Origin of the sequence: Rhizobium sullae, from assembly GCF_900169785.1 — a bacterium.
GTDB classification, from domain to species: domain Bacteria; phylum Pseudomonadota; class Alphaproteobacteria; order Rhizobiales; family Rhizobiaceae; genus Rhizobium; species Rhizobium sullae.
Genome location: NZ_FWER01000032.1, coordinates 1 through 56,035 on the forward strand (window position 1 = coordinate 1; position 56,035 = coordinate 56,035).

Below are 56,035 nucleotides of genomic sequence, written 5' to 3' on the forward strand. Positions count from 1 at the left end.
TGAAGACGGCCTTGCGCTTCGCGGCACGATCACTCCGCCGGCAGCCGCAGCGCCGCAGCGCCCCGTCCCCGCTCCAGCCACGCCTGCCCGCCAGGAAACCGGGGGCTGGATCAGCGACCTGCTGCGTGGTGCCTCGCGCGACGAAGCCGCCGAGGAAGCTCCCGCACGCGCGGCAGCCCCGAGCGCCCAGCCTGCGCCAGCACAGCGCAGCGCCGATAGCCGCAATCCGCGCCACGTCGTCGAATCGCTGAATTCGCTCTCGGTCGATATCGCCCGCGCGATCGATCACGACGCCTCGGTCGATCTGTGGCGCCGTTACCAGCGCGGTGAGCGCGACGTCTTCACCCGCCGCCTCTACACGCTGAAGGGCCAGCAGACTTTCGACGAGATCAAGCGCAAGTACGACCGCGAACCGGAATTCCGCACCGCCGTCGACCGCTACATCGCCGATTTCGAGAAGCTGCTTGCCGACGTCGCCCGCTCTGACCGCGATCAGACGATTACGCAGTCCTACCTGACATCGGACACCGGCAAGGTCTACACGATGCTGGCCCACGCCGCAGGGCGTTTGAGCTAAGGGAAGCGAAGCTGAAGATCACTACACGAAGGGCCGCCCGAAAGCGGCCCTTTCACATGCATACTTGCGAAACCATCTAGGCAGCATTGGCCCTAGAAGCCTCCCGGTGCATCCACGTCCGCTGTTGATTGGCAACCGGATTGAGCTGCCGCGAAAAAGGGACTGCCCAAACCCACCTTTATCTGAGACAATTGTCTGGGGAGGATTGTCTCTGCGGCTCGCAGCCGTAGGGAACGATCTCGAATCTGTATCCCGTTGAAGCATCCACTATCCTGCCCCGTCCGCAGCGATGAGTCGGCTGGCGGCAAGCATCTAGCGAACATCTGTTCAGCAAACGCGAGCCAGGAGCACTTCATATGGTAACGTGGAAACCCGATCCAAGCTTTTATCCGTCACCGCGAATGGCCATGAAGGCCGCGCCGGAGACGCTTGCCTACGTCGCCGCCTTCGATCCGGCGCGAGCGGTTCCCGACGAGCTCGCGGTCGTCGATGTCGATCCCAAATCAGCCTCCTATGGTCAGATCGTCACATCCCTCGCAATGCCCAATGTCGGTGACGAGCTGCATCATTTCGGCTGGAACGCCTGCTCATCCTGCCTTTGCCCGAATGCGCCGCACCCGCATGCGGAGCGCCGCTATCTGGTCGTACCCGGGTTGAAATCCTCGCGCATCCATATCATCGACACCAAGCCCGACGGCCGGAAACCATCGATCGTCAAGGTCATCGAACCGGGCGAAGTCGCCGACCGGGCCGGATACTCCAGGCCTCATACCGTTCACTGCGGACCGGAAGGGATCTATGTCGCAGCACTTGGCAATGCCGAGGGCAAGGGACCGGGCGGCGTGTTCCTTATGGATCACGAGACATTCGAGGTGCGCGGCCAATGGGAAATGGATCGCGGACCGCAGCACCTTTCCTACGACGTCTGGTGGCATCTTGGCCACGACACGCTCGTCACCAGCGAGTGGGGCACGCCGGATACTTTTGAAAACGGCCTGATCCCGGAAATCTTGCTTGGCGCGAAATATGGCCGCCGTCTGCACTTCTGGGACCTGCACAAGCGCAAGCACCTGCAGACGATCGATTTCGGTGACAAGTATCAGCTCGTATTCGAACTCAGGCCCGCACATGATCCGACCAAAGCCTATGGTTTTGTGAACTGCGTTCTCAGTCTTGAGGACCTCTCGTCCTCGATATGGGTCTGGCACCGCGACGGCGCGAAGTGGGCGGTGACAAAGGTGATCGACATTCCGGCGGAGCCCGCCGATCCGGACCTGTTGCCGCCGATGCTCAAGGGTTTCAATGCCGTGCCGCCGCTTGTCACCGATATCGACCTTTCGATGGATGACAGATTTCTCTACGTGTCCTGCTGGGGAACTGGCGATCTGCATCAGTACGATGTCTCCGATCCATTCAAGCCGAAGCTGACAGGAAAGGTCCGGATCGGCGGCATCGTTTCGCGCGCTTCGCATCCGGGAGCGAAGAATGGCGCGCTGAATGGCGGCCCGCAGATGGTCGAGATCAGCCGTGACGGTCGCCGCATCTATTTCACCAACTCGCTCTATGGCGCGATCGACGAACAGTTCTATCCCGATGGCATCTCCGGCTGGATGGTGAAGCTTGACGCGGAGCCTGACGGCGGCATTGCCTTCGACGAGAAATTCTTCGTCGAATGGCCAAAGTCGCATCGCCCGCACCAGGTCCGCCTCCAGGGTGGAGATTGCTCGTCGGATTCCTATTGCTATCCGTAAGGGGCGAAGGCCAGCCCGATGAGGCGCTCATGAATGAACTCTGGCCCTGGATGCTACTGGCGGGACTGGGAGCCTTCCATGGTCTCAACCCTGCGATGGGATGGTTGTTTGCCGTGGCGCTCGGCGTTCACCGCCAAAGTTCCGCCGCCGTGGTTCAGGCGGTGCCTGCTATCGCGCTGGGGCACGCAGTGTCCATCGCACTGGTGGCGGGCACCCTGCTCGCGGCCGGTCTTTTCGTAAATCAAGATGGGTTGCGGACGGCGGCCGGAGGAGGCCTCATTGCATGGGCCATCTGGCATCATTTCTTCGGACACCGGCGCCGCGTTCGCATCGGCATGCGCACAGGGCTTGCCGGCCTGGCGTTCTGGTCGTTCCTGATGGCAACGGCCCATGGAGCCGGACTCATGATCCTACCGGCCCTGATGCCCCTCTGTCTTACGGAGTCGCCATTGCGTGAAGTCGACGGTGATGGGTCCGCGGCGATGGCGATCGCTGCAGTCGGCGTCCATACCCTTGCAATGTTGGCGGCCACAAGTATCGTTGCCCTGGCAGTCTATCGTTGGGTCGGGCTCGGGATATTGCGCAGTGCCTGGATCAACACGGATCTCGTATGGACGCTGGTTCTGCTCGGCACCGGTGCCGTGCTGCTGATCGTCTAGCGAAGGCGGGATTGGTCCATCCCAAGTTCTTCGGCTTCGGCCGCAACCATTTCCTCCGTCGTCAAATCGACCGCAGCGTCCAATCGACGATCTCTGCCGTCACCGCAGAGAACGCGCGGTCGAGCGCCTTGACGTAGCCTACATTCGAGCCGCCGCCTGCAGGAACGGCCGCGCGGAAAACCTTCTGGGCGCGGACCGTGCCGTTGCGGTCGTTGAGGATATTCGCCGAGATTTCGACGACGGCCTGGCTGCCGATGCTGGTGTCGATCTCGAAGGCGCGGATGTCGGTGACGACCTGATAGTCGATCGCAAGGCCCTGTCCCGGCTTACCGACGCCGCCGAGCTTGCCGGAGTTCTCGTAGGCTTCCACTAGCTTCGATTGCACTATGCGCGGCAGGCTGTCGCTCCATTGCGAGCGCGACAGATACTGGATCTCGGAGGGCGAAACGCGGACGACGATCTGGCTGCTGTCGAGCGCCTTCAAGGCCGTCGGCGCCGGCACGAGAATCTGGCTGCGCTTGGCGGGCCGTCCGTCGACGGTGACGGTGGCGGAGAGATCAAAGGTATCGTTCTTGGCCGCCGTGCCGCAACCGGTCACTGCCAGCGCCATAAGCGGCAAAAGGAGCGTCGTTCTTGCCAGCAATGAACGGCGCGCCAACACATGCGATACGGCCATATTTCGCTACCCTTGCTTTCAAATATCCATGTCAACGGCGCGTCCGGCCGTCATATTGCTTTACCGTATCGCCGCCAAAAATCAGCCGCTGCGGATTTTGGTCGAAATTGCTGATCGCACTGTTGAGATTCTGCATCGTATGGCGGGTATCGTCGACGAGCGCCTGCACGTCGCGCAAGCCGCCGCTCGAAAACCGCTGCAGGTTGTCCGCGATCGGACCGATGCGGGCGTTGAGATTGTCCGCCATCTTCTTGAAGGAATCGAGCGTTGCGCGCGCCTCCGTAAAGAGCGACTGCGAATTGTCCGTGCCGAACAGCGCGTCGAGCTTGATCAGGATGCCGTCGACGCGCGTCGAGGCCGAGTTCAGCTTGTTCGCCATCTGCGAGACGTCCTGGATCGTCTGGTCGATATCCTTCTGGCGCGCCGAGACGGTATTGGCGACGTCCCGTATTGAGGCGACCGCGACGCGTGCATCCTTCGTCGCCTGCGCGATATCGTCGACCGACCCCTTCACCTTGGCGGGATCGATCTGCGCCACCAGCGTATCGACGCGGTCGAGCGTCGTCTGCGCCTTCTTGCCGAAATCGTTGAAGGTCGTCGCCGTCTCGTTGAATCTCTGGATGGCACCCTTCAGGTCGCCGGACGCATTGGCGATATCGCGGCTCACCTTCTCGGCATTGCTGAGGATCGTATCGATCTTCTTCGCGTCGACGGCCTTTACCAGCGCTTCGACGGCCTCAAGCGTGGAATCGACTCGGCCGGAGACTTTGCGGACGGTTTCGGAAAGCTGGCCGACGCTCTGCAGGAAGGAATCGATATTGCCGGAATTCTTCGCCAGCGCACCGGAGAAGGTCTCCGCATTTTGCAGCGTCTTGGTCAGCGGTCCGCGCGCGTCCTGGACGAAACCATGAACCTCGCCCACCGCCGCGTTCGCCCGGTCGAGAATTTTGTCGGCCGTCGCCAGAAGATTCGTCACACTTGATTGATCCGCGACGATCACCGCGCGCTTGCCGGTCTCGACGGCCTTTTGCAGGATATTCTCTTCACCCACCTTGCCGCCCGAAAGCTCGATATAGGCCGCACCCGTCAGGCCCTGGATTTCAAGGATGGCCCTGGTGGAAGGATAGATCGGCGCATCGACGCGCACCTCGGTGAAGGCCAGCGAATATTGCGGGTCGTCGGCATCGATCGACAGGGACGTCACCGACCCCACCTGAATGCCATTGAAGCGCACCGGCGAGCCAACGCTGAGGCCGTTTGCCGAGCCCGGAATACGCACGACGAGTTCCGCCATAGGGCCGCTGCGTCCGTACTCGGCCATCCAGTAGACGAAGCCGAATGCGGCTGCGATCACCAGAACAGTGAAAAAGCCGACGATCGTGTAGTTCGCTTTGGTTTCCATCGTTTCCGGTCACTTCCCGCGGCTGTCGCCAGTGCTTTCGGCACGGCCGGCGGCTGTTTCTTGTTGCGGCACGATCGAGCGCGCCCGCTTGCCCTTGAAATAGGCCTGAACCCATGGATCATCATAGGCCAGCATGTCGTCGATCGTCCCCTCAACCATTACTCGCTTGTGTCCAAGTACGGCAATACGGTCGCAGACGGAAAACAGGCTGTCGAGGTCGTGGGTTACCATGTAGACGGTCAGCCCGAGCGTGTCTCGCAGCCGGGCGATCAGTTCATCGAATTCTGCAGCACCGATCGGGTCGAGGCCCGAGGTCGGCTCGTCCAGGAATACCAGCTCCGGATCGAGCGCCAGGGCTCTCGCAAGGGCAGCGCGCTTGATCATGCCGCCGGAAAGCTCGGAGGGATATTTGTCCGCCGCATCGGCAGCAAGACCCACGAGCCGGATCTTCAGGTGCGCCAGTTCGTCCATCAGCGATTTCGGCAGATCCAGATATTCACGCATCGGCACCTGGATGTTCTCCCTCACCGTCAGCGAGGAAAACAGCGCGCCCTGCTGGAAGAGCACGCCGAGCCGCATGTCGAGTGCGTTGCGCTGGCTCTCGTCCAGCTTGTCGAAATTCTGTCCCAGGATCTCGATCATGCCGGAGCGGCGTGGCAGAAGGCGCAAAATAGTTCGCATCAGCACGGATTTGCCGGTACCCGATGCGCCGACGAAGCCCAGGATCTCGCCGCGGTAGATGTTCAGGTTGAGCTTGTCGAGCACGATCTTCGGGCCAAAGCCGACGGTCACATCTCGTGCCGAAAGCACGATGTCCCGCTCATCCTTCCCGTTCGGCTCTGCTTGCTGCCCGTCCACGCTGAACCCTTAAAAATTGATGGCCGCATAGAACATGGCGAACAGCCCGTCCATGAGGATGACGACGAAAATCGACTTCACTACGGAAGCCGTCACGTGCTGGCCGAGCGATTCGGCGCTGCCTCCGACCTTAAGGCCTTCTACAGCCGCGACAATACCAATGACGAGCGCCATGAACGGCGCCTTGATCATGCCGGAGAGCACCGTCGACAGCGTAATCGCCTCGTGCAGGCGAGACAGGAAGGTCGCGAAAGTGATGCCGGAATAGGCCCAGGCAACCGACGCGGCGCCGAACAGCGAGGCGAAGTTCGCAAGCACCGTCAGAAGCGGCAGCGCCACCGTCAGCGCCACAAGCCGCGGGAAGATCAGCACGCCCACCGGGTTCAGGCCCATGACCTTCAGCGCATCGACTTCTTCACGCATCTTCATCGAGCCGATTTCGGCGGTGATTGCGCTGCCGGAACGGCCGGCGATCATGATCGCTGTCAGAAGCACGCCGATTTCGCGCAGCTGCAGGATGCCGACGAGATCGACGACGAAGACTTCGGCGCCGAAATACCGAAGCTGGAAGGCGCCCTGTTGCGCGATGATGGCGCCGATCAGGAACGACATCAAAAGGATGATCGGAACGGCACGCACGCCCATATGGTCGATCTGGTTGACGATCGAGGCTGGAGAAACGCCGCTGCCGCGCCCGAACTTCATCTGCGCGCCACGCACCGCCGAGCCCAGGATATACATCGCGGCCGTGAGGTCGTTCCAGAGGTCCACGGTCATCTTGCCGACCGGCGCGAAGATGCGCTCGGCGAGGCCGCTTTTCTTCGGAGCCTCGACGGCTTCCTCCTCCGGTTTCTGGGAGAATTCCTCGATCATTTCGTCGATATGCGGATTGGTGCCTTCGAAACGAACCTGCCGCCCGGCCGCCTCTTCCTGCAGCTTGAGCCGGCAAAGCAGCCAGACGCCGGCCGTGTCGATATCCGTGACGCCCGACAGGTCCAGGGTCAGATCACCTTTACCACGGGCAATCTTTTCGATGTCGTGGAGGACGAGATGGATGTTGGCGCTGCGCCAATTGCCTTCGAGATGAACGCGGCGTCCCCCACCGTCGGCTTGGTCGTCCACGTGCAGTGAGGCGGCGTTGCGGGTGTCGGGCTTCAAAATGCTTGTGTCTTTCAAGGCTTGCGGCGACATTGCCGACTCGCGAACAAATCGCTCACGCCCGGCGCGTTAATATACCGAAGACACATAGAATTTCCATGCTCGCAGGATTGCAATTATGCCACGCTCGCTCGAAATCCAGATGAATTCCTTTCCCATTGCGGGCACGTTCACGATCTCGCGCGGCGCAAAGACCTCGGCGGACGTCATCACCTGCATTCTGGCGGAGAACGGCAAGCGAGGCTGGGGCGAATGCGTTCCCTACCGACGCTACGGCGAGACGGTGGAAGGCGTCGCCGCACAGATCGAAGCCGCCCGGCCCCTGATCGAAACGGGCATTTCCGGCGAAGACCTGCTCTCCGCCATGGCGCCGGGCGCAGCCAGGAACGCCGTCGATTGCGCGATATGGGATCTCGAAGCCAAGCGCGGCGGAAAAAGCGTTGCCGAACGCATCGGCCTTGCGTCGCCGAAGCCGCTCACGACGGCCTACACGATCTCGCTCGGTGAACCGGAGATTATGGCGGCGCAGGCGCGCGCATACTCCGCAAGGGCGCTGCTCAAGGTCAAGGTCGGCACCGGTGACGATGAGAGCCGCATGCGCGCCGTGCGTGAAGCCGCGCCTAACAGCATCATCATGATTGATGCCAACGAGGGCTGGCCTGAGGCCACGTTGGAACATCACTTGCGCATCGCCGCCGAGATGAAGATCGCGCTCGTCGAACAGCCGCTGCCTGCCGGCCGGGACGAAATGCTCGCCAAGATCGAGCGTCCAGTCCTGGTCTGCGCCGACGAGAGCGTCCACCATACTGGCGACCTAGCAAGCCTGCGCGACCGCTACGATGCGATCAACATCAAGCTCGATAAGACCGGCGGCCTGACGGAAGCGCTCGCGATGAAGCGCGAGGCGCAGCGCCTCGGCTTCCAGATCATGCTCGGCTGCATGGTCGGTACATCGCTTGCCATGGCGCCCGCCGTGCTCTTAGCGCAGGACGCTGAATTCGTCGATCTCGACGGCCCCCTGCTTCTTGCCCGCGACCGGCAACCCGGCCTTCGCTACACCGCTTCCCTTGTCTGGCCACCCGAACCCAGCCTTTGGGGTTGAAGGTAGTAGGCAACGAAGACCAGAGACATTCCCAGCGCTGCGACGAGTGCCATGACGTAGAAGCTCGCAAGGCCGAGCCAGGCATAGATGTAGCCGGAGGCGAGCGTCATCAGTCCCATGAACATGCCGTTATAGAAGAAATAGGCGCCCTGAGCCGACGATTCCTGCGTCTCCTGCACCGTTGCCACGATGCGCCGCTGAACGCCGATATGCACGAAGGCGAAGCTGCAGGAATGGAAACATTGCAGCACGAAGAAGCCGACGAAGCCCCAATGCATCGGGAACAGGATCCAGCGGCAAATGCAGACCGCGCAGCCGATGCGGATCAGCGTCCACGCACTGAAGCGGCGGTTCAGGTGCTTCGAGACGAAGAACACAATCACCTCGGAGGCAACGGCAGCACTCCAGAGAATGCCGACCTCCGTTCCTGAAAAGCCAACCTGATGCCAATAGATCGACGCGAAGACATAGAGAAGCGCGTGGCTCGACTGCTGGATCGCCACGCCCCATAGGAGCACTAGCAGATGTGGCTGCCGTAGCGAACTGCCGGTGGCCGCCGGTATGTCGACCGGCGTGCCGCGCCGGCGGGTCGGCCCAATCCGCGGACAATAGATCGCCATCAGCATCGTCATGACGAAGCCGAAAATCATGACCGGCAGCACCATCGAGCCGCCCCAATAGCCAATCATCTCGCCGCCGATCATGGTCGATGCAATGAAGGCGATAGAGCCCCAGACGCGCATGGAGCCGTAGTCGAGCCCCCAGCGGCGAACGCCGGAAATGACGATCGATTCGACGACCGGCAGATAGGGCGCGAAGGTCGCACCCTGCACGGCGAAGACGATCAGCACCGGCCAAAAGCTCGTCGTCCAGCACAGCGCTACCGCTGTCAGCAAGGACAGCCCGCCGGACCAGAGCAGCACATCGGCGCGCTCCTTCATGCGGTCAGCATACATGGCGACGATCGGCGCCACGAGAACACGCACCACCATCGGCACTGCCAGGATGATGCCGATTTCACGATCAGTGAATTCGTGGACCACTAGCCAGACGGGAAAGAAGGGAAGAACGACACCGTTGACAATCAGCGGAGCGCAATAGGACAGGGCGCTGAGCAGCCGGAAGCGCGGCGGCGCCCCCTCGCCTGTCGGGTTATTCTGGGCGGGAATCATCGGTGGACCTGCAGGAAACTGGACGTTGCCTAGCACATCAACCCAAGGGCGACTATGGCCAGAAATAGCCTTTCTGAAACGCTTTAAGAAAAAGCTCGTCCTCTTCGCTCACAACCGATCGTAATTAAAGCCATCCGCATTCCCTTTAGGTTCTAGGTCGTAGATTTTGAGCCAGCGTCATAGAACCGTTACCGCTAGGTGGTTTCGGTCGCGCTTCAAAAAGACAAAGGACATACTGTGCGCCCATACAAGCTTCGCCGCCTCGACAGGAATGATGCGTCGTCTTTCAGAGAAGTTCGCCTTGAGGCTCTCGCGAACCATCCAGAGGCATTTGGCGCGTCATGGGAAGAGGAGCAGAGCCTATCTGAGGCGCACTTCGCCGGTAGGCTTGAGAACGGCCTTGTGATCGGTGGGTTATCCGATGACGGAATCCTTGCCGGAACTATCGGCGTGTCAAAGTCCAAAGCCATCAAGATGCAACATATTGGATCGATTTGGGGAATGTATGTCCGCCAGGCGGCGCGGGGCACTGGTCTTTCGCGCCTGCTGCTGAGTGCTGCGATTGACGAAGTTGGCACGACGCTGCGTTCGCTCCGGCTTAGCGTTGTGTCATCCAACGTTCCGGCTATCCGGCTTTACAAATCCATGGGCTTTGATGAATGGGCCGTCGAAGTCGAAGCTCTAAAGGTGGGCGATACATATTATGATGAAATACTCATGCGGCTGGAAGTAGGTCCGCGATGACAGACGCCACGAGCCTAACGCCCGTCACCACGACTAAATTGCTTCTGTGTTCACAACAGGAAAATCAGGCAGCCTGCGGCTCGAGCTGGCCGTCGCGATGCTCGATCGCCAGCGGGATGGCTTGAGCGTCGGCCATCGTGCTCCAGGTGATGAGCTCGAACGTGCCGTCCTCATGCTCGGCGATCGCCGTACAGCTCTCCACCCAGTCGCCGGTGTTGATGTAGCGCACGCCGTCCATGTCCTCGATCACGGCATGGTGGATATGGCCGCAGATGACGCCGTCGGCGCCATGCTTGCGGGCTTCGTCGGCCACGACGCGCTGGAACTCGCCGATGAAATTGACCGCGTGCTTCACCTGCAGCTTCGCCCAGGCGGAGAAGGACCAGTAGGGCATGCCCATCCGGCGGCGGATCGCGGCCAGCACGACGTTGATCTTGATCGCCGTGTCGTAAGCCCAGTCCCCGAGATAGGCGAGCAGGCGGGCGTTGCGGACGACGACGTCGAACTCGTCGCCATGCAGCACGAGATACTTCTTGCCGTCCGCGCCGTCATGCATCATCCGCTCGGCGACTTCGATGCCGCCGAAATGCATGCCCGGAAAGTCTCGCAGGAACTCGTCGTGATTGCCGGGGATGTAGACGACCCGCGTGCCCTTGCGCGCCTTGCGCAGCAGCTTCTGCACCACGTCGTTGCAGACCTGCGGCCAGTACCAGCTGCGCTTCAGCCGCCAGCCGTCGACGATATCGCCGACGAGGAAGATCGTATCGGCGTCGTGATAGCGGAGAAAGTCGAGGAGGAAGTCCGCCTTTGCCGCCTTCGAGCCGAGATGCACATCGGAAATGAAGAGAGTACGGAAGTGTCGGGTATCCATATTGTCTTTCACAAGCGTTCCGCCTGCGTCCCATCGTTTCTGGTCTTCCAAAATCAGACTCGTGTTTCAGGAAGATGACAGACGCGCGAATCGGCGCATGCGCGGCGCTCACGAGTTTTCCGCTTCGATCCCGAAATTCTGACTGTCCCTGCCAGCCGATTGATGTATGGAGAAGTCTTCAAAAGATGTGAGTGCGGCAGCGGAGACGGCAATGGATCATCAGGAAAAATCCAACACGGAGAAGAACGAGACCGGCGGAAACCTCGACGAACAGGCGCTTTTCTTCCATCGTTACCCCCGCCCCGGCAAACTCGAAATTCAGGCGATCAAGCCGCTCGGCAACCAGCGCGACCTGGCACTGGCCTATTCGCCCGGCGTTGCCGCGCCCTGCCTTGCGATCCGCGACAATCCGGAAACGGCTGCCGATTACACCTCGCGCGCCAATCTTGTTGCCGTCATCTCCAACGGCACGGCCGTTCTCGGGCTCGGCAATATCGGCCCGCTCGCCTCCAAACCCGTCATGGAAGGCAAGGCCGTCCTCTTCAAGAAATTCGCCGGCATCGACGTCTTCGACATCGAAATCGATGCCTTGACGGTCGATCAGATGGTCTCCACCGTCGCCTCGCTCGAGCCGACCTTCGGCGGCATCAATCTCGAGGACATCAAGGCACCCGAATGCTTTGAGGTCGAGCGCCAGCTCCGCGAGAAGATGAAGATCCCGGTCTTCCACGACGACCAGCATGGCACGGCTATCATCGTCGCAGCTGCGATCCTGAACGGACTGGAACTCGCCGGCAAGAAGATCAAGGACGTGAAGATCGTCGCCTCCGGCGCGGGTGCCGCTGCGCTCGCCTGCCTCAATCTGCTGGTCGAGCTCGGCGCCAAGCGCGAAAATATCTGGGTCCACGATATCGAAGGCCTCGTCTATGAAGGCCGCACCGAACTGATGGACGAATGGAAGGCTGTCTACGCACAGAAGAGCGAGATGCGCACGCTCGCCGACAATATCGGCGGCGCCGATGTCTTCCTCGGTCTTTCGGCCGCGGGTGTCCTGAAGCCCGACCTGCTATCACAGATGGCGGACAAGCCGCTCATCATGGCGCTCGCCAATCCGACCCCTGAAATCATGCCTGACCTGGCGCGCGCCGCCCGCCCGGACGCAATGATCTGCACCGGCCGTTCGGACTTCCCGAACCAGGTGAACAACGTCCTCTGCTTCCCCTACATCTTCCGTGGCGCGCTCGATTGCGGCGCCACGGCCATCAACGAAGAAATGAAGCTTGCTGCGGTCAAGGCCATCGCGGGGCTTGCCCGCGAGGAAGTGTCGGACGTCGCCGCCCGCGCCTATTCCGGCGAGACGCCCATCTTCGGTCCGAATTACCTCATTCCCTCACCCTTCGATCCCCGTCTCATCCTGCGCATCGCCCCGGCTGTCGCCAAAGCCGCCGCCGAGACGGGCGTGGCATCCCGGCCGATTGCGGATTTCGACGCCTATCTCGATCAGTTGAACCGCTTCGTCTGGCGCTCGGGCTTCGTCATGAAGCCGATCTTCACCAGCGCCAAGCTTTCCGAGAAGAAACGCGTCATCTTCGCGGAAGGAGAAGACGAGCGCGTCCTGCGCGCGGCTCAGGTTCTGCTGGAGGAAAAGACCGGCGAGCCGATTCTGATCGGCCGCCCCTCGGTTATCGAGGCACGTCTGAAGCGCTTCGGCATCCGCATTCGCCCGAATGTCGATTTCGCTGTAGTGAACCCTGAAGACGATCCGCGTTACCGTGACTATGTCGACGACTACTTCGCTCTCGTCGGCCGCGCCGGCATCAACCCGGAGGCCGCCCGCACGATCGTGCGCACCAACAACACTGTAATCGGCGCCTTGTCGGTGAAGCGCGGCGAGGCCGATGCCCTCATCTGCGGCGTGGAGGGCCGTTTCGATCGCCACCTGAAGGACGTCGGCCAAATCATTGGCAAGCGAAAGGGCGTCTGTACCTTCGCCGGTCTCAGCCTGCTGATCACCCAGAAAGGCCCCGTTTTCTTCGCCGATACCTTCGTCAACTACAACCCGACGCATGAGGAAATCGCCGAGATCGCCGTTCTCGCGGCCGAGGAGATCCGCCGCTTCGGCATCACGCCGAAGGCTGCGTTGATCTGCCATTCGAATTTCGGCTCCCGGAACTCCGAGAGCGCCCGCAAGATGCGCGATGCCCTGCAGCTCGTGCGCAAACGCGCCCCGGAGCTGGAGGTCGATGGCGAAATGCAAGCCGGCTCGGCGCTGTCGGAATTGCTGCGCAAGCGTGCCATGCCGGATAGCTCGCTTACCGGCGAAGCCAACCTTTTGCTCTTCCCGAACCTCGATGCCGCCAACATTTCGCTCGGCCTCGTCCGCACGATGATGGACGCGCTCCATGTCGGCCCAATTCTGCTGGGAACCGCACAACCTGCGCACATCCTGTCGACTTCGGTCACCTCGCGCGGCGTAGTCAACATGGCGGCGCTTGCCGTCGCCGAGGCTTCGCAGCCGGCGTAAGTTGCAGCAAAATGGGAAAATGCGCTAGAATTCCGTCGCCAGCTTGTTAACGGAAGCAGGCTAGAAAGTCATGATGCGGTAAATGTCACGCCGCTCTGGCCTCACTTTGCTCCGGGATGATGCCGTGAACCGCCGAAACCTGACCCTTGCGATCTTGCTTGCCCTGGCTGCACCCGCTGCCGCGCAGACGAATGCGATCTGCGACGACCTGCGCGGCCGCGTTGCCGATCTGCCGCATGTCATCGGCAATGGTCCCGAAGTCCGCCAGTATGCAAGCGCCATTGCCGAGCAGAATCTCGAGCTGCGCAAAGTCCGCAATGATCTGCGCGGCTACGGCTGCTCCGTGGACAGCATGGTGGTGATCGGCGGCGAGAATGCGGATTATTGCAGCGAGTTGCAGCAGTCCGAAGCACGCATGGTCGGCAACATCCGATACCTGCAGGAGCGGCGCAACGAACTGCGCAACCAGGGTGGTGCCGATTATCGCGTGCGCCACGAGCTGATGGCGGCGCTCGAAGACAACGGCTGCAATGACGAGTTCGACTATGCGCCGGACCCAGAGGCCTATGCGCCGGCCCCAAGCCCCGAAGAACAGGCGATGCGCAGCGATACTTTCATCCCGCTTGGGGATGGCGAACAGGGCGGAATGCAATATGGCGTGCCGCGCGGCGAGCTCATGTCGCATGTCAGCACGATGTGCGTGCGCACCTGCGACGGCGGCTTTTTCCCGATCACCACGAATGCAACATCGATCGATTTCAACCGCGACGCAGCGACGTGTTCGAAAATGTGCCCCGGTATCGAGACGGAGCTCTTCTATCAAGACACCTCGAATACCGAAGCCGCAAACATGATTTCGGCTTCGACCGGCGCGCCTTACAGCGCCATGCCGAATGCCTTTGCCTACAAGAACCGCGCCCCCGGCGAAAAGTCCTCCTGCGCCTGCAATCTCTCGGCCTATTACGAGAACATGCGCAAGAACCAAGCGATCAGCGAACCGCCGCCGAGGGGCTCAATCACCGATATCAAGACGAAGCCACCATCGAGCGCCACCTCCACGTCTGCCCCACAGCCGCAGGTGCCGGACCGCCCCTATGACCCGGCGAACAGCAAAGTCCGCCAGGTCGGTCCGCAGTTCCTCGCCGGCGATCAGGGCGCGATCGATCTCAAGAAACCCGCAACGCCCGGGCCGCAGCCGCAGCAGAACTGACGCGGCGTTACTGGCTTCCCCATCGGTCTGAGAAGACCAGTTCTTCGAGCGGCAAGCGGTGGCGCCAGCCTTTCACCGCCAGTTCCGGCGCGGTGTAAAGCTGATCGACATAGCCGACGCAAAGCCAGGCGACGATCTCGATCCGTTCCGGAATGCCAAGCAGATCGCGAATATCCGCATCATGGAAGATACTGACCCAGCCGACCCCGATACCTTCGGCCCGGGCGGCAAGCCACAGGTTCTGCACGGCGCAGACGGTCGAATAGACATCCATGCGCGGATTGTGGGTGCGGCCGATGACCACCGGCCCTGCCCTGTCCGGATCGCAGGTAACGCAGATGCTGAGCGGCGCCTTGCGGATGCCTTCGAGCTTGAGGCTGCGGTAGACATCCCGCCGCTCCCCTTCAAACATCTCGGCCGCTTCCTGATTGGCGCGCGAAAAAGCCTGCCACGCGGCCTGGCGTATCTCCGGATCGCGGATCACGACGAAAGTCCAGGGCTGCATGAAACCGACCGACGGTGCGGCATGCGCCGCCCCCAGCAGCCGCGAAACCAGATCATCAGGCAGAGGATCGGGCAGGAACTGGTCGCGCACGTCACGGCGCGTTTCGATGGCTCTGTACACTGCGGCCCGGTCGTGTTCGGAAAACTCGCCGGCCGGTACAAGGGCATGGGCGAAAGGATCAGGTTGCATCGTTAAATCCCCAACAATGCTTGAGCACCCGCGCCGCAGCGCAAGGAGCGTCAAAAACCTCGCCGCCGTCCGCGCGGTTCGGTCTATCTTGCCAGGCCGGTCTTCTGACTCGGCGTCACCCGCTTGCCACGGCCTTCCCGGCAGAAGCCAGTGGCCATTGTTGCGGCAAACGTCAGCCTCACAGCGTTGGGCACGTTCCGGTCTTTCACCGGATTCCCGATTCTCCTGCTTGATGCAGGCACCTGACGGCAATCTCTATGTCCTGAATTGCCGCTGCGTTCAAGCTGCCGGGAAATATCGCACATAGGCGAATTCGTCACCATCCGGTGACCAGCAAGGTACATTGATCGTGCCCTGCCCGCCGAAGAGCTCGAACAGCGTCGTCAGGTTGCCGCCGTCCATATCCATCAGCCGCAGCCGCACATCGAGATCGCGCGGATGATCGAAGACGTTCGGATCATAAGAAAGGAGCAGCACCTTGTCGTTCTTTGGCGAAGGATGCGCAAACCAGCTGCCGTAATTGTCATGCGTCACCTGCTCAAGACCCGTCCCATCCGGATGGATGCGCCAGATCTGCATGAGCCCGGTGCGGCTGGAGTTGAAGTAGATCCATTTCCCGTCAGCCGAATAGTCCGGCCCGTCGTTGCGCCCCTCGCCATGCGTCAGCCGCTTCTCGGGGCCGCCATCGACGGAAATTGTATAGATGTCGAATTCATCGTTGCGGATGCCACAATAGGCTAGCTCCTTCCCGTCCGGCGACCACCCGTGCCAATAGGAAGGCAAATTCTCGGTAATCAGCCGCAGCGTCCCGCCGGCCGCCGGCAGGATATAGATCGCCGACTTGCCGAATTCCGTCTTGTCGGAAATGACGATTTGCGCCCCGTCCGGCGAAATGCCGTGATCGTTGTTGCATGCGGTCGCAAAGTCCGTATCGACCTGCTCAAGCCCGCCGATGCCATCCGGCCGCAGCCGGTAAAGCAACCCGTCGCCGTTCAACAGCAGATATCCGCCGTCCGGCGCGAAGTTCGGCGCCTCGATCAGTTTCTCCGTCTGAAAGACAATCCGGCTTTCGCCGGTACGGATATTGTAGGTCTCGACCGAACTGCGCATTCATCCTCCCGGATTCTCTCGTTACCGGTCGCGGAACCGGTTGGTAATCGGATAGCGGCGATCGCGCCCGAAGTTCTTCTTGGTGATCTTCACGCCCGGCGCCGATTGGCGGCGCTTGTATTCGGCGAGATAGAGCAGATGCTCGACGCGATGGACGGTCGCCACGTCATGCCCCCGCGCGACGATCTCCTCGACCGCCATCTCCTTCTCGACGAGGCATTCGAGGATGTCGTCCAGCACCGGATAAGGCGGCAATGAATCCTGGTCCGTCTGGTCCGGACGAAGCTCGGCCGACGGCGCCTTGTCGATGATGTTCTGCGGGATCACAACGCCGGATGGTCCCAGCGCATCCGGTGGCACGTGGCTGTTGCGCCAGCGCGCCAGCGCATAGACCTGCATCTTGTAGAGGTCCTTGATTGGATTGAAGCCGCCGTTCATGTCGCCGTAGAGCGTCGCATAGCCGACCGACATTTCCGACTTATTGCCGGTCGTGACGACCATGGAGCCGAACTTGTTGGAAATCGCCATCAAGATCGTGCCGCGCGCCCGACTCTGCAGGTTCTCCTCGGTAATGCCGCTGTCGGTTCCTTCGAACAGCTGCGACAGCGCCGAGGTGAAGCCTTTCACCGGCTCCTCGATCGGCACGATATCGTAGCGGCATCCGAGCGCCTTGGCGCATTCGGCCGCATCCTTCAGCGAACCGGAAGACGTATATCGGTACGGCAGCATCACGGTTCGCACGCGTTCCTCGCCGAGCGCATCGACGGCGATTGCCGCGCAGATCGCCGAGTCGATGCCACCGGAGAGACCGAGGACGACATTCTTGAAGCCGCTCTTGTTCACATAGTCGCGGAAGCCAAGCACGCAGGCGCGATAGTCGGCCTCGTCGAGTTCGGGAATACGCGACATCGGGCCTTCGGCGCAGCGCCAGCCGTCTTCGCCGCGCTTCCAGGTCGTTACAGCCAGCGCCGTTTCGAACTGGCTCATCTGGAAGGCAAGCGTCCTGTCGCCATTGAAGGCGAAGCTGGCGCCATCGAAGACGAGTTCGTCCTGGCCGCCGAGCTGATTGGCGAAGATCAGCGGCAAGCCGGTTTCGATCACCTGCTTCAAGGCCACCTGATGGCGCACGTCGACCTTGCCGCGATAGTAAGGCGAGCCGTTCGGAACGAGCAGGATTTCGGCACCACTTTCGGCGAGCGTCTCGCAGACGCCGAGATCGTTCCAGATCTCCTCGCAGATCGGCACCCCAAGACGCACGCCGCGGAAATTCACCGGCCCCGGCATCGATCCTTCGGAAAAGACGCGCTTCTCGTCAAACTCGCCGTAGTTCGGCAGGTCGATCTTGTCGCGCAGCACCAGGATCTTGCCGCCGTCAAGAACCGCGACGGAATTATGCCGCCCCGTCTTTCCCTGCCGCGGGAAGCCGACGATCACGCCGGGTCCGCCGTCCGCGGTATCGGCGGCGAGGTCCTCGACCGCTTTGAGGCAGGCCCTCAGGAACGCCGGTTTCAGCACGAGGTCTTCCGGCGGATAGCCGGAAATGAAGAGCTCCGTCAGAAGCAGCAGATGCGCGCCCTGGCGGGCCGCATCGGTGCGTGCCTCGCGGGCTTTTGCAAGGTTTCCGGCGACATCGCCGACGGTCGGGTTCAACTGGGCAACGGCAATCCGGAGCGTATTCAAAGGAGCGTTTTCCTGTGTCATGTCATCCATTTAGCGCGTGCGGCCCGCCGCTTCAATTGCCCGCGCCATGAAAAGCCGCGGGGTCTGCCGGCCGAAAAATTCAAACCACAGGGAAAAGCCGAGAAACCGGGAGGGTTCATCTAGCGTTCATGACAGGCGTGTGAAACTTCAGTGAAATTTTTATGACATCGGAGCATGCCGTTGATCGCGTTGATAATGAAGTCCGCACCGGCCAGAAAAGCAGCACTACTTTCCGCCGGTTCCGGGTCGAGCATACAGTCCCCGGCAGCGCGCGCGGCAATCGGCATTCTAATTTCGTTTTCTCTCGCTTTACTCAGCGTTGGCGCCGTCGAGTGGATTGCGCGCGGTACGCTTGCCGATGTCGGCGAGTTTCTCACATCGACGGTTAGGCCCGGCATGACGACGGTCACCATGCTCACGATCGTGATGCTGACCCTCGATGCCGCATTTGGACGGCGCTACCAGACGGCGTTCATCCTGATACCGCTTTTTCTGATCCCGGCCTTTGTCTCCAATCAGAAGCAGCGCTTTCTCTCCGACCCCTTCTATCCGTCCGACGTGCTCTATACCCGTCAGATCATGGAACTGCTGCCGGTCATGGTGCGCGACAGGCCGTGGACGGCCGCGGCTCTCCTTGTCGGCATCGTAGTTTTCGCCATAGGCATCGTTTTCGCCTGGCGTTATGCCTGGCAGAACTTCCCGAAGCTCTCCCGCCAGGCGCGTCTGCGCCACCTCTGCCTCGGGCTTCCGGTGATTGCGGCCTTCGCCTCGCTGATGGACTATTCGCAATATTCCTACATCCGCGACCGGCTGCAGGTGGTGCCGATGATGTGGGACCAGAAGGAGAACTACCGCAGCAACGGCTTCATACTGGCCTTCCTCTTCAATATTCCGATGGCCGATGTCGCGGCACCCGCTGGTCTCAACGCCGATGCACTCGACGCGATCCCCTCGCGCAACTACGGCTATCTGACAGGCCCGGAGGAAAAGCCGGACATCATCATGCTGATGAGCGAGTCCTTTTGGGATCCGACACGGCTCAAGAACCTCTCCTTCAGCGCCGATCCCATGCCGAATGTCCGCGCCGCGCAGTCCGGCCACGTCTTCTCGCCGGAATTCGGCGGCATGACCGCCAATGTCGAATTTGAGGCGCTGACCGGCTTCTCGAACGCCTTCCTGCCTTACGGCAGCATTCCTTACCAGCAATATGTCCGCAGCAACGTGCCTTCGCTTGCCACCTTCTTCCGCGGCGAAGGCTATACCGCCCGCGCCCTGCACCCCTTCAGCGGCTGGTTCTGGAACCGCAATCAGGTCTACAAGGATTTCGGTTTCGAAGAGTTCCGGACCGAAGAAACGATGCCGCCGATGGAAAAGCGCGGCATCTTCGCCTCCGACGACTCCCTAATGAAGGAGATCATGCGCGAGGGCGACGGTCTCGATAATCCGTTTTTTTTCTTCGCCGTCACCTTGCAGGGACATGGGCCTTACGAGCCCTACCGCTATGCCAGGAATACGATCGGCATCCGCGGCAACCTCCCGGAAGCCGACCGCGCGACGCTTGCGACCTATACGCAGGGCATAAAGGAGGCCGACGACAGCCTGAAGAGGCTGATGGACTGGGCCTCGAAGCGCGAGCGCGAAACGATCATCGTCCTTTGGGGCGACCATCTGCCGCCGCTCGGCAACGTCTACATGAGCACAGGCTACATGCCGGACCAGGTCGCAACCCGCAGGGCACCGCTCGATGTGATGAAGCGCGAGCACGAAACGCCGCTTGTCATCTGGTCGAACAAGAAAGGCGTGAAGCAGAATGTCGGCACGATCAGCCCGTCGCTGATCTCCTACAATCTCCTCAAGTTCGCCGGTTTCGAGCATCCCTTCTACACCGGCTTCCTCGGCCGCGTGCAGAAGAAATACGACATCATCGACCGCTACCAGCTGGCAACGCGCGACAACAAGGCGACGGCGGACTGGGCGCGCGACCGGAAAAAGCTCGATCCTCTTGTGCGCGACTACGGCTACCTGCAGCACGATATCATGTTCGGCAAGGCACGCACTCTGGAGCGATTCTTCCCGCAGCACGACCTGCTCGGCAAAGGGTCCTAAGACATTAACCCGCATTGCAATTGGCGTTGGCGCGGAATATTGGCTCCGAAGCGGTCACCTATCGGAGCCAATCATGCATAGTATCTCGAACTTCGTTCATCTGCATTTCGACAAGCCGGCCGAGGAACTTGGCGACATTGAAAAGCGCGTCCTCAGGAGGACGCACGAACGCAAGGTCATCTCGACTGATGTTAACGCCGCCTTCTCTGCGAAGGCATCTTTCGGGGAGCGCGTCGCTGACGGCATCGCAAGGGTTGGTGGCTCCTGGTCCTTCATCATCACTTTCCTCGTTTTTCTTGTAGTTTGGGCGGCGGTTAACACGATCGTCCTCGCGACGGGCGCCTTCGACCCCTACCCCTTCGTCTTCCTGAACCTGATTCTCTCCATGCTCGCCGCCATCCAGGCGCCAATCATCATGATGTCGCAGAACCGGCAGGCAGAGCGCGACCGCTTCGAAGCAGCCAAGGATTACGAAGTGAATCTCAAGGCCGAACTCGAGGTTCTATCGCTGCACCAGAAAATCGACATGCACGTCGTGACCGAGCTCGCTGCACTGCGCGAGGAGGTCGGTCGCCTGAACGCTTCGCTGGCAGCGAAAGGGGCTTAAACGCCCTTGGCGTATTGCGGTGCGCCGTCCTTGATCTCATAGAAATCGCCCTTGTCGGCGCAGTAGATGTGGTAGCCGAAGGAAAGCCCGCTCGGTTGATCGAAAGCGCCAGCCATGATGGACACTCCCGGCGATCCCTTTCGCTGCCAGAAGAGCGCCGAGCCGCAATTTGCACAGAAGCCGCGTTCGGCGGCCTCACTTGACTGGTACCACCGGACCGAATTCTCGCCTTCGATCGTCAGGCCGTCCAGGGAGACATCCGAAGACGCAAAATAGAGCCCTGTCTGCCGCCGGCACTGCGAACAATGACAGCCGACCACCGGACCCGGCTTGCTCGTGCTTCGAAACCTCACCGCTCCGCAAGCGCAGCCGCCCCTATATTCCTTCGTCATGCGATCTCCGTCCTTAATTCACGGAGAAATTGGAGGCTGTCCGAGGCTGCGTCAAATCCAATTCGTTGAACCAGAGCGTCAGGAATTTTGACCCGGAAGGCTCATTCGCCAGTATCGGCGTGGATGTGGTGCCGGGCGTGGCCGAAATCGCTCTCGGCGACATCGACCCCTCGGCCATGGCGAATTTCGGCAGCAACGCCGCCGTACAGTCTGCGATCGCCGACACACGTTCCTGCGTAACCGCTCCGATCGATGAGCTGCTCTATAACACGCTGCCCATGCTCGGCATCAAGATCGGCGAGGCGGACGTCCGCTTCCCCGATGCCCGCTGCCAGCGGTCCGTGCTCGCCCAATAAAAAAGCCCGGCGCTTGGCCGGGCTTCCAATTCAGCGTTCCGCGCATGTCAGGCGTTGACGGCCATCCGCTTCTCGTCGCGGCCGCCCTTCATGCGTTCGGCGAGCAGGAAGGCAAGCTCGAGCGCTTGGTCGGCATTGAGGCGCGGATCACAATGCGTGTGATAGCGATCCTGCAGATCCTCGGCGGAAACGGCGCGGGCGCCGCCCGTGCATTCCGTCACGTCTTTGCCGGTCATCTCGATATGGATGCCGCCCGGATGCGTGCCTTCGGCGCGGTGGATCTGGAAGAAGCTTTCGACTTCCGACAGGATGCGCTCGAAGGGCCGCGTCTTGTAATTGTTGAGCGTGATCGTGTTGCCGTGCATCGGATCGCAGGACCAGACGACCTTGCGGCCTTCGCGCTCGACCGCACGGATGAGGCGCGGCAGATGGTCGGCAACCTTTTCGTGGCCGAAACGGCAGATCAGCGTCAGGCGGCCGGCTTCGTTTGCCGGGTTCAGGATGTCGATCAGGTTCATGAGATCGTCAGCCTGGAGCGACGGGCCGCATTTCAGGCCGATCGGGTTCTTGATGCCGCGGCAGTATTCGACATGCGCATGATCGGCCTGGCGCGTGCGGTCGCCAATCCAGATCATATGGCCCGACGTCGCGTACCAGTCGCCGGAGGTGGAGTCGACGCGCGTCAGCGCTTCTTCATAGCCAAGCAGCAGCGCCTCATGGCTGGTGAAGAAATCCGTCTCGCGCAGGCTCGGATGGTTCTCGGAGGTGATGCCGATCGCCTTCATGAAGTCCATGGTTTCGCTGATGCGGTCGGCAAGCTTGCGGTAGCGCTCGCCCTGCGGGCTGTCCTTGACGAAGCCGAGCATCCACTGGTGCACGTTCTCGAGATTGGCGTAACCACCCATCGCAAAGGCGCGCAGCAGGTTCAGCGTCGCAGCCGACTGACGGTAGGCCATGGCTTGGCGTTCCGGATTCGGAATTCGCGCTTCCTCGGTGAACTCGATGCCGTTGACGATGTCGCCGCGGTAGCTCGCCAGCGAGACGCCGTTCTGCGTTTCGATACCCGACGAGCGCGGCTTGGCGAACTGGCCGGCAATACGGCCGACCTTGACCACCGGCAGTTGCGCGCCGAACGTCAACACGACGGCCATCTGCAGGAAGGCGCGGAAGAAGTCGCGGATCGTGTCTGCGCCATGCTCGGCGAAGCTCTCGGCGCAGTCCCCACCCTGCAGCAGGAAACCGTTGCCTTCGGAGACATTGGCGAGATGCTTCTTCAGACGGCGGGCCTCACCCGCAAAGACGAGTGGCGGATAGGTGGCGAGCTGGGCTTCCGTTGCCGCCAAAGCGGCGAGGTCCGGATAATCCGGGACCTGCTGGATCGGCTTTTGCCTCCAACTATTCGGGGTCCAAGTCTCTGCCATTCTACTCACCTTTGTCTCGCCGGGATCGCTGCCCGGCGCCTGTCGTCCACAATAACGGCGGCTTATAAACCTTTAGCATACGCTTGCCTAGCGCCGTTCGACACGTTCTGAACGGGTCGCGGAGCCTGCCGCGCTCATAAGGGAAGCCCTTGTCGCACCTTCAATCCCGCCCTCCGATTTACATTAAATATACCATGAAAATTGGGGGGTAATTTAGCAATTTGTGTCAAACCCGATTTTGAAACTGCCCGCCATGAAGAGCGCGCTTTGCCTTCGCCGATGATCGGCCCGATCCTGGGGAATGGTATGAAGAAGCTGGCGCGCCGCCTTGCGGCCGATCGTTCGGGAAATTTTGGAATCATGACCGCATTGCTGGCCGTGCCGCTCCTCGGCTCCGCCGGCATGGCGATCGACTTCGCCCACGCGCTCAGCCTCAGGACGCAGCTTTATGCGGCAGCGGACGCAGCGGCCGTGGGTTCGGTCTCGGAAAAATCGGATGCTGTGACTGCGGCCATGGCGATGACGGGCGACGGCAGCATATCGCTCGGCAAGAGCGATGCGCAAAAGCTCTTTTTCGCCCAGATGTCCGGAGAGCTTTCGGGCATCCCCGTCGACCTCGACATCGACGTCGCGAAGACCGCCAACAAACTGACGTCAACGGTAGCTTTTAGCGCCACTGTGCCGACTGCCTTCATGCAACTCCTCGGCAAGAGCAGCATTGCGATTTCAGGCACGGCGACCGCGGAATATCAGACCGCTTCGTTCATGGATTTCTACATCCTGCTCGACAACACGCCCTCCATGGGCGTCGGGGCCACCGCAAGCGACGTTTCCAGGCTTGAGACCAAGACTGGTGGCTGCGCTTTCGCCTGTCATCAGATGGATAAGTCGCCGAACAACTACACGATTGCGAAAGCCAACGGCATTAGCATGCGTATCGACGTAGTTCGCAAGGCCACGCAGGCATTAACCGACACCGCCAAAAGTGAGAGCCTTGGCAGCGATAGGTTCCGCATGGGCGTCTATACCTTTGGTGCGAAAGCTGAAGACCCAAAGCTCACGACGATATCGGAGCCGATCAACAATTTCGAGAAGGTGAAAGAATATACCAATGCCGTCGATCTGATGACCATTCCGAAGCAGAATTACAACAGTGATCAGTTGACGAGCTTCGACAATGCCCTGACGCAGATGGAGAACATCATCGACCCTGCCGGCAACGGCACGTCGAATACCGACCGGCAACAGATTCTCTTCTTTGTCTCCGATGGCGTCGGTGACAGCTACAAACCCTCGACCTGCACGAAAGAGACAACCGGGGGGCGTTGCCAGGAGCCGATCGATACATCCTTCTGCAAGCCGCTGAAGGATCGCGGCGTCAAGATCGCCGTGCTCTACACCACCTATTTGCCACTGCCGAGCAACGACTGGTACAAAAGGTGGATCAGACCGTTCCAAAGTCAAATTCCGACGAAAATGGCGGCATGCGCCACGCCCGGCCTCTATTTCGAGGTGACGCCGACCGAGGGCATTGCCGAGGCCATGAAAGCGCTCTTCCTGAAGGTCATCCGCATACCGCGTCTCACAAGCTGACGGCAGGCGCTAAACGCGCTTCCCATCGCGAATGCGATAGCTCGGCACATACATGGTGACGAGTTCTTCCGCCGCCGTCGGGTGCACGGCCATGGTGCGGTCGAAATCTTCCTTGGTGCATCCGGCTTTCAGCGTGATGCCGAGGATCTGCGCCATCTCGCCTGCGTCGTGTCCGAGGATATGAGCGCCGACGACTTTGCGGCTTTCGGCATCGACGATCAGCTTCATAAGCATCTTTTCAGCCCGACCGGAAAGCGTCGCCTTGAGCGGCCGGAACTGCGCGCGATAGACTTCGAGCTCCCTGTAGCGTTTCGCCGCCTCCTCTTCCGAAAGGCCGACCGTGCCGATCTCGGGTTGGGAAAAGACAGCCGTTGCGATCATCTCGTGATCCGGCTTCGTCGGATTGTTCTTGTATTCCGTCTCGATGAAGCACATCGCTTCGTGGATAGCGACCGGTGTCAGCTGTACCCTGTCGGTGACATCGCCGAGCGCATAGATGTTTTCGGCGCTCGTCCGAGAATATTCGTCGACCATGATCGCACCGCGCTCGTTCGTCTTCACGCCGGCCGCCTCAAACCCGAGGCCTTCGGTATTCGGATCGCGCCCGAGCGCCAGCAGTACGACCCCGGCATTTAGCGTACCGTTGTTCAACGTCTCGATGACAAGCCCGTCTGCGCCCTTCGACACCATTTCCAGCGTGTCGTGGCAGAGGATACGGATGCCCTTGGCGACCATCGCCTCATGCAGGCCGCGGCGCAGATCCTGGTCGAAGCGCGAGAGGATTTCGGCACCGCGATAGACCAGCGTCGTCTCGACGCCCAGTCCATGAAAGATATTGGCGAATTCCACGGCGATATAGCCGCCGCCCGCAATCACGATCGCCTTCGGGAGCTCTTCGAGATGGAAGGCCTCGTTGGAAGAAATGCAAAGCTCGTGCCCTGGTAGCGCCGCATGCGGGTTCGGCCGGCCGCCGGTCGCAATCACGATCGTCTTCGCCGTGACAATCTTCCCGGTCTTCACCAGCCGGATCGTGTGCGCATCGACAAGTTCGGCGCGCGTCTCGAGAATTTCCGCATTGGCGCCGGAAAGCCCCTTCTTGTAGAGCCCCTCCAACCGCGCGATTTCGGCGTCCTTGGCGGCGATCAGCTTCTTCCAGTCGAAAGCGCTTTCCCCAACCGTCCAGCCAAACCCGGCAGCATCCTCGAAATGTTCGTGATACTGCGACGCATAGACGAACAGCTTCTTCGGCACGCAGCCGCGGATGACGCAGGTGCCGCCGTAGCGGTATTCCTCGGCGATCGCCACCTTCTTGCCGAGTGACGCGGCAACGCGCGCGCTTCTGACGCCCCCCGAGCCGCCGCCAATGACGAAGAGGTCGTAATCATAGGAAGACATGGACGGATGCTCCGGTAGGAATCGGCGGGAATGGTTCGATGGATATAGTATCTGTGCCTGCAAAAACAAAAGCCCGGACGATGCCGGGCTCTTGCAATTATGTCGGCCGTATCAGGGCTTTGCAGCCGGAGCCGGCGTATTGGCAGGCGGCTGTTCGCCCGCGGGCGCGCTTTGCGGTGCCGGCTCGACCTTGATGACTTTGCTGAGCTCGGTGCTGGCGTTCTTCTGGAGATCGCGGGCGATGCCCTGCGCCCAGATATCGGCCGCCCTGTTCGTCTCGCGCGATGCGATGGGGCCGTCCGTCAGAAGCTTCTTGCCGACAGGCGAGCTGTAGAAGTCGGCGATGGCCTTCAGCTCTTCAAGCGTGAAAGCCTTCGCATAGTTCGTTGCCGCTTCCTTCTCGAGATCGGCGCGGCGCGGTGCAAGCGCAAGCGCCTGCGCGTCGACGGTGGCGCTGATCACGTCCTCGTAGTTCGGCGAATCCTGGATGAGGCCGGCCTTCAGGCGTTCGGCGAGGCCCGGCAAGATGTTGTCGAACTGCGCCGTTGCGCCGATCGCGGCCACGGCTGCGCGCGCGGCCTTCATCTGCTCGTCGGAAATTTCCTGCGCCTGCGCAGCCGAGCCGAAAGCGATGCCGGAGAGAATAACCGTCGCGGCGGCAAAACGGCCAAGACCTGCAAATTTCTTCATGAGTTTCAATGCTCCTGTTATCTGTTCGCCTGCAGCGTGCGCGCACCCGCTGGACCGGCGATGATCGCAAGTGACGCCATATTGAGAAAAAGCCCGTGCTCGACGACGCCGGGTATCGAATTCAGCTCGCCCGAAAGCGCCTCTGCATCAGGAATGCGGCCAAAAGATGCGTCGATGATGTAGTGGCCGCCGTCCGTCGTAAACTCTCCGTCACCGGATTGGCGCAGCGTCAGGCTGCCCGTAAGGCCGAGCTTTGTGGCCTTCCTTTCGATCGCGATGCGCGTGGATACGAGGCCGAAGGGATTGACTTCGATCGGCAGCGGAAAGCGGCCGAGCGTCTCGACCAGCTTCGTTTCGTCGGCAATCACGATCACGCGGTCCGAAGCCGCCGCGACGATCTTTTCGCGCAGCAATGCCCCGCCGCCGCCCTTGACCAGGCGCAGCGCCGCATCGACCTCGTCGGCGCCGTCGACCGTCAGGTCGAGTTCGGGAAGTTCGTCGAGCGATTTCAGCGGCACGCCGAGCTCGACGCAAAGCCGCGCCGTGCGCTCCGACGTCGGAACTCCCTCGACCTTGAGGCCGCCCGCAACCTTCTCAGCAAGCAGGCGGACGAATTCCTCCGCCGTACTTCCCGTCCCGATCCCGAGGCGCATTCCGCTCTCGACATGGGCGAGTGCCGCCTCGGCAGCCTTGATCTTCATTTCGCGGGCGTCCATGCGCCGCCTTCTCCCATTGTTTCGTTGGATGTGCTGTTTACACGGCTCGTATGGCAAACGAAAGCCAAAATAATAGCAGGAAACCGAAATGCGAAAGCATCGCGCTGCGGCGTTGCGGCCATAGTCTTGGCGTTGCTTTTTCAATGCCCATCACCTACTGCGGGCAGACCGAATTTCATGAAGAGGCGATTTCCTTGACCCCTGCTCTTGTCGTATTCGATCTCGACGGCACACTGCTCGATACCCATGCCGATCTCGTCGAAAGCCTGAATTTCACGATCGCCGCGCTCGATCTCGCGCCCGTCACCTATGCCGATCTGACCCACCTCGTCGGACACGGCGCCAAAGTGATGATCGAGCGCGCCTGCAAACTGCGCGGTCATCCGCTGTCTGAGATCGAACTGCCGCCGCTACTGGAACGCTTCATCGCCCATTATACCGACACGATGCCCGGTCAGACGCAGCCCTATCCCGGCCTGGTTGCCGCAATGGATACCCTAAAAATCAAGGGGTATAAGCTCGCCGTCTGCACCAACAAGCTGGAATCGCTTGCGCTGACGCTTCTGCGAAAACTCCGCCTCACCAGTTACTTCGACGCCATCACCGGCGGCGACACCTTCGCCGTCCGCAAGCCCGATGCGCAGCACCTGACCGGCACGATCGAACGCGCCGGCGGAACGCCGGCGCGCAGCATCATGATCGGCGACAGCCTCAACGACATCGCCGTCGCGAGAAACGCCAACGTCCCCTCGATCGCCGTCCCCTTCGGTTATTCCGACGTGCCTGTCGAAACGCTGGGGCCGGACCGGATCATCCTGCATTACGACGAACTGACGCCCGACCTCGTCGAAACGGTCATCCGCGATTATGCGCGGTCGAACGCGGTGGCCGTTTCTCGCTGAAGCGACGGACCACTCCAAAGTCACTGCCACCAGCGCGCCGATCGTTAGAGGCAGCTTGGCGTCACGAGCGAACATTGTTGCATGTTTGCCCGGCGGCGTTCCCTCATGTACGCCCATCGGAACCCGTTATCGCAGTTGGCAATCGCGCCTGATCGGTCGTCGCTAGTCCAGCACGACGACTGCTTCGACCTCGAACAGCATGCCGTCGAGCGCCAGTCTGGGCACGGGGATCAATGTCTGTGCCGGCAGCGCCTCGCCGAACGTTTCCTTGACGTGCTTGGTCAGCACCCCGAGCTTGGATTGGTCATGGTCTACCACCAAGACCGTGAGCTTGACGACCTGATTCGGTTTCGCACCGACCCCCTCAAGCGCGGTGCGCAGGTTCGCATATGCCTGTTCCACTTGGACCGCGAAATCGGGCGACAGCGTCCCGGTGCTGTCTTCTCCGCCTTGGCCAGCAATGTAGGCAATCCGATTTCCGCCGGAAGCGATCACGGCGTGACTGTAGCCGTTCGGGGCCGGATTATAGAGGCCTTTCGGATTGACGATGGTCAGCTTGAGATCATTCTCATTCGCTGTCGCCGCAGTTTGAACTCCCATGGTCATTATGATTAGCCCTCCGGTAAGCAGATGCTTGATTGCGCGTGACATGATTTTCTCTTAGCTCTGCGGACTGCCCTCGCGGCCGGCAGGATTGAACTTTAACCCATCGCCTATATGATTGACTCGTACGGCGTACGAATTCAATCGCATCGTACGCCGTACGAGTCAATCGGGCAGGATCGACGTTCGCCGCATTGCCGGCTCAAATCGACGTTCTGATCAGCAGGGAAGACGACGAATGGCAGCCAAAGGTAGCGGCGCGCAGAGTAAACAGTCTCAGCGGATAGGCGTGTCAATCCCGCCCGTGCAGGAACTGGGCAGCGAACAGCCTCTGTCTCTGGAACGTATCGTGGCGACTGCGGTAGAACTGCTGGACGCTCAGGGAGTCGACGGATTGAAGATGCGCCGGCTGGCCGATCGCCTCGGCTCTGGCGTGATGAGCCTATATTGGCATGTCGCCAACAAGGAGGAGGTCTTTGATCTGGCGCTCGACTCGGTTCTCGAATATCGCGGTCCGCCGCAAATCGTTGAGTCTCCAAGCTGGCGCGGGGACGTCGTTCATATGCTCGAAGACTGGCGTGCCAGCATGCTGCGCCATCCTTGGTCGGCATCGCTGTTGCCGTGCCGGGCGCTCGGCCCGAACATCCTCAGTCGCCTGGAACTGCTGAGCAAGACCTTGTCCAGGGCCGGTGTAGCGGACGCAGATTTGAACGTCGCGATATGGTCGCTCTGGAACTATGTGATGGGTGCCACCATCACCCGGGCGAGCTTCGACCTCTCGGACGACGACAGGGCCGCCGCGCAGCAGCGCCTTACACGTCTCAGCGAACACTACCCGACAATCGAACGCTCTCGTCTGCTGTTGGATAACGATTGGGACGGCGCTTTCCGGAAAGGCCTCGACTTCCTGCTTGATGGCCTCGCTCCGAGGCAATGAATATTCGTCATTCCCTGGACGGGACGGTGCTGGTTTACCTCGACATCGCGCGCCGGTGCCGTGGGTATCGGGGTTACTGCCGGCACACCGCTCCCGTCACGCCTGACCCCAATACGCTACGACAATGTCGCGTTGGGCGGCAAATAAGCCGCCGCTCGCGGCCATAACGCCGAACTTTCGAACGTTCAAACCAAAAAGAAAAAGCGGCCTCAAAAAGCCGCCCTCTCCTCATTCCGGAACGAAGCCGCTCAGATCTGAGCGTCGCGTGCCTTCGTCGTCGCCTCGAATGCCTTCTCGACGTAGGCATCGCGGCCGTAGACATCATCGAAATACTCGACGGCGCCGTCCTTGTTCGGCCAGGCGGTGAAGTAGGACACGTAGACCGGCACCTTCTGTGGCACGGAGACGGCCTTGTTCTGGCCTGCGGCGATCTGCTTCGCCACATCAGCCACGCTCGTGTTGAGCACGGCGGCAGCCATCGCGCGCGGATCGGCAAGACGCACGCAGCCATGGCTCAGCGCCCGCATGTCGCGCTTGAAGAAACTCTTCGAAGGCGTGTCATGCATGTAGATCGCATGGCTGTTCGGGAACAAGATCTTCAGTTCGCCTAGCGCATTGTCGCCACTCGGCGGCTGGCGCACGGAGACATTGGAGGTCGAGCCGTACCAGTCGACGCTGGAAGACGGAACCGCGTGGCCGTTGATCGCGACTTCATAGCCGAGGCGGTCGAGATAGTCCGGATCGGCGCGCAGCTTCGGCAGCATCTCGTTGATGATGATCGACTGCGGAACGCCCCAGAACGGATTGAACTCGACGGTCTCGATCTCGTCCTGGAAAAAATAGGTCTGGTTGGACTTCTGGCCGACCACGACGCGCATAGACAACTGTTCCTTGTTGTCGTTGTGGTAATAGACCATGAAGGCCGGCTGGTTGATGAAGACGTAACGCGAGCCGAGATCTTCCGGCAGCCAGCGCGCCTGCTCCATGGCGACGATGAGCTTCTTAATCTTCGAAGTGTTGCTGTCGCCGCCGGTCATGATACGAACGGTCGCTTGGCCGATCACGCCGTCTGGCTTCAGGTTATGTTCCTTCTGGAAATCCTCGACCAGCGAAACCAGCTCCGGCGAATAATCGAAACCACCGCTGTAAGCCGCCAATGTCGCCGCGTGCTCTGCCTTCAGCGCTTCCGAGCCGTTCCTGCCGATCGCCTTGACGATATTGGCGACTTCCGGCGAACTGTCGCCCGGCCGCAGTAGCCGATCGAGCGAGATGGCGATCGGCCCTTCGCCCGCCGTCTCGGCCTTGAGCTTGGCGAGTTCGGCCTTGAGCGCTGCGAACTGCGGGCCGTCCGGCGTGCGGCTGGTCAGATAGGCGCCGATATCGGGGCTCATGCGCGACAGCTTCAGAACCGGATCGAGGTTGACTTGCTTGCGTCTAAAATCGTGGTAGCCCGAAATCCTATTCGGATCGATGCGTCCACGCACCGTGTCTTGAACATAAGCGAGCACCTTCGCGGAAAGCTGCAGCTCGAATTGCGCAAGCGCGCGGTCGCGGCCAGCCGGATCCGGATTGGCCGGATCGACAACCGGCAGGTCGACGGCGTAGTCGGCCGGATCCAGGCCGACCGAATCGACGCTAGCGAGGAAGGTCATCGCCGCCTTGGCGCGATCGTTGATCTCGGTGCCCGCCAACCAGACGAAGGGGTTCTTTGAGCCGCCGTAATAGGCTTCGAGCGTCTTTGCGACATTTACGTCTGCGCGAACCTTCGCTTCGGCGAGGAACCGGCGTTCGACGCCCGCCGGCGCCATGACCGTTTCACCGGATGCAGACGCGATCGCCCCCGTCACCGTCGGCTCGGTAAACTTGGCGATATCGACGAAGCGCATCGCATCCGGCTTGTAGGTGTAGTAGCGCGGACCGCTGACCTTCGGCAGCGGCATGGCCGGCATCTCGCCGAACTGGCCCGGATTGACCGGATTGATGATCGGGGTCCGCCCGCGGTCGCCGCGAATCATGTCCATCAGCGTATAGGCGTGTGCCGGCGTGGCCATCGCCGCAAATCCGCAGGAAAGTGCCAGTGCGGAGACCGCACCCTTGAAAAACGATGTCATGCTTTTTCCAGTCCCAGTATCACGCTGTCCTTGGTATGGGCCAAGCCCAACCATTTCAAAATTCATATAGTCTGGCTTTCCCGGTCCATTGGCAGAAACCGGCTCCGAACGCCAGAAGCACCGGCACAACTTGTGTGACGCCGTCAAAGCGTGCCGCCGGCAAGCAGTTCACACAAAATTATGAAATTATTAGTTAATTTTTTACCGAATTTCGCGCGGTCGCCACAGTGGTCAAACGCGCCCTCGAGGCATAAAGTTTCAAGCGTGTCCCAAAAACCACGAAGAACACCCCTAAAACATGAATACTGCTTTCATATTTCGTCTCCGTCCCGGTTTTCTTGGAAGGCGTTCGGACCTATAAGACCGGCCTGAAACGAACGCGCTCCGGCGCATGCGACAGGAAGGCATGGCTATGACCTCGACCCGTACCGAAACAGACACCTTTGGCCCGATCGACGTGGCGAGCGACCGATACTGGGGCGCCCAGGCGCAGCGTTCACTTGGCAACTTCAAGATCGGTTGGGAAAAGCAGCCGCTGTCGATCGTGCGCGCCCTGGGAATCGTCAAGCAGGCGGCGGCGCGGGTGAACATGGAACTCGACCAGCTCGATAGGGCAATCGGCAAGGCGATCGTCGACGCCGCTCAAGAAGTCATCGACGGCAAGCTCAACGACCATTTCCCGCTTGTCGTCTGGCAGACGGGTTCGGGCACCCAGTCGAACATGAATGCCAACGAAGTGATCTCCAACCGGGCGATCGAAATGCTCGGCGGCGTCATGGGCTCCAAGAAGCCGGTGCACCCGAACGATCACGTCAACATGAGCCAGTCATCGAACGATACCTACCCGACTGCAATGCACATCGCCTGCGCCGAGCAAATCGACCGTCACTTGCTGCCGGCCCTCAGGCACCTGCATGCTGCCCTCGACATGAAGGTCGTCGAGTTCAACCACATCATCAAGATCGGCCGTACGCATACCCAGGATGCGACGCCGCTGACGCTCGGCCAGGAATTCTCCGGCTATGCAGCCCAGGTCGGTTCAGCCATCAAGCGCATCGAGATGACGCTTCCCGGCCTTTGCGAGCTGGCGCAGGGCGGCACTGCCGTCGGCACCGGGCTGAATGCGCCGGCCGGCTTTGCAGAAAAGGTGGCCGGAGAGATTGCGAAGATTACCGATATGCCGTTCGTCACCGCGCCGAACAAGTTCGAGGCGCTCGCCTCGCACGACAGTATGGTTTTCAGCCACGGCGCGATCAATGCCGCGGCAGCCGCCCTCTTCAAGATCGCCAACGACATCCGCCTGCTTGGTTCCGGTCCGCGCGCAGGCCTCGGCGAATTGTCGCTGCCGGAAAACGAACCCGGCTCGTCGATCATGCCCGGAAAGGTCAACCCGACGCAATGCGAGGCGCTGACGCAGGTCTGCGCCCACGTCTTCGGCAATCACGCCGCCCTTACCTTCGCCGGCAGCCAGGGCCATTTCGAGCTCAATGTCTACAACCCGATGATGGCCTACAACTTCCTGCAGTCCGTCCAGCTTCTCGGCGATGCCGCCATCTCCTTCACCGACAACTGCGTCGTCGGCATCGAAGCCCGCGAAGACAATATCAAGGCCGGGCTGGAACGCTCGCTCATGCTCGTCACCGCGCTTGCCCCGACGATCGGCTACGACAACGCCGCCAAGATCGCCAAGACGGCCCACAAGAACGGCACGACCTTGAAGGAAGAAGCGCTTGCAAGCGGGCTCGTCACCTCCGAACAGTACGACGAGATCGTCCGCCCTGAACAGATGATCGGCCCGAAGTAACGGACGCAATCTCTTCACGCTGCGAAATCGATACGGCAGGCAAGAACGGCCGGACTATTCCCTGATACCGACAACACGAAAAAAAGGCTCGCAGAGGTCAGTCGCGAGCCTTTTGCCTTTTGATCGGCTGACATGGGCCTGGGATTGCCCGCGCGAAGCCTTAGCCGGCCGACATGACGAACATATAAATCAAAACTCAGCTCGACATTGGACTCGCAAAATATTTTTCGCGCTCTTGGTACTATTTATCAATTAAATCATCATCATATTCTTAATAATATATCCCTAATTCGCAATCTATACTTTATCACAACTTTATCAAAAGTTGCATTTGCGACAGCAGTATGACGTTTTCATCAATAATATTGTGCTTTTTCAGCAACATTAGAACTTAAGTTCTTCATGTAATTTAGTTTTTATTTTGCCGTGTTTTTCGCCCTGTACGCACGCCTCCGAAATCGGGGGCATACGCCGGTTTCATAAACAAGGGGCCTGGGAGAGGGAATGCCGCTGGCAAATCCCAGCCCCTCTCGAAACTCGCATTGGAGGTTATCCATGAACATCAAGAGCCTTCTTCTTGGCTCCGCTGCTGCTCTCGCAGCAGTTTCCGGCGCCCAGGCTGCCGACGCCATCGTCGCTGCCGAGCCGGAGCCGGTTGAATACGTTCGCGTCTGCGACGCTTACGGCACCGGCTACTTCTACATCCCGGGCACGGAAACCTGCCTCAAGATCCAGGGTTACATCCGCTTCCAGGTTGACTGGTCTGCTGGCGATATTGCTGACCAGACTTACGGTGGTGAAGACTGGTCCGCTCGTACCCGCGGTCAGGTAGCCTTTACGGCCAAGAGCGACACCGAATATGGTCCGCTCACCGGCGTTATCGTCTATCAGGCGAACTTCCGTCCGAACGGCCCTGCTAATCTTAGCGATAGCGTCCAGAATTCCACGGTCATCGATCAAGCTTACATCGACATCGCTGGCTTCCGCGTCGGTAAGTTCGTCAACTGGTGGGATGCCGACTTCTCCGGTGAAACTGAATCCATCAACAACAACACCAACTTCAACTCCATCCGTTACCAGTACGACTCCGGCGACTTCTATGCTGGTCTCGCTGTCGAAGAACTGACGAGCTTTATCGAACACGGTGGCAACAACATCGGTATCGACGGTGCTATCGGTGGCAAGTTCGGCGCCATCAAGGCAGAGCTTCTCGCTGCGTACGATGTCGATGCGGAAGCAGTCGCTCTCCGCGCCGTCGTGTACGCTGATATCGGTCCGGGCACTTTCGGCCTCGCAGGTCTTTATGCCGACAAGCCAAACAACTACTACAAGAACGGCGAGTGGGCCATCGCTGCTCAGTATGCTGTCAAGGCGACCGACAAGTTCACCATCACACCTGCTGTCCAGTACACGGACAGCATTGATGTCAACGCAGATGGCGACTTCGATGGTGGTAACGAATGGCGTGCTGGCGTCACGCTCGACTACAAGATCGTCGAGAACCTGTCGACGAAGCTGACCGTCAACTACATCAGCCAGGACCACGATAACGGCGATGAAGATGAAGACGGCGTAAAGGGCTTCTTCCGCCTGCAGCGTTCGTTCTAATCGCTTCTGACCTAATCGGATCGAGGCCCGTCCGGTCATGCCGGGCGGGCTTTTTGTCGCGCAGGCGCGGCCTCATGATCGCTGCCGATTGCATTTGCCGCTCGCCGGATTTAGATCGGTTCCAAACTGCGCGCCGCCCAATTCTCAAGAAAGGTCACTTCGATGGCTGACGATCTCTTCCCGCTCGGCAAGGACACCACCCCCTACCGCAAGATCAGCAGCGACCATGTCTCTGTCGACAGCTTCAAGGGCCAGGAGATATTGACCGTCGAGCCCGAAGGCATGCGCTTGCTCGCCGAAACCGCCTTTGCCGATATCAACCACCTGCTGCGGCCCGGTCATCTGAAGCAGCTCGCCGCGATCCTCGATGATCCGGAAGCAACCGACAACGACCGTTTTGTCGCCTACGACCTCCTGAAAAACGCCAATATCGCTGCCGGCGGCATCCTTCCCATGTGCCAGGACACCGGCACGGCGATCATCATGGGCAAGAAGGGCCGCCGGGTGTGGACCGAAGGCGGCGATTACGCAGCACTCGCAAAGGGCGTGATGGACGCTTACGAGAAGAAGAACCTGCGCTATTCACAGCTCGCGCCTCTCAACATGTTTGAGGAGAAGAACACCAAAAACAACCTGCCCGCCCAGATCGACATCTACGAGGAAGGCACCGATTCCTATGACTTCCTCTTCGTCGCGAAGGGCGGTGGCTCCGCCAACAAGACCTTCCTCTATCAGGGAACGCCCTCGCTTCTGACGCATGACCGGATGATCGACTTCCTCAAGGAGAAGATCCTGACGCTGGGGACGGCAGCCTGTCCCCCCTATCATCTGGCGATCGTCATCGGCGGCACCTCGGCCGAGATGAACCTCAAGACCGTCAAGCTCGCCTCGACGCGCTACCTTGACGGCCTGCCGGCAGAAGGCTCCGAAAGCGGCCACGCCTTCCGCGATATCGAGATGGAAAAAGAAATCCACAAGCTGACGCAGCAGATGGGCGTCGGCGCCCAGTTCGGCGGCAAGTATTTCTGTCATGACGTGCGCGTCATCCGCCTGCCCCGCCATGGCGCATCGCTGCCGATCGGCCTCGGCGTCTCCTGTTCCGCCGACCGTCAGGCCAGGGGCAGGATCACCCGCGACGGCATTTTCGTCGAACAGCTGGAAACCGATCCGTCCAGGTACATGCCGGAGATCGATGAGACGAAGCTGTCGGAATCGATGGTCCGCATCGACCTCAACCAGCCGATGGCAAATATCCTCGCCGAACTCGGCAAGCATCCGGTGAAGACCCGCCTGTCGCTGACGGGAACGATCGTCGTCGCCCGCGACCTCGCCCATGCCAAAATCCGCGAACGCCTGGAAAAAGGCGAAGGCATGCCGGACTACATGAAAAATCACCCGGTCTACTATGCCGGCCCGGCAAAGACGCCCGCCGGCTACGCCTCGGGCTCCTTCGGCCCGACAACCGCCGGGCGCATGGACAGTTATGTCGACCAGTTCCAGTCCTTCGGCGGCTCGATGGTGATGCTTGCCAAGGGCAATCGTTCCCGCGTCGTGCGCGAAGCCTGCAAGGCGCATGGCGGCTTCTATCTCGGCTCGATCGGCGGTCCGGCCGCCCGCTTGGCGCAGGATTGCATCAGACAAGTCGACGTCCTGGAATATCCGGAACTCGGCATGGAAGCCGTCTGGAAGATCGAGGTCGTGGATTTCCCGGCTTTCATCGTCATCGACGACAAGGGCAACGACTTCTTCCAGGAACTCAATCTCGGCTGAGCGGCTTGGCGGACTCGTGCTGGAATGCCCCTCACCCTAACCCTTTCCCCGTAAACGGGGCGAGGGAACTTGCCCTGCGGCGCTTCAGAAAGAACCTGAAACGGCGCATCGTTTACAAAAGAGACGCTTTCGACGCCGAGTGTCAACAAATCGAAGACACGAAGAGTGAACATTCGTCATAACTTCCCGCAAAATTTGTGGGTGTCTTCAGCGGCAAAATGCGTAAATTGTGAAGAAGATTCAGATTCGTGTTGATTTTCAACTCTCTAGTATTTCCTTGCCATACAATCACAATATTCACATCTAATCTTTAGTATATATCGCTTTAATCCTTTCCCAACGAATTTAAGCTAATCAATAGATGAGTGCTTCGAAATCTCATTGAGGAGTGATCCGAATGACTGCGGCTGCAGCGCCAAAGGCGCAGATTCCCGACGTGGCAGGTCAGATCACCTATGCCATGCGCTCGATGGGGGTCGCGCCAATCCCGCGCAACTACGAGCTCTTCTATGAGGCTTATATCGGCTCCAACCCCGCCCTGACGCGCGATCTCGCCGCGCTTGGCAACCAGGCGACCCAGGAAGAACTCGACGCGCTCGGCGCGCAGCACTTCACCCATTCGCCCGCCCGCGTTTTTGACGATGCCCACACGCGCCTCGCCGCCGAGCTCGAAGGGCTCCTGCGCGTGCTGCGCCAGGAGCAGACCTCGCTCGAAAGCTACAACAAGCTGCTTGGCGAAACCTGCAAGCGCATCAATTCCAAGAGCGCGGCCAGCGTCGAACTCATCGAAAACGCCATCACACTTCTGACCGAGGCGACTGGCGATACGATGGCGCATGGCGAAAGGACCGTCGAGAACGTCGCCCAGCGCTCGCAGGAGATGGACCGGGTCCGTAAGGAGCTCGATGAATACAAGCGCATCGCCAATACCGACTCGCTGACGCGCCTTTCCAACCGCCGCGCCTTCGACGATCGCCTTGCCGCCGTCTTCGACAATCCGGCACTGAAGCCCATCACCGCGCTGGTGCTTGCCGACATCGACAATTTCAAGAAGATCAACGACACCTACGGTCATCCGGTCGGTGACAAGATCCTCGCGACCGTCGCCTCCGTTATCCGCGCCAATGTCCGCCGCGATATCTTCGTCGCCCGAACCGGCGGTGAGGAATTCGCGCTGATCGTCGACGGCAATACGCCGGAGGAAGTCATGAGCATGGCGGAGCGAATCCGCCGCACGCTCGAGGCGACCCCATTCAAGAATTCGCGCACCCGCGTGAACTACGGCCCCGTGACTGTCTCCATGGGTGTCTGCATGGCATCGAACGCCGACGATCCGGGCGAGCTTTACTACAAGAGCGACGTCGCCCTTTACGGCGCGAAGAATGCCGGGCGCAACTGCTGCATCCTCTATCAGGATGGTATGCAGAAAGATTTCACCAAGAGCTGGCTGATCTACAAGTCGTAAGCGTCGCCATTCGGTGACGCAGCCTCACCACATCGTCTTTGCCGCACGTCCAGCCCATTCCCGGTCGTAGGTCTCGTGATCGAAATCCTCGGTCGCCGCCTTGAGCATGAGCCCGGGCGTCGGCAGCGCCGCCGGACCGACGAAATTCTCCGGTTTCCAAAGCTGCGCGCGCATCAGTGCCCGGGCGCACTGGAAATAAACCTCGTCGATGGTGATCACCACCACGGTGCGTGGATGCTTGCCGTCCATCTCGAAGCTTTCGAGCAGCGCCTCATCGTTCGACACAACGCCGCGGCCGTTGATGCGCATCGTCGTGTTCGAACCCGGCACCAGAAACATCAGGGCAAGACGCGGATCGCGCACGATGTTCGTAAGCGAATCGACGCGATTGTTGCCGCGCCAGTCGGGCAGATGCAGCGTCTTTTCGTCGATCACCCGCACCACGCCGCCAATGTCGCCGCGCGGCGAGCAGTCGAGCCCTTCCGGCCCGACAGTCGCCAGCGCCATGAAGGGCGAGGCTTCGATCATCTGGCGGTAGATAGGCGTCAGCACCTTGGTCACCTTGGCAATGGACGCCTGCGTCAGGCCTCCCGCATAGATCTCGTCGAGTTCCTCAACCGTCCCGATGATTTTCATGATCGTCCTGCCGCCTTGTCAACGACCGGCCACTAGCCGCCCAAGATGACGCTACAATGACGCCCGCTTCCCCGGAAGCTCAAAAAGCGGAATGATCTCAGCATCTTTTTTGATGGAATCGTCCGCAAGGAAACGCTGGACCTCCGAAAGCACCGGTTCAGCGCTGACAATCCGCCGGTGGCCAAAGCCATTGGCCCAGAAGAGCCGCACCCTCCCGCCCGAGGCGGCGTAGCGCCGCGCGTGGTTGGCGCTGACTTCCTTGTCGTCTTCTGCGTGGATCACCAGCATCGGCCGCGCCATTGTTGCAGCCGCCTTCCCCGCGTCGAAATCCTCCAGTTTCCGGCCTGTCAGCCGATACACCTTATCCTCGAGCGCCGCCTGTGCTGTCCTTCCGAGCCCGACCATTCTGCCGAAGCCGGTAAACAGCCATTTCATCTCGCTCGGCGAGCCGATCGTGACGATCTTTCCGGCCGAAAATGCGTCGACCTCAGGGAGCATGCCGGCTGCCGCGACCATCAGCGCCGCGCCGCCGAAGGAATGGCCGACAGCCGCGTCGAAGGCCCCAAACCGTGCCTCGGCTGCGGCAATCGTCTTGACGGCAAGCCCCATATGCAGGAAGCGTCCGCCTGCCCGTCCGTGGCCCGGAAAATCGACGCCGATCACCTCGGCGCCGCTTGCGGCGAGCGCGGCGATCAGATCGGTCATGTATTCCATGCTCGATCCCCAGCCATGCGTCACAAGGTAACGCTGGCGCCTTCCGATGGCGCCGCCGTTGATCCGGTAGGCATGCGCCCGCCGCCCTCCCGCGAGGCGAAGCTCGATCCGTTCCGCCGATTGCAGGAAAGCCCGGCCAGCCGAATGCGCCGCCCTTGCCTTTGCACCTTTTGGCTTCGCGGACGGCGTCAGGCAGAACAGCCGGAATGCCGCCTTGCCCGCAAGACGCGGCGAAACCGACTGCAGCAGCGAAAATCCGAGGCGGGTGACCTTCAGTGCAAAGTTTGGCATAGTGGGAATCCAATAATGTTCAACACTGAACAATAAAGTACAACGATGAACAAAAATCAATCCCTTCCCTGGGATCATCCGCGTTTTCGAAGCTGGGTCGCCGTCGCCCGTGCCTGCCAGCTGATGCAGCAGTCCCTCGGGCGCTCGCTGGCAGAACTCGACATCAAGACCCCGCATCTCGACATCATGATCAATCTCTACCGTTTCGAAGGAATCTCGCAGCAGGAACTCGCCCGCAAGCTCCTCGTCGGTCGATCGAACATGAGCATGCTGCTGCCGCAGATGGAAAAACGCGGCCTGATCGAGCGCCGCGGCGACGACAAGGACAAGCGCGTGCTGCGGCTCTACCTGACACCCGAAGGCCGTAGCGTCACAGAACGCGCTATGGTCATCCAGACCGACCTGATCGAGCGGGTGCTTTCCCCCGAACCGATCGAACAGTGCATGGCCATGGCAAACGCGATGGAACGCATCATCGGTGTGCTGCAGCAGGATCTGCACGACGAGGATTGATCTCAGTGCAGCGTGCGCCCGGCCGTCTTCCCGGCAAGCGACCTGTATTCCCAGGTGGCAACGACGATCAGCGCCAGTGTCGCCAGGATGCCCATCACATAGACCTCGACAAGAGGCGCTAGGAACGCAAGCAGGACCAGAATCACGAGGCCGGCGATATGCGAAGGCGGCGGCGTTCCGGTCGTCGCGCCCTTGAACCACAGATTGCCCGCAAGGAAGAGTCCCGAGCCACCGAGGATCGCGGCCATAACGCCGAGATCGCCGGTCTGATGCGGATGCGAGAACATGAATTCGACAGCCACCGCATGCACGATGATGCCGGCGAGAATCGGAATATGCGCATAGGTGAAGGCCTGCCGCGCAAGGCTGCCCGGCGTATCGTCATGTTCGATCCGGTGCGCGGCCCGCTGATGCCCGAACCGGAAATAGAGCCACCACATCGCGACGGTTCCAACAAAGCCCGTGACGAAAACGACGGTCGTCAGACCGGAAAACGGCAGCTCGGAAAAGGTGCGGCCGGAAACGAGGATCGCTTCGCCGAGGCAGATAATGATGAACAGCGCGCAGCGCTCCGCCATATGGGCGCCCGAGACATCCCAGTCGGCCGCCATCGACTTGCCGAGCCCCGGCACGAAGAAGCCGGAAGCCGGGCCCGCATATTCGATGAGGAGGGCGATCGCCCATGCGACGAGCCGCGCCTCATGCTCCAGAAAGCCGCCCATCATCCAGAACACGCCGGACACCGCAAGCCATGTTGTGATGCGCATGAAATTCAGATGGTTCGAGCGGCCGGCATCCTTCATCGCGTAAAGCGTAAAGAGCGACCGCCCGACCTGCATCAGCACGTAGGCAGCGGCAAAAAGCAGTCCCTTGTCGCCGAAAGCCTCGGGAATCGAAGCCGAGAGCACCAACCCGAGCAGCATGAGAACCACGAGCATGCCGCGCACCGGCATCTTCTCCGGGTCGAGCCAGTTCGTCACCCAAGCGGTAAATATCCAGACCCACCAGACGGCAAAGGTCATCAGCGCGGCTTCGGCCGCTCCAAGCAGCGTGTAATGCGCCGCGAGCGCATGCGAGAGCTGGGAAATGGAGAAGACGAAAACCAGATCGAAGAACAGTTCGAGAAAGCTGACCTTGCTACTGCCCGCGCTCCCCTTCGCACGAAGCCAGTTTCTGCCCGTCGTCCCCGCCATCTATACCCCCTTGGCTGTTGATCGCTCAGCGCGGCTTTTCCGCGACGTCGCGGCTCATGCCCTTGTCGCCGAGTTCTTTCTCGTATTCCGCAAAAAGCTCCTCCCCCCGCTCGCCGAGTTCGCGCAGGTAGGTCCAGGTGTAGATGCCCGTATCGTGCATGTCGTCGAAGCCGATGCGCACCGCATAATTGCCAGTTGGCATCATCGAGATGATTGCGACATTACGCTTGCCGGGAACCGTCAACTTCTGCCCCGGCCCATGGCCCTGCACTTCTGCCGAAGGCGAAAGCACGCGCAGCATTTCTGCGGAAAGATCGAAGCTCCGGCCGTCGTTGAAGGTCACGGTCAGACGCTGCCGGTCCTTCGACACGCGCAGTTCAGTCGGCCAGATATCACTCATCGCTTCCTCCGTTTGTCAAAGAGCAGTAGGCAATCGGGCATTTCGAGGCAAGCTCAATTTACCGTGCGTTCCCGCCCTTTCCCTTGACGGTGCAGCCACATCTGTCCACATTACCATGACGACGGAGGTATTGGTGAACAGCAACGTTGGAACGATAGCAAGCGCATCGCCGCTGGTGGCGGATGCAGCCCCGATGATCGACCCCTTTGGGCGGGCGGTTACCTATTTGCGCGTCTCCGTCACCGACCGCTGCGATTTCCGCTGCACCTATTGCATGGCGGAAAACATGACCTTTCTGCCGAAAAAGGATCTTCTGACGTTGGAAGAGCTGAACCGGCTCTGTTCCGCCTTCATCGCCAAGGGAGTGCGCAAGATCAGGCTGACCGGCGGCGAGCCGCTGGTGCGCAAGAACATCATGTTTCTCGTCCGCGAGCTCGGGAAACGGATCGGCTCCGGCCTTGAGGAGCTGACGCTGACGACCAACGGCTCACAACTCGCCCGCCATGCCGAGGAGTTGTACGATTGCGGCGTGCGCCGCATCAACGTCTCGCTCGATACGCTCGATCCCGACAAGTTCCGCAAGATCACCCGCTGGGGCGATTTCGCCAAGGTCATGGAAGGCATCGACGCGGCGCAGAAGGCCGGCCTGAAGATCAAGCTCAACGCCGTCGCGCTCAAGGATTTCAACGCCGCCGAGATACCGGACATGCTGCGGTTCGCGCATGGCCGTGGCATGGACCTCACCGTCATCGAAACCATGCCGATGGGCGAGATCGACGAGGATCGCACAGACCAGTATCTGCCGCTCTCCGAGCTACGTTCCGACCTCGAACGTCAGTTCGCGCTGACCGATATCGACTATAAGACCGGCGGTCCGGCACGCTATGTCGAAGTCACCGAGACCGGCGGCCGCCTCGGCTTCATCACGCCGATGACGCATAATTTCTGCGAAAGCTGCAACCGCGTCCGCCTGACCTGCACCGGCACGCTCTACATGTGCCTCGGCCAGAACGATGCCGCCGACCTCCGCTCCGCACTGCGCGCCACGGAAGACGACGGTCTGGTCTACGCCGCGATCGACGAAGCCATCACCCGCAAGCCGAAGGGCCACGACTTCATCATCGACCGCACCCACAACCGCCCCGCCGTCGCAAGGCATATGAGCGTCACCGGCGGGTGACGCCCCGCGTTTATCATGTCCGATTGATCGAAACGCCGCCGTCGGCGAGCATTGTCGAACCGGTGACGAAGCTCGCCATGTCCGAACCCAGGAACAGCGCCACCTTGGCGATCTCTTCCGGCTGCGCCACGCGTTTCAGCGCGTGCAGCCCGTTGATGAAGGCAACCGTTTCGGGCGCAACACCCGGGAAGTTGATCGGATTGGCCTGCGTATCGACGCCACCGGGAAGCAGCGCGTTCACGCGAATGTTCTTCGGTCCGAGTTCCGCTGCCAGCACCTGCACGAGCCCCATTAGCCCTGCCTTGCTCGCCGCGTAAGCGCCCAAGCCGGGCATGCCCGCCGTATGGCCGACGAACGTCGAGGTGAAGATGATCGACCCGCCCCCGCGTGCGATCATCGCCGGCGCCTGGTGCTTGGCGGCAAGGAAGCCGCTCGTCAGGTTGAGGTCGACGGTATCGCGCCAATCGCCGAGCGAGATATCCGGCAGGCAACCATATGCGCCCGTGCCGCCTGCATTATTGAAGGCGATATCGAGCCCGCCGAAGCGCCGGGTCGCCGTCTCCACCAGGGATCGATGCAGTTCCTCGTCGCGAATGTCTCCCGCAACGGCAACAACCTCTCCGCCGTCAGCTTCGATCTCCTCGACGAGCAATCTCAATTCCACCTCGCGGCGCGCTGTGACGACGAGTTTCGCGTCCTCAGCGGCAAAGAGTTTGGCCGCGGCGCGACCAATTCCGGCGCTGGCGCCGGTGACGATTGCGATCTTTCCATTCAGATTATTCATGCCGGACTCCATTCATTGCTGAAGATCAAGTTCGACATCCAGATCGCAAAACCGCGCCGCTGCAGCCACCCGTTTCCTGCGCTGCCTGAAGTAAACAAAAACGCGCGGCCGGATAGGTGCGGGTTCCAATTCTGCCGCTGGCGATCTTATCAGGCCGCCCGGCCTTGCCTCCAACGAGAGACCACTTCGCCCTCCGGCCAGCGCGTGCGGAACCGCTCGATCTTTTCGGAAAGCATGTCGACGTGCTGACGCAGGCCGTGGATTTCGGCATTGTTCTCCTCGACCATCGCCGCGTTCTGCTGCGTGATGAGTTCGACGTCGTTCACCGCGCGGGTTACCTCCTGGATGCCGGTCGATTGTTCGCTGGTCGCCGCCGAAATCTCGGTGACCAGCGGGACGACGAACAGAAGGACTTTCGTGACATACGGCGGCCTTGCAAAAGACGGTCGATGAAATGCATTGGAATATGCCTCAACGAACGAAGACTAAAAAACCACCGCATTCATTCCGCGTGGCAAAGCCTATGTTCCGCCTCATCGGAACGGACAAAGTTTGCGGAAATGACATTGATGAAGGCGTAATGCGCCGCCGCAACAACGAGGATTTGCCTTGGAAAACCGGGACTTGATCAACGCGCGGCCACCCAAACCCGGGATCGATTCCGCTTATTGTGCACTGCGCAATCGATTTATTTCGGGTGTGACTTTCATTCGATTCCCTTGATGAACGATCCCCTCTAAAAGGACGGCATAAAAACCAGGAATCTCTTTTCATGCCGCGGTCTCGCAATACCCAGGGCGCAATCTTCATGAGCATGGCCATGGCCGGCTTCTCCTCAAGCGACGCCCTCTCCAAGTCGGTCATCGGCCATATGAACGCCGGCGAGATCATCTTTATCCGCGGCGTCTTCACCAGCATTCTCGTCTATCTAATCGCCCGCCATCTGGGCGCGCTCCGCTCCTGGCGCATCGTGCTGAAACCGGTCATCATCCTGCGCATCGTTTGCGAAGTGATCGCTGCAATCACCTATATCACGGCGCTCGGATTGATGCCGATCGCCAATGCCTCGGCCATCCTACAGTCCCTGCCGCTTGTCGTGACCTTCGGGGCAGCGCTCTTCTTCCGCGAGCCCGTCGGCTGGCGGCGCTGGTCGGCGATCCTTGTCGGCCTCGTCGGCGTCCTCATCATAATCCGTCCCGGTCCCGAAGGCTTCACACCAGCCGCCCTTCTCTGCGTCGCCAGCGTTCTGGTGACGGCGGGGCGCGATCTCGCAACCCGCTCCATCGATCCCGAAATCCCCTCGCTAATGGTGACCGTCATTACTGCCATGTCGGTCGCCTTCTTCGGCGCGCTCCTGATGCCGGCGCTCGGCGGCTGGCAGCCCGTCAGCCTCACCTCGCTTCTGCACCTGCTGCTTGCTTCGGTCCTGGTGCTGATCGGCTATCAATCCGTCATCCTCGCAATGCGCACCGGCGAGATCTCCTTCGTCGCGCCCTTCCGCTATACGAGCCTGATCTTCTCAGCGCTTCTTGGCGTCTTCTTCTTCGCCGAAGTGCCGGATTTCTGGACGCTCTGTGGCGCCGCGGTTGTCATCGCGTCCGGCCTCTATACCTTCTATCGCGAGGCCAAACGCCGCGTGCCGCCAATGGCGCAGGAATCCGAACCCAGAAGCCCAGTCTGAGAACCGCCATGGCCGATTTTTCCTTGCAGAACACCAAAATCCCCGGCGTCATCCTTGCCGGCGGCCGTTCGTCGCGCATGGGCCAGGACAAGGCCTCCGTCATGCTCGGCGGCCGCTCGCTGCTCGATCATGCCATCGCGCGGTTATCTCCGCAGGTCTCTATAATTGCGGTAAATGCCGACAGCGAGCCGCAATGCGGATTGACGTTCATACCGGATATCGTCCCCGGCAAGGCCGGACCGATGGCCGGCATCCATGCAGCCATGGCGCATGCCGCCGCGCTTCCCGGCGTCAGCCACGTCGTGACAATCTCGATCGACAGCCCGTTCTTCCCTGCAGAGCTCGTCGCGGATTTCGCAGCCGCAATCGATTCCCCGGCAAAGATCGCAATCGCCGCCTCTGAAGGCCGCCCTCATCCCGTCTTCGGCCTCTGGCCGATTTCGCTCGCGGAGGAACTCGCCGGCTGGATCGCGACGGACGAAAAGCGCCGCGTGCGCGACTTCCTCTTGCGGCATGACGTTGCTGAAGTTTCCTTCCCGCTGCATCCGACGCGCGCCAGCCTTCTCGATCCTTTCTTCAACATCAACACGCCGGACGACCTGGTGGAAGCCGAACGCTGGCTGCAGGTGCTGTCATGACCGGACCACGCATTTTCGGAATCGCCGGCTGGAAGAATTCGGGCAAGACCGGCCTTGCCGTCCGCCTCGTCGAGGAATTCACCCGCCGCGGCTATTGCATCTCGACGATAAAGCACGCCCACCACGATTTCGACATCGACAAGGTCGGCGCCGACAGCTACCGCCACCGCCAGGCGGGTGCGCATGAGGTAACGATCGTGTCCGGCACCCGCTACGCCATCATGCACGAGCTGCGCGGAGCACCTGAACCAAGCTTCGAGGAAATCCTCGCCCGCCTCGCGCCCTGCGACCTGGTGCTGATCGAAGGCTACAAGCGCGAACCGATCCCGAAGATCGAAGCGCGCCGCCAGGAAGCCGCCAGGCGCGATCCGCTGGCACCGGCCGACCCGCATATCTGCGCCATCGCCGCCGACCATCCCATCACGGACACCGACCTGCCGGTCTTCAATCTCGATGATACGACAGAGATCGCCGATTTCATCGCCGCCAGGATCGGTCTAGGAGAAGCCTCCCCTTCTCCCCAGCGGGGAGAAGATGTCCCTTAGCACTGATGAGGGCGTGAGCGACGACAGGAGAGAACGGCCGGAGCGATAAGCGACGGGCGAGTTTGCCGCACCGTCCCCGTCATATCCGGCCCTGCGGGCCACCTTCTCCCCGCTGGGGAGAAGGTGAAACGCACGCCTTACTGGTTCGACGCGACGGGGCGCACCAGCGCCGTGACACGGCGGATGGTCACGCGGCGGTTTTCCTGTTCCGGACCGTCCGTATTGACCTTCAGATAGCGCTCGCCATAACCCTGCGTGGCGAGGTTTTCCGGTGGAATGCCATAGACATCCGTCAGCACGTTGGCGACTGATTCGGCACGCTGGTCCGAAAGGACGAGATTGCTCTGGTCGGAGCCGACGGCATCCGTATGGCCTTCGATCAGGAAGGTCTCGCTCTGATCCTTTTGAAGCACCTCGTTCATCGCATCCGCAACCTTGCGCAGGCTCCGGGCCTGGCTCATCGGGATCTCGGCGCTACCCGTCGCGAAAGTGATCGTATCGAGGTCGATGCGGCGCACCTTGTCGCGGATACGGGCCGAATACTTCACCTCGTTCAGCGAATAGACGCGCTCGACGGGTTCCACAGGCGGCTCGCTCAGGAACTCGTAATAATCGCGGTCCGGATCGCTGCTGGTATCGATGATGTAGTCGCGCACCGGGATAGCCAGCCGCATCGGCGGCAGATCGGCGCCCGGATCCTCGAAGTAGCCGCGGTCCGGATCATCGTAGAGTTCCGGCGAATAGTAGAGAACATATTCGCGGCCGCCGCTATCGATGCGCGAGCGCTGAATGATGTCGCCATAGCGGTTGCGGATGGTCACGATGCGATAGCCTTCCGGGCGCTCGATCGTCTCGCGGTAGCGGTCTCGCGAAAGTTGTTCGTAGATCGGCTGTTCGCCGTCCCTGAGGAAGCGACGGTCGTCATCGCTGCGCACCACGATGCGGTTGTTGAACTGCATGATGATGCGGTTGTCGTCACCCTCGTAGCGCTCGACGCGCGCTCCTTCGGGGCTCATGAACTCCGGCCTGCGCTCGAGCCTGCGGCCCTCTTCGCTCGTCACCGCTTCAAACTTGACTGGAGGACGGCGCTGGCCTTCCGGCGCGAGTTGCGCATCGGCGTCGGATTTCGGCGCGGCGATGACCTGCTGCTCTGCCGCACGCTGACGGTCGCGTTGACGCCGTCCGCCCTGGCCGGCAGTGCGGTCCGCATCCTTGTCGCTGTCGAGCACGGCGGCACCGTTCTCGACTGGCAGGACCACCGTCTCGTTGCTCTTGCTCGGATCCTCGGCGATCTGCTTGCGGCGTTCGAGTTCTTCCGGGGTCACCTTCTCAGGCGCAGGAATGGCTTGCTCCGTCGGCTGCGCACCACCGGCCGGCTGTTCGCCAGTCGGCGCTCCGGGCTGGACAGGCACCTGTTCGCCCTGCTGTTGCAGCGGCTGTTCGCCGCCTTCAGCGGGCTTCTGCGCCTCGCCCGGCTCTGCGGGTACCGGCGGCTTTTCCGGTGCTGGAGATTTGGCAGGCACGGGAGGCTTCTCAGGAGCAGCCTGGTCCTCGGCCGGCTTCTGTTCCGGCTGGGCAGTCGTGGCGGGTTTCCGGCCCGGCTTCACTGCAGGCTGCTCGCCTTCAGTCGCCTGCTGCTTGTCGCGCTTACGCGGACGCTGCTGCTCAGGTTGTGCCTCTTCCGTCTGCGGTTTCGGCTCTTCAGCCTGCGGCTGCGCTTCGCCCTGCTGCGGCGCTACCGGCTCCTGCTGCTGTTCGGGAGCGGCCTGCTCCGGTGCGGCTTGACGCTTCTTGCGCCGCGGCTGTTCTTCGCTCGGTTGAGCCTGCTCTGCTTCCGGCGCCTGCTGGGTTTCCGGCGCTGCCTGCCGCTGCTTGCGGCGCGGCGCCTCCGGGGCTACCTGCTCCTGCTGCGGTTCGGGAGCGGCCTGCTCCGGTGCGGCTTGACGCTTCTTGCGCCGCGGCTGCTCTTCGCTCGGCTGAGCCTGCTGTGCTTCCGGAGCCTGCTGCGGCTCGGGTGCTGCCTCGCGCCGCTTGCGGCGCGGCGCTTCCTGCTCGGCCTGCGGCGCCTCCCGCTGCGGTGCTGCCTCCGGCTGCTGCTCCTGCGCAGGCTGCTCTGCTGGCCGCTTGCGTCTCTTCTTCAGAAGCTCTTCTTCCGAAGGCGCAGCATCCTGCGCCACCTCGTAGCTGCCGCTGATCACCTGCGGCGCGGGCCGCACGGCGCTTCCACCGGCCGCAGTCGCTGCATCGGCTGGCGACATGGCCAGCGACAGCGAAAGCAGCGGGAAAGCCGCGCTGGCAAACAATCTTGATTTCATACCCATTGGGTTTCCTCGTCTTCTTGTTAGAACCTTTTGGAACGCCTGCTGAGGCGTTCCGGCGATTCTTGGGCGGATTCGAAAACGAAATCGCCCAAATCCGGATTTGTTCCTGTTGTTTTAGGAAGCCCGTCATTAACCCGGTATGAATGCTGCGGTTCGCTGCCGTTCATCTTTGCCACAGTTTGCGCCGCACCATTCCGCTGCGATTCCAGTTGCAATTTGCGGAAAAAAGGTTTGATTATCGGGCCAAGGCGGTGTCTATGCCCGCCGAATTCAGGCCGCTGGCGGATAAGAAGAAGACGCAGCGGCCAACCAACAGAGAGGATCATCATGCGTATCTCCACCCGTTTTCTCGCCGCAGCCTCGCTCGCCGCGATGTCCCTCTTCGCCGGTTCGGCAATGGCCGATGGCGAGAAGTACGTGATCGGCACCGACTCGACCTACCCGCCCTTCGAATTCGTTGACGCCAGTGGCGAGATCAAGGGCTTCGACATCGACATCGCCAAGGCGCTGTGCGCGGAAATGAAGGCTGAATGCTCCTTCGTCAGCAGCGACTGGGACGGCATCATCCCTGCGCTGCAGGCCAAGAAGTTCGATATGATCGTTTCGTCCATGTCGATCACGCCGGAGCGTCTGAAGCTCGTCGACTTCAGCAACAAATACTACAACACGCCGCCGGCCGTCGCCGTGCCGAAGGACTCGACGATCGCCGACGTCGCCGGCCTGAAAGGCAAGACGATCGGCGCGCAGACCTCGACGACGCACGCCAACTACTCCGAAAAGCACCTTGCCGACACGGAGCTCAAGCTTTATCCGACCGCCGACGAGTACAAGCTCGACCTTTCGAACGGCCGTATCGACGCCGCCATCGACGACGTCGTCGTTCTTTCTGAATGGGTCAAGTCGGAAGCCGGCGCCTGCTGCAAGATCCTGACGACGCTTCCCGTCGACAAGGAAATCAACGGCGAGGGTGCCGGCATCGCCGTGCGTCAGGGCGACCCGCTCAAGGACAAGCTGAACACCGCAATCGCAGCGATCCGCGCCAGCGGCAAGTACAAGGAAATCCAGGACAAGTACTTCGACTTCAACGTTTACGGCGAATAGGAAAACTTGTAACTGACCGGCAAAGACGGTGGCGGAAGGCTTGCTCTTCCGCCATTTTTGTTTGACAACCATGGAAAGATCAAAACGGCATAAGCCGTGAGGGGAAAGTTGGCATGGGCGGATTGTCTTCCGCGCTGGGCTCGTTCTGGGCCTGGATAGGATATATCTTCGATCCGCTGTGCGGGCCTGCCGGCGTTTTCACCTGGTTCGGCCCATCGACCATCCTCGCCTGCGGCAATGCAGGCTGGGGCGACGAAATCGCGCTCGGCCTGAAGACCACCGTCAGCGTGGCGCTTTTGACACTTCCCGTCGGTCTCCTCATCGGCTTCTTCGTTGCGCTCGGCCAGCAATCGGAAGAAAAGTCCGTGCGGCTCGCATCCGGCATCTACACCACGATCTTCCGCGGCCTGCCCGAGTTGCTGACGCTCTTCATCATCTATTACGGCATGCAGATCCTGATCCAGTCAGTGCTCTTCTCGTTCGGCTCTGAGCAGCGGGTCGAGATCAATGCCTTCATAGCCGGCATGATCGCGCTCTCGGTGGTCTTTTCCGCCTATTGCGCGGAAGTGCTGCTGTCGGCCTTCCGCGCTATTCCGAGGGGCCAGTACGAAGCCGGGTATGCGCTCGGCCTTCATCACGGCCGCACGCTCGGCCTGATCGTCCTGCCGCAGTTGATCCGAATTGCGCTTCCCGGTCTCACGAACCTGTGGATGATCCTGCTCAAGGACACGTCCTACGTCTCGATCATCGGCCTTGCCGACATCCTGCGCCAGACAGGCGTCGCCGTCCGCGTCACCAAGCAGGCCTTCTTCTTCTACATCATCGCCTGCGCCCTCTACCTTGCGCTGGCGGTCATCTCGTCGATCGGCCTCAGCTATATCGAACGCTGGGCGAAGCGATCGGAGGTCCGCCGGTGAGCTATGCGGAAACCCTCATCCCGCCACAGCCGGCGCCGAAGGAAATCGTGAAGCCGTTAACCGGCACGCGCGTTGTCGGCTCGCTCCTCGTCCTCCTGTGGGCGCTGCTTGCCGCGGGCCTGATCTACATGGTGATCGCCGGCTGGGACGTGGACAAGTTCACGCGCTACGGGCCGCGCTACCTGCATGGGCTCGGCACCACCATTCTGCTCGTCACGATCTCGGTCATCTTCGGTGCAGCGCTTTCGCTGCCGCTCGCCTTCGCGCGCATGTCGAGGAACAGGATCATCAGCACGCTTGCCTATTGCTACGTCTACGTGTTCCGCGGCACGCCGCTCCTGGCGCAGCTCTTCCTGATCTACTACGGCCTCGGTGGCTTCCGCGTGCAGCTCGAATCCGCCGGCCTCTGGTGGTTCTTCCGTGACGCCTGGTATTGCGGCCTCTTTTCGATGACTATCAATACCGCCGCCTATCAGGCCGAAATCCTGCGCGGCGCCATCGAAAGCGTGCCGCATGGCCAGCACGAGGCGGCGTCGGCACTCGGCATTCACAAGGCGGTTGCCTTCCGCAAGATCGTCCTGCCGCAGGCGCTCATCGTGGCGCTGCGCCCTTACGGCAATGAAATCATCCTGCTGATCAAGGGTTCAGCCGTCGTCGCCATCATCACCGTGCTCGATCTGATGGGCGAGACCCGCTATGCCTTCTCGCGCACCTTCGACTACCAGACCTATCTCTGGGCTGCGATCTTCTATCTATCGATGGTCGAGGCGCTCCGGCATTTCTGGAACTGGATTGAGCGTCGCCTGACACGGCACCTGAAGCGCTGATCGCTGGCAGCACTCATGCGAGAGTGCTGCCAAGTATTTGAAACTAAAACTAAATATCCTTTTCTTCCGCATCCGTCAAGCTTGCGTTAACCGAGCGATGTTTCCATAATGTTCAAGCGTTGAATGGAAACGAAAGCGAGGCTGAAATGAACAAGGACTTCGAAAAGCAGCTTCAGGGATACGGGCTGACCACCGCCCACATCCTCTACCGTCTACCAGATCACCCGACGATCCTGCAGACCTACATCTGGCAAGAATACGATCTTGCTCCGGATTTTCCCGAAATGCGCGGCTTCCTGAAATTCTGGCAGGAAAAACTGGACGGCCCGCTGCATTCGGTGCGTTACGTCCACCGCAAGCTGATCTCGGCAACGGAATGGCGCGCCTTGAAGGGCGGTTTCATCCTGCATTGAGGCCGCCCGCTAGACATGTGCCTCGCCGCGGATGAACTCGCCTTGGTCGGGTTCCCGGCGCAACACGCCGTAAAGGATGGTGAGATAAAAGGCCGCCACAAGGGCGATCACCAAGAGCCCGGGAAGCGGCCCGAGCACGGCATTGTCGATCACATAGGTCCAGGACTGCGCATGCGCCAGCGTGCTGCCCTCGGCCTGCAGCTTCGGAGTCGTGATTTTCAGCGCCCATGCAAGCAGCATGATAAGATACATCCAGCTATAGTTCCGCTGTAACCGCCGCTGCACGGCCGCATGATAGGTGAGCAGGAATTTCGGCTTGCGCAGGCTGCTTGCGACCACTGGACCCCAATCACGCACGGAATTCGCGTCTGGTGACAGGATCTGCGCGAAATAGTTTTTTTCGACCTGCCGGACGCGGGCCCGGTAGATGTCGAAGAAACGGTAGCGCCTCGCCTCGATCAGCAAGAGCAGCGAGATCAGCATTATTCCGAAGAGAAGCACACCATGGTGCGCGGTCGGCGTCGACAGCGAGACAGAGAGCAAGGCCGCGACCACCGTGATCGCCCAGTTCGATGTCCGGTCGATGCGATCCCGCCAGCTCGTCATGCGCCCGAGTTCGCCGCGGTAGTAGTGACTGAGCGTATTGGTGATCTCCGGCTGACTCGCGGGAAGCGAAGGCCGCATGATCTCGGGGGGCGTACCGCCGTCCACCGTCTTTCCGAGCTCCGTATCCATGGTAATTCCTCCTTCTCTTATCGACGGACTGCTTGGCCCATATTCTGCTCCCGCACGGTCGCCATTGCAAAAGGCGGCAAGCCGCCTTAGAGGCTTGCCTGAACTCAAAAAGATGGTGACCGGCGATGGCAAAGAAGATCGACGAAGAAGCGCTTGCGGAAGCCTATAACCGTGCCCTTGCCCTTGAAAAGGCCGGCGACATCGACGCTGCCGTGACAGCCTACGAGGAAGTGCTGGCAATCGACCCTGAAGACCACGGCGGCGCGGCCGTCCGCATCGCCTCAATGGGCCGCGGCGACACGCCGGCCAAAGCGCCGGATGCCTATGTCGAGACCCTCTTCGACCAGCATGCCGAAGTCTTCGAAGATGTGCTTGTCGAGCAGCTCAGCTACCACGTCCCCCTGCTGGTGCGCCAGCGCCTGCAGGAGCTGAAGCTCGGCCCCTTCAAGCGCATGCTCGACCTCGGCTGCGGCACGGGGCTCACGGGCGGCACGCTGCGCGATCTCTGCGACGACATTACTGGCATCGACATTTCCGAAAACATGGTCGAGATCGCCCATGAGAAGGACCTCTACGAAACCCTCTTCGTCGCCGAGGTCGAGGATTTCCTCGACGACAACGACGAGGACGCCTTCGACCTCATTACCGCGACCGACGTCCTGCCCTATCTCGGCGCCCTGGAACCGCTCTTCTTCGGCGCCGCCGAAAACCTGACGCCCGGCGGCCTTTTCGTCTTCTCCTCCGAAACGTTGCCCGAAACCGCCGCTAAAAGCCATCCCTATATGGTCGGCCCACACCAGCGCTTCCTGCACGCCGAATCCTACATCCGCGACCGCCTGACCGCCACCGGCTTCAGCCTGGTAGAAATGACGGAAATCAATGTCCGCATGCAGGAAGGCCAGCCCAGCCCAGGGCATCTCGTGATCGCGCGGCTCGCCTAGCAGACCATTTTAGGCGGAAACCGCTCAGTGATTGCACAACCAATGGCTTCATCCGATTCATAGACGAACGAAGCAGTTCGTCGAATTCAAAGCTTGCCGCCGCTCAACTGTTCGATACTGCTGCTTTCGGATGGACAACCGTCGGATCACCGAGCCCGGTCAGCGTCAGGAACCGCCACGCTCGCCGCCTCACCTTCTCAATAGTTAGCCAACCGGCAAACGATCCCTTGCGCTTCGCCCCATCACCTGATACTTAGCCATTCAGTAAACTTTCCGATCACTGAAGGCTCGTTCCATGTCGCTCGTTCTTTACGGACACCCCCTCGCCTCCTTCTGCCACAAGGTGTTGATCGCGCTTTACGAGAACGGCACGCCTTTCGAAAATCGCATCGTCGATCTGATGGATGAAGCGTCGAGCGCCGATCTTTTCCGCTTCTGGCCTGTCGGCAAGATGCCGGTCCTGCGCGATGACGCGCTGGACAGCACGATCCCCGAGACGAGCATCATCATCGAATATCTCGACCGGCATTACCCCGGCCCCGTCCGCCTGCTGCCGGACGATATCGACCGGGCGCTTCGCGTCCGCCTTTGGGATCGCTTCTTCGATCTCTACGTGCAGGCGCCGCTGCAGAAGATCGTCACCGATACTCTTCGCCCGGAGGGCCGCAAGGATCCGCATGGAGTAGAAGAGGCGCGCGGCACGCTCGCGACGGCCTACGGTATGATCGAGCAGCAGCTCGGCGGCACCCAGTGGATCACGGGCGACAGCTTCACGATGGCCGATTGCGCCGCCGCACCCGCCCTCTTCTATGCCGAAACGCTCGTCCCCTTCGGCGACGACCAGCCGAAGCTTCGCGCCTATTACGAACGCCTGCTCGGTCAGCCGTCCTTTGCGCGGGTTCTGAAGGAGGCATTGCCCTACTTCAAGTTCTACCCCTATAGTCGCCAGCTCCCCGAGCGCATCCGCAACGAAATGCCTTCCGCATGATCATGGAACCTGCCGCCCTCGACCGGATGTTTCACGCTTTGTCGGACCGCAGCCGCCGCGGCATGGTCGATCGCCTCGGCCGCGGCCCTGCTTCCGTCATGGAATTGGCAAGGCCTTTCTCCATGACGCTGCCGACGGTGATGAAGCATCTGACCGTACTGGAAGCGAGCGGCCTCGTGCATTCGGAGAAGAATGGCCGCGTCCGCACCTATCGCCTGCAGCAGGAGGCGCTTGGCCATCTCGATCGCTGGATTTCCGAGCGGAAGGCAAGCTGGAACATGAGCTTCGACCGCCTCGACCACTTTCTCGCAGAGGAAGAACAGACGCCATGAGCAGCCACTCCGCCGTCCACTCGACGATTGTCATCGAGCGCCATCTGCGCGCCTCGCCCGCCCGTGCCTTCCGCGCCTGGGCCGATCCGGCGTCCAAGCAGAAATGGTTTGCCTGCCATGACGATTGGGTTTCGTTGGCATACAGCCTTGATTTCCGCCCCGGCGGCAAGGAACGAAACCACGTCGCAGATAGCGAAGGT

53 protein-coding genes, 2 pseudogenes and 1 riboswitch (1 of these 56 cut by a window edge) are annotated in these 56,035 nt (G+C 60.8%); of the genes and pseudogenes, 30 read left to right on the forward strand and 25 right to left on the reverse strand.

Annotated features, from left to right (window positions below):
• The 3 genes from BN1800_RS24290 to BN1800_RS24300 all read left to right on the forward strand — a co-directional run.
• The coding region (locus BN1800_RS24290) for a hypothetical protein (protein WP_143534074.1) at positions 1-577 on the forward strand (577 nt) is incomplete at its 5' end.
• A gap of 356 nt (positions 578-933) precedes the next feature.
• Positions 934-2,328, forward strand: coding sequence for a selenium-binding family protein (locus BN1800_RS24295; RefSeq protein ID WP_087001507.1), 1,395 nt, complete (start codon positions 934-936; stop codon positions 2,326-2,328).
• Positions 2,329-2,357: 29 nt separating this feature from the next.
• Positions 2,358-2,987 (forward strand): hypothetical protein, encoded by a 630-nt coding sequence (locus BN1800_RS24300; protein WP_087001508.1) that lies wholly within the window; start codon positions 2,358-2,360, stop codon positions 2,985-2,987.
• Between the two features lie 61 nt (positions 2,988-3,048).
• Here the strand turns inward: BN1800_RS24300 and BN1800_RS24305 are convergent, their stop codons facing one another.
• The 4 genes from BN1800_RS24305 to BN1800_RS24320 are packed head-to-tail and all read right to left on the reverse strand — an operon-like array spanning position 3,049 to position 7,099.
• Entirely contained in the window at positions 3,049-3,663 is a 615-nt protein-coding gene (locus tag BN1800_RS24305; RefSeq protein WP_027511819.1) for an ABC-type transport auxiliary lipoprotein family protein, read from the reverse strand.
• Positions 3,664-3,694: 31 nt separating this feature from the next.
• Entirely contained in the window at positions 3,695-5,065 is a 1,371-nt protein-coding gene (locus tag BN1800_RS24310) for an MlaD family protein (RefSeq protein WP_087001509.1), read from the reverse strand.
• A 9-nt stretch (positions 5,066-5,074) separates the two neighbouring features.
• Positions 5,075-5,923, reverse strand: coding sequence for an ABC transporter ATP-binding protein (locus BN1800_RS24315; protein ID WP_087001510.1), 849 nt, complete (start codon positions 5,921-5,923; stop codon positions 5,075-5,077).
• Positions 5,924-5,932: 9 nt separating this feature from the next.
• Positions 5,933-7,099 (reverse strand): ABC transporter permease, encoded by a 1,167-nt coding sequence (locus BN1800_RS24320; RefSeq protein WP_244564623.1) that lies wholly within the window; start codon positions 7,097-7,099, stop codon positions 5,933-5,935.
• 100 nt (positions 7,100-7,199) lie between these two features.
• Here BN1800_RS24320 and dgcA point away from each other — a divergent pair, with 100 nt between their 5' ends.
• On the forward strand, positions 7,200-8,183 hold the full coding sequence (gene dgcA / locus BN1800_RS24325) for an N-acetyl-D-Glu racemase DgcA (protein WP_087001512.1): 984 nt from the start codon (positions 7,200-7,202) through the stop codon (positions 8,181-8,183).
• On the opposite strand, the gene BN1800_RS24330 is transcribed toward dgcA, so the two are convergent.
• Entirely contained in the window at positions 8,135-9,355 is a 1,221-nt protein-coding gene (locus BN1800_RS24330; protein WP_087001513.1) for an MFS transporter, read from the reverse strand. The genes dgcA and BN1800_RS24330 overlap by 49 nt on opposite strands.
• Positions 9,356-9,592: 237 nt before the next feature.
• Here BN1800_RS24330 and BN1800_RS24335 point away from each other — a divergent pair, with 237 nt between their 5' ends.
• A complete protein-coding gene (locus BN1800_RS24335) occupies positions 9,593-10,099 on the forward strand; it encodes a GNAT family N-acetyltransferase (protein ID WP_179213877.1) in 507 nt (168 codons plus the stop codon).
• Between the two features lie 64 nt (positions 10,100-10,163).
• On the opposite strand, the gene BN1800_RS24340 is transcribed toward BN1800_RS24335, so the two are convergent.
• Positions 10,164-10,970: a UDP-2,3-diacylglucosamine diphosphatase gene (locus tag BN1800_RS24340; RefSeq protein ID WP_027511826.1), complete on the reverse strand. Its 807-nt coding sequence runs from the start codon at positions 10,968-10,970 to the stop codon at positions 10,164-10,166.
• A gap of 211 nt (positions 10,971-11,181) precedes the next feature.
• Here BN1800_RS24340 and BN1800_RS24345 point away from each other — a divergent pair, with 211 nt between their 5' ends.
• A complete protein-coding gene (locus BN1800_RS24345) occupies positions 11,182-13,494 on the forward strand; it encodes an NADP-dependent malic enzyme (protein WP_087001515.1) in 2,313 nt (770 codons plus the stop codon).
• 124 nt (positions 13,495-13,618) lie between these two features.
• On the forward strand, positions 13,619-14,704 hold the full coding sequence (locus BN1800_RS24350; protein ID WP_087001569.1) for a DUF2865 domain-containing protein: 1,086 nt from the start codon (positions 13,619-13,621) through the stop codon (positions 14,702-14,704).
• 7 nt (positions 14,705-14,711) lie between these two features.
• On the opposite strand, the gene bluB is transcribed toward BN1800_RS24350, so the two are convergent.
• The 3 genes from bluB to BN1800_RS24365 all read right to left on the reverse strand — a co-directional run bounded on the left by bluB (position 14,712) and on the right by BN1800_RS24365 (position 18,209).
• Positions 14,712-15,398 carry a 5,6-dimethylbenzimidazole synthase gene (bluB, locus tag BN1800_RS24355; protein ID WP_087001516.1) on the reverse strand — a complete coding sequence of 229 codons (687 nt, stop codon included), beginning with the start codon at positions 15,396-15,398 and terminating at the stop codon, positions 14,712-14,714.
• Between the two features lie 77 nt (positions 15,399-15,475).
• A riboswitch (cobalamin riboswitch) is annotated at positions 15,476-15,659 on the reverse strand.
• An 18-nt stretch (positions 15,660-15,677) separates the two neighbouring features.
• Entirely contained in the window at positions 15,678-16,508 is an 831-nt protein-coding gene (locus BN1800_RS24360) for a TolB family protein (protein WP_087001517.1), read from the reverse strand.
• A gap of 21 nt (positions 16,509-16,529) precedes the next feature.
• Positions 16,530-18,209: an NAD+ synthase gene (locus BN1800_RS24365; RefSeq protein ID WP_027511831.1), complete on the reverse strand. Its 1,680-nt coding sequence runs from the start codon at positions 18,207-18,209 to the stop codon at positions 16,530-16,532.
• Between the two features lie 180 nt (positions 18,210-18,389).
• Between BN1800_RS24365 and BN1800_RS24370 the strand changes: the two genes are divergently transcribed.
• Both BN1800_RS24370 and BN1800_RS24375 read left to right on the forward strand, forming a co-directional pair.
• Positions 18,390-20,315, forward strand: a complete 1,926-nt coding sequence (locus tag BN1800_RS24370) for an LTA synthase family protein (protein ID WP_244564619.1) — start codon at positions 18,390-18,392, stop codon at positions 20,313-20,315.
• A gap of 73 nt (positions 20,316-20,388) precedes the next feature.
• The gene (locus BN1800_RS24375) at positions 20,389-20,922 is read left to right on the forward strand and encodes a DUF1003 domain-containing protein (RefSeq protein WP_027511833.1); all 534 of its coding nucleotides are present in this window, start codon (positions 20,389-20,391) and stop codon (positions 20,920-20,922) included.
• Here BN1800_RS24375 and BN1800_RS24380 read toward each other — a convergent pair.
• On the reverse strand, positions 20,919-21,314 hold the full coding sequence (locus BN1800_RS24380) for a GFA family protein (RefSeq protein ID WP_087001519.1): 396 nt from the start codon (positions 21,312-21,314) through the stop codon (positions 20,919-20,921). The two genes, BN1800_RS24375 and BN1800_RS24380, sit on opposite strands and share 4 nt — an antisense overlap.
• Positions 21,315-21,421: 107 nt before the next feature.
• Between BN1800_RS24380 and BN1800_RS24385 the strand changes: the two are divergent.
• Positions 21,422-21,670: pseudogene (locus tag BN1800_RS24385) on the forward strand (hypothetical protein); the annotation flags it as partial.
• Between the two features lie 47 nt (positions 21,671-21,717).
• Here BN1800_RS24385 and BN1800_RS24390 read toward each other — a convergent pair.
• Positions 21,718-23,091 carry a class II 3-deoxy-7-phosphoheptulonate synthase gene (locus BN1800_RS24390; protein WP_027511836.1) on the reverse strand — a complete coding sequence of 458 codons (1,374 nt, stop codon included), beginning with the start codon at positions 23,089-23,091 and terminating at the stop codon, positions 21,718-21,720.
• 306 nt (positions 23,092-23,397) lie between these two features.
• Here BN1800_RS24390 and BN1800_RS24395 point away from each other — a divergent pair, with 306 nt between their 5' ends.
• Positions 23,398-24,684 carry a VWA domain-containing protein gene (locus tag BN1800_RS24395; protein ID WP_087001570.1) on the forward strand — a complete coding sequence of 429 codons (1,287 nt, stop codon included), beginning with the start codon at positions 23,398-23,400 and terminating at the stop codon, positions 24,682-24,684.
• Positions 24,685-24,693: 9 nt separating this feature from the next.
• Here the strand turns inward: BN1800_RS24395 and gor are convergent, their stop codons facing one another.
• The 3 genes from gor to rpiA form a co-directional block, all read right to left on the reverse strand.
• Positions 24,694-26,079: a glutathione-disulfide reductase gene (gene gor, locus BN1800_RS24400; protein WP_087001520.1), complete on the reverse strand. Its 1,386-nt coding sequence runs from the start codon at positions 26,077-26,079 to the stop codon at positions 24,694-24,696.
• Positions 26,080-26,190: 111 nt separating this feature from the next.
• Complete coding sequence (locus BN1800_RS24405) at positions 26,191-26,769, reverse strand: DUF2059 domain-containing protein (protein WP_087001521.1); 579 nt, start codon at positions 26,767-26,769, stop codon at positions 26,191-26,193.
• A 17-nt stretch (positions 26,770-26,786) separates the two neighbouring features.
• Positions 26,787-27,485, reverse strand: a complete 699-nt coding sequence (gene rpiA / locus BN1800_RS24410; protein WP_087001522.1) for a ribose-5-phosphate isomerase RpiA — start codon at positions 27,483-27,485, stop codon at positions 26,787-26,789.
• Positions 27,486-27,628: 143 nt separating this feature from the next.
• Here rpiA and BN1800_RS24415 point away from each other — a divergent pair, with 143 nt between their 5' ends.
• A complete protein-coding gene (locus BN1800_RS24415; protein WP_087001571.1) occupies positions 27,629-28,387 on the forward strand; it encodes an HAD family hydrolase in 759 nt (252 codons plus the stop codon).
• A gap of 162 nt (positions 28,388-28,549) precedes the next feature.
• Here the strand turns inward: BN1800_RS24415 and BN1800_RS24420 are convergent, their stop codons facing one another.
• On the reverse strand, positions 28,550-29,038 hold the full coding sequence (locus BN1800_RS24420) for a RidA family protein (RefSeq protein ID WP_087001523.1): 489 nt from the start codon (positions 29,036-29,038) through the stop codon (positions 28,550-28,552).
• Positions 29,039-29,228: 190 nt separating this feature from the next.
• On the opposite strand from BN1800_RS24420, the gene BN1800_RS24425 reads away from it, so the two are divergent.
• Positions 29,229-29,927, forward strand: a complete 699-nt coding sequence (locus BN1800_RS24425; RefSeq protein ID WP_087001524.1) for a TetR/AcrR family transcriptional regulator — start codon at positions 29,229-29,231, stop codon at positions 29,925-29,927.
• A gap of 248 nt (positions 29,928-30,175) precedes the next feature.
• Here BN1800_RS24425 and BN1800_RS24430 read toward each other — a convergent pair whose 3' ends face one another.
• Positions 30,176-32,038, reverse strand: coding sequence for a L,D-transpeptidase family protein (locus BN1800_RS24430; RefSeq protein WP_087001525.1), 1,863 nt, complete (start codon positions 32,036-32,038; stop codon positions 30,176-30,178).
• A 412-nt stretch (positions 32,039-32,450) separates the two neighbouring features.
• Between BN1800_RS24430 and fumC the strand changes: the two genes are divergently transcribed.
• The 4 genes from fumC (at position 32,451) to BN1800_RS24450 (ending at position 38,685) form a co-directional block, all read left to right on the forward strand.
• A complete protein-coding gene (gene fumC / locus BN1800_RS24435) occupies positions 32,451-33,842 on the forward strand; it encodes a class II fumarate hydratase (protein ID WP_087001526.1) in 1,392 nt (463 codons plus the stop codon).
• Positions 33,843-34,397: 555 nt separating this feature from the next.
• A complete protein-coding gene (locus tag BN1800_RS24440) occupies positions 34,398-35,450 on the forward strand; it encodes a porin (protein WP_027511846.1) in 1,053 nt (350 codons plus the stop codon).
• A 162-nt stretch (positions 35,451-35,612) separates the two neighbouring features.
• Positions 35,613-37,220: a fumarate hydratase gene (locus BN1800_RS24445; protein WP_027511847.1), complete on the forward strand. Its 1,608-nt coding sequence runs from the start codon at positions 35,613-35,615 to the stop codon at positions 37,218-37,220.
• Positions 37,221-37,617: 397 nt separating this feature from the next.
• The gene (locus BN1800_RS24450; RefSeq protein WP_027511848.1) at positions 37,618-38,685 is read left to right on the forward strand and encodes a GGDEF domain-containing protein; all 1,068 of its coding nucleotides are present in this window, start codon (positions 37,618-37,620) and stop codon (positions 38,683-38,685) included.
• A gap of 24 nt (positions 38,686-38,709) precedes the next feature.
• Here BN1800_RS24450 and BN1800_RS24455 read toward each other — a convergent pair whose 3' ends face one another.
• Together BN1800_RS24455 and BN1800_RS24460 are read right to left on the reverse strand one after the other, a co-directional pair.
• A complete protein-coding gene (locus tag BN1800_RS24455; protein ID WP_087001527.1) occupies positions 38,710-39,321 on the reverse strand; it encodes a pyridoxamine 5'-phosphate oxidase family protein in 612 nt (203 codons plus the stop codon).
• Positions 39,322-39,372: 51 nt separating this feature from the next.
• Entirely contained in the window at positions 39,373-40,326 is a 954-nt protein-coding gene (locus BN1800_RS24460) for an alpha/beta hydrolase (RefSeq protein WP_087001528.1), read from the reverse strand.
• 45 nt (positions 40,327-40,371) lie between these two features.
• Here BN1800_RS24460 and BN1800_RS24465 point away from each other — a divergent pair, with 45 nt between their 5' ends.
• Positions 40,372-40,839, forward strand: coding sequence for a MarR family winged helix-turn-helix transcriptional regulator (locus BN1800_RS24465; RefSeq protein ID WP_027511851.1), 468 nt, complete (start codon positions 40,372-40,374; stop codon positions 40,837-40,839).
• A 2-nt stretch (positions 40,840-40,841) separates the two neighbouring features.
• On the opposite strand, the gene BN1800_RS24470 is transcribed toward BN1800_RS24465, so the two are convergent.
• Together BN1800_RS24470 and BN1800_RS24475 are read right to left on the reverse strand one after the other, a co-directional pair.
• Positions 40,842-42,032: a low temperature requirement protein A gene (locus BN1800_RS24470; protein ID WP_087001529.1), complete on the reverse strand. Its 1,191-nt coding sequence runs from the start codon at positions 42,030-42,032 to the stop codon at positions 40,842-40,844.
• 25 nt (positions 42,033-42,057) lie between these two features.
• Positions 42,058-42,432, reverse strand: coding sequence for a gamma-butyrobetaine hydroxylase family protein (locus BN1800_RS24475; protein WP_027511853.1), 375 nt, complete (start codon positions 42,430-42,432; stop codon positions 42,058-42,060).
• Between the two features lie 115 nt (positions 42,433-42,547).
• On the opposite strand from BN1800_RS24475, the gene moaA reads away from it, so the two are divergent.
• Positions 42,548-43,612: a GTP 3',8-cyclase MoaA gene (gene moaA, locus BN1800_RS24480; RefSeq protein ID WP_425299064.1), complete on the forward strand. Its 1,065-nt coding sequence runs from the start codon at positions 42,548-42,550 to the stop codon at positions 43,610-43,612.
• 13 nt (positions 43,613-43,625) lie between these two features.
• On the opposite strand, the gene BN1800_RS24485 is transcribed toward moaA, so the two are convergent.
• Complete coding sequence (locus BN1800_RS24485) at positions 43,626-44,396, reverse strand: SDR family oxidoreductase (protein WP_087001572.1); 771 nt, start codon at positions 44,394-44,396, stop codon at positions 43,626-43,628.
• A gap of 149 nt (positions 44,397-44,545) precedes the next feature.
• Positions 44,546-44,788: pseudogene (locus tag BN1800_RS24490) on the reverse strand (hypothetical protein); the annotation flags it as partial.
• A 380-nt stretch (positions 44,789-45,168) separates the two neighbouring features.
• Here BN1800_RS24490 and BN1800_RS24495 point away from each other — a divergent pair.
• The 3 genes from BN1800_RS24495 to mobB are packed head-to-tail and all read left to right on the forward strand — an operon-like array spanning position 45,169 to position 47,260.
• Entirely contained in the window at positions 45,169-46,077 is a 909-nt protein-coding gene (locus BN1800_RS24495; protein WP_027511856.1) for a DMT family transporter, read from the forward strand.
• 8 nt (positions 46,078-46,085) lie between these two features.
• Positions 46,086-46,715 carry a molybdenum cofactor guanylyltransferase MobA gene (gene mobA, locus BN1800_RS24500; RefSeq protein WP_087001531.1) on the forward strand — a complete coding sequence of 210 codons (630 nt, stop codon included), beginning with the start codon at positions 46,086-46,088 and terminating at the stop codon, positions 46,713-46,715.
• On the forward strand, positions 46,712-47,260 hold the full coding sequence (gene mobB / locus BN1800_RS24505) for a molybdopterin-guanine dinucleotide biosynthesis protein B (protein WP_027511858.1): 549 nt from the start codon (positions 46,712-46,714) through the stop codon (positions 47,258-47,260). The genes mobA and mobB overlap by 4 nt, the downstream gene beginning before the upstream one ends.
• 137 nt (positions 47,261-47,397) lie before the next feature.
• Here the strand turns inward: mobB and BN1800_RS24510 are convergent, their stop codons facing one another.
• Both BN1800_RS24510 and BN1800_RS24515 read right to left on the reverse strand, forming a co-directional pair.
• Positions 47,398-49,581 carry an OmpA family protein gene (locus tag BN1800_RS24510; protein ID WP_087001532.1) on the reverse strand — a complete coding sequence of 728 codons (2,184 nt, stop codon included), beginning with the start codon at positions 49,579-49,581 and terminating at the stop codon, positions 47,398-47,400.
• A gap of 20 nt (positions 49,582-49,601) precedes the next feature.
• Positions 49,602-49,910 (reverse strand): hypothetical protein, encoded by a 309-nt coding sequence (locus BN1800_RS24515; protein ID WP_087001533.1) that lies wholly within the window; start codon positions 49,908-49,910, stop codon positions 49,602-49,604.
• On the opposite strand from BN1800_RS24515, the gene BN1800_RS24520 reads away from it, so the two are divergent.
• From BN1800_RS24520 to BN1800_RS24535, 4 genes are all read left to right on the forward strand, one after another.
• Positions 49,909-50,682: an ABC transporter substrate-binding protein gene (locus BN1800_RS24520; RefSeq protein ID WP_027511861.1), complete on the forward strand. Its 774-nt coding sequence runs from the start codon at positions 49,909-49,911 to the stop codon at positions 50,680-50,682. The two genes, BN1800_RS24515 and BN1800_RS24520, sit on opposite strands and share 2 nt — an antisense overlap.
• Positions 50,683-50,795: 113 nt before the next feature.
• A complete protein-coding gene (locus tag BN1800_RS24525; protein ID WP_087001534.1) occupies positions 50,796-51,599 on the forward strand; it encodes an ABC transporter permease in 804 nt (267 codons plus the stop codon).
• A complete protein-coding gene (locus tag BN1800_RS24530) occupies positions 51,596-52,426 on the forward strand; it encodes an ABC transporter permease (RefSeq protein ID WP_027511863.1) in 831 nt (276 codons plus the stop codon). The genes BN1800_RS24525 and BN1800_RS24530 overlap by 4 nt, the downstream gene beginning before the upstream one ends.
• Before the next feature lie 146 nt (positions 52,427-52,572).
• The gene (locus BN1800_RS24535) at positions 52,573-52,839 is read left to right on the forward strand and encodes an usg protein (protein ID WP_027511864.1); all 267 of its coding nucleotides are present in this window, start codon (positions 52,573-52,575) and stop codon (positions 52,837-52,839) included.
• Between the two features lie 9 nt (positions 52,840-52,848).
• On the opposite strand, the gene BN1800_RS24540 is transcribed toward BN1800_RS24535, so the two are convergent.
• Positions 52,849-53,574 (reverse strand): DUF2270 domain-containing protein, encoded by a 726-nt coding sequence (locus BN1800_RS24540; protein WP_087001535.1) that lies wholly within the window; start codon positions 53,572-53,574, stop codon positions 52,849-52,851.
• Positions 53,575-53,699: 125 nt separating this feature from the next.
• Here BN1800_RS24540 and BN1800_RS24545 point away from each other — a divergent pair, with 125 nt between their 5' ends.
• The 4 genes from BN1800_RS24545 to BN1800_RS24560 all read left to right on the forward strand — a co-directional run.
• Entirely contained in the window at positions 53,700-54,515 is an 816-nt protein-coding gene (locus BN1800_RS24545) for a class I SAM-dependent methyltransferase (protein ID WP_087001536.1), read from the forward strand.
• A gap of 295 nt (positions 54,516-54,810) precedes the next feature.
• Positions 54,811-55,503: a glutathione S-transferase family protein gene (locus BN1800_RS24550; protein WP_087001537.1), complete on the forward strand. Its 693-nt coding sequence runs from the start codon at positions 54,811-54,813 to the stop codon at positions 55,501-55,503.
• Entirely contained in the window at positions 55,500-55,835 is a 336-nt protein-coding gene (locus BN1800_RS24555; RefSeq protein WP_027511868.1) for an ArsR/SmtB family transcription factor, read from the forward strand. Before BN1800_RS24550 ends, BN1800_RS24555 begins: the two co-directional genes overlap by 4 nt.
• Positions 55,832-56,035, forward strand: the beginning of a protein-coding gene (locus tag BN1800_RS24560) for an SRPBCC family protein (RefSeq protein ID WP_087001538.1). The gene runs 273 nt beyond the window's last position; 204 of the gene's 477 nt are visible here — the first part of the coding sequence; the start codon lies at positions 55,832-55,834; its stop codon lies off the right edge, out of view. The genes BN1800_RS24555 and BN1800_RS24560 overlap by 4 nt, the downstream gene beginning before the upstream one ends.

What these genes read in the sequence shown, in the direction of transcription:
- BN1800_RS24295 (WP_087001507.1), top strand. Translation starts at nt 934, where the DNA reads ATGGTAACGTGGAAACCCGATCCAAGCTTTTATCCGTCACCGCGAATG.
- BN1800_RS24300 (WP_087001508.1), top strand. Translation starts at nt 2,358, where the DNA reads ATGAATGAACTCTGGCCCTGGATGCTACTGGCGGGACTGGGAGCCTTC.
- BN1800_RS24305 (WP_027511819.1), bottom strand. Translation starts at nt 3,663, where the DNA reads ATGGCCGTATCGCATGTGTTGGCGCGCCGTTCATTGCTGGCAAGAACG.
- BN1800_RS24310 (WP_087001509.1), bottom strand. Translation starts at nt 5,065, where the DNA reads ATGGAAACCAAAGCGAACTACACGATCGTCGGCTTTTTCACTGTTCTG.
- dgcA (WP_087001512.1), top strand. Translation starts at nt 7,200, where the DNA reads ATGCCACGCTCGCTCGAAATCCAGATGAATTCCTTTCCCATTGCGGGC.
- BN1800_RS24330 (WP_087001513.1), bottom strand. Translation starts at nt 9,355, where the DNA reads ATGATTCCCGCCCAGAATAACCCGACAGGCGAGGGGGCGCCGCCGCGC.
- BN1800_RS24340 (WP_027511826.1), bottom strand. Translation starts at nt 10,970, where the DNA reads ATGGATACCCGACACTTCCGTACTCTCTTCATTTCCGATGTGCATCTC.
- BN1800_RS24345 (WP_087001515.1), top strand. Translation starts at nt 11,182, where the DNA reads ATGGATCATCAGGAAAAATCCAACACGGAGAAGAACGAGACCGGCGGA.
- bluB (WP_087001516.1), bottom strand. Translation starts at nt 15,398, where the DNA reads ATGCAACCTGATCCTTTCGCCCATGCCCTTGTACCGGCCGGCGAGTTT.
- BN1800_RS24360 (WP_087001517.1), bottom strand. Translation starts at nt 16,508, where the DNA reads ATGCGCAGTTCGGTCGAGACCTACAATATCCGTACCGGCGAAAGCCGG.
- BN1800_RS24365 (WP_027511831.1), bottom strand. Translation starts at nt 18,209, where the DNA reads ATGACACAGGAAAACGCTCCTTTGAATACGCTCCGGATTGCCGTTGCC.
- BN1800_RS24375 (WP_027511833.1), top strand. Translation starts at nt 20,389, where the DNA reads ATGCATAGTATCTCGAACTTCGTTCATCTGCATTTCGACAAGCCGGCC.
- BN1800_RS24380 (WP_087001519.1), bottom strand. Translation starts at nt 21,314, where the DNA reads ATGACGAAGGAATATAGGGGCGGCTGCGCTTGCGGAGCGGTGAGGTTT.
- BN1800_RS24390 (WP_027511836.1), bottom strand. Translation starts at nt 23,091, where the DNA reads ATGGCAGAGACTTGGACCCCGAATAGTTGGAGGCAAAAGCCGATCCAG.
- BN1800_RS24395 (WP_087001570.1), top strand. Translation starts at nt 23,398, where the DNA reads ATGAAGAAGCTGGCGCGCCGCCTTGCGGCCGATCGTTCGGGAAATTTT.
- gor (WP_087001520.1), bottom strand. Translation starts at nt 26,079, where the DNA reads ATGTCTTCCTATGATTACGACCTCTTCGTCATTGGCGGCGGCTCGGGG.
- BN1800_RS24405 (WP_087001521.1), bottom strand. Translation starts at nt 26,769, where the DNA reads ATGAAGAAATTTGCAGGTCTTGGCCGTTTTGCCGCCGCGACGGTTATT.
- rpiA (WP_087001522.1), bottom strand. Translation starts at nt 27,485, where the DNA reads ATGGACGCCCGCGAAATGAAGATCAAGGCTGCCGAGGCGGCACTCGCC.
- BN1800_RS24415 (WP_087001571.1), top strand. Translation starts at nt 27,629, where the DNA reads ATGCCCATCACCTACTGCGGGCAGACCGAATTTCATGAAGAGGCGATT.
- BN1800_RS24420 (WP_087001523.1), bottom strand. Translation starts at nt 29,038, where the DNA reads ATGTCACGCGCAATCAAGCATCTGCTTACCGGAGGGCTAATCATAATG.
- BN1800_RS24425 (WP_087001524.1), top strand. Translation starts at nt 29,229, where the DNA reads ATGGCAGCCAAAGGTAGCGGCGCGCAGAGTAAACAGTCTCAGCGGATA.
- BN1800_RS24430 (WP_087001525.1), bottom strand. Translation starts at nt 32,038, where the DNA reads ATGACATCGTTTTTCAAGGGTGCGGTCTCCGCACTGGCACTTTCCTGC.
- fumC (WP_087001526.1), top strand. Translation starts at nt 32,451, where the DNA reads ATGACCTCGACCCGTACCGAAACAGACACCTTTGGCCCGATCGACGTG.
- BN1800_RS24440 (WP_027511846.1), top strand. Translation starts at nt 34,398, where the DNA reads ATGAACATCAAGAGCCTTCTTCTTGGCTCCGCTGCTGCTCTCGCAGCA.
- BN1800_RS24445 (WP_027511847.1), top strand. Translation starts at nt 35,613, where the DNA reads ATGGCTGACGATCTCTTCCCGCTCGGCAAGGACACCACCCCCTACCGC.
- BN1800_RS24450 (WP_027511848.1), top strand. Translation starts at nt 37,618, where the DNA reads ATGACTGCGGCTGCAGCGCCAAAGGCGCAGATTCCCGACGTGGCAGGT.
- BN1800_RS24455 (WP_087001527.1), bottom strand. Translation starts at nt 39,321, where the DNA reads ATGAAAATCATCGGGACGGTTGAGGAACTCGACGAGATCTATGCGGGA.
- BN1800_RS24460 (WP_087001528.1), bottom strand. Translation starts at nt 40,326, where the DNA reads ATGCCAAACTTTGCACTGAAGGTCACCCGCCTCGGATTTTCGCTGCTG.
- BN1800_RS24465 (WP_027511851.1), top strand. Translation starts at nt 40,372, where the DNA reads ATGAACAAAAATCAATCCCTTCCCTGGGATCATCCGCGTTTTCGAAGC.
- BN1800_RS24470 (WP_087001529.1), bottom strand. Translation starts at nt 42,032, where the DNA reads ATGGCGGGGACGACGGGCAGAAACTGGCTTCGTGCGAAGGGGAGCGCG.
- BN1800_RS24475 (WP_027511853.1), bottom strand. Translation starts at nt 42,432, where the DNA reads ATGAGTGATATCTGGCCGACTGAACTGCGCGTGTCGAAGGACCGGCAG.
- moaA (WP_425299064.1), top strand. Translation starts at nt 42,548, where the DNA reads ATGACGACGGAGGTATTGGTGAACAGCAACGTTGGAACGATAGCAAGC.
- BN1800_RS24485 (WP_087001572.1), bottom strand. Translation starts at nt 44,396, where the DNA reads ATGAATAATCTGAATGGAAAGATCGCAATCGTCACCGGCGCCAGCGCC.
- BN1800_RS24495 (WP_027511856.1), top strand. Translation starts at nt 45,169, where the DNA reads ATGCCGCGGTCTCGCAATACCCAGGGCGCAATCTTCATGAGCATGGCC.
- mobA (WP_087001531.1), top strand. Translation starts at nt 46,086, where the DNA reads ATGGCCGATTTTTCCTTGCAGAACACCAAAATCCCCGGCGTCATCCTT.
- mobB (WP_027511858.1), top strand. Translation starts at nt 46,712, where the DNA reads ATGACCGGACCACGCATTTTCGGAATCGCCGGCTGGAAGAATTCGGGC.
- BN1800_RS24510 (WP_087001532.1), bottom strand. Translation starts at nt 49,581, where the DNA reads ATGGGTATGAAATCAAGATTGTTTGCCAGCGCGGCTTTCCCGCTGCTT.
- BN1800_RS24520 (WP_027511861.1), top strand. Translation starts at nt 49,909, where the DNA reads ATGCGTATCTCCACCCGTTTTCTCGCCGCAGCCTCGCTCGCCGCGATG.
- BN1800_RS24515 (WP_087001533.1), bottom strand. Translation starts at nt 49,910, where the DNA reads ATGATGATCCTCTCTGTTGGTTGGCCGCTGCGTCTTCTTCTTATCCGC.
- BN1800_RS24525 (WP_087001534.1), top strand. Translation starts at nt 50,796, where the DNA reads ATGGGCGGATTGTCTTCCGCGCTGGGCTCGTTCTGGGCCTGGATAGGA.
- BN1800_RS24535 (WP_027511864.1), top strand. Translation starts at nt 52,573, where the DNA reads ATGAACAAGGACTTCGAAAAGCAGCTTCAGGGATACGGGCTGACCACC.
- BN1800_RS24540 (WP_087001535.1), bottom strand. Translation starts at nt 53,574, where the DNA reads ATGGATACGGAGCTCGGAAAGACGGTGGACGGCGGTACGCCCCCCGAG.
- BN1800_RS24545 (WP_087001536.1), top strand. Translation starts at nt 53,700, where the DNA reads ATGGCAAAGAAGATCGACGAAGAAGCGCTTGCGGAAGCCTATAACCGT.
- BN1800_RS24550 (WP_087001537.1), top strand. Translation starts at nt 54,811, where the DNA reads ATGTCGCTCGTTCTTTACGGACACCCCCTCGCCTCCTTCTGCCACAAG.
- BN1800_RS24555 (WP_027511868.1), top strand. Translation starts at nt 55,500, where the DNA reads ATGATCATGGAACCTGCCGCCCTCGACCGGATGTTTCACGCTTTGTCG.